This window comes from Celerinatantimonas diazotrophica, assembly GCF_004339545.1.
GTDB lineage: Bacteria > Pseudomonadota > Gammaproteobacteria > Enterobacterales > Celerinatantimonadaceae > Celerinatantimonas > Celerinatantimonas diazotrophica.
Genome location: NZ_SMGD01000005.1, coordinates 1 through 57,671 on the forward strand (window position 1 = coordinate 1; position 57,671 = coordinate 57,671).

Annotated in this window: 49 protein-coding genes; 18 read left to right on the plus strand and 31 right to left on the minus strand. The window is 41.3% G+C overall.

All coding sequences use genetic code 11. The features are described 5' to 3' along the window. Positions 1-290: 290 nt before the first annotated feature. The 5 genes from EV690_RS02250 to prmB all read right to left on the minus strand — a co-directional run bounded on the left by EV690_RS02250 (position 291) and on the right by prmB (position 5,928). Positions 291-1,472 (minus strand): MFS transporter, encoded by a 1,182-nt coding sequence (locus EV690_RS02250; RefSeq protein ID WP_131911323.1) that lies wholly within the window; start codon positions 1,470-1,472, stop codon positions 291-293. Positions 1,473-1,816: 344 nt separating this feature from the next. Continuing rightward, entirely contained in the window at positions 1,817-2,311 is a 495-nt protein-coding gene (locus EV690_RS02255) for an elongation factor P hydroxylase (protein ID WP_131911324.1), read from the minus strand. A gap of 357 nt (positions 2,312-2,668) precedes the next feature. Next, positions 2,669-3,841 (minus strand): MFS transporter, encoded by a 1,173-nt coding sequence (locus EV690_RS02260; protein WP_131911325.1) that lies wholly within the window; start codon positions 3,839-3,841, stop codon positions 2,669-2,671. A 54-nt stretch (positions 3,842-3,895) separates the two neighbouring features. Continuing rightward, positions 3,896-4,984 carry a chorismate synthase gene (aroC, locus tag EV690_RS02265; protein ID WP_131911326.1) on the minus strand — a complete coding sequence of 363 codons (1,089 nt, stop codon included), beginning with the start codon at positions 4,982-4,984 and terminating at the stop codon, positions 3,896-3,898. 26 nt (positions 4,985-5,010) lie between these two features. Beyond that, positions 5,011-5,928, minus strand: coding sequence for a 50S ribosomal protein L3 N(5)-glutamine methyltransferase (gene prmB / locus EV690_RS02270; protein WP_131911327.1), 918 nt, complete (start codon positions 5,926-5,928; stop codon positions 5,011-5,013). Positions 5,929-5,984: 56 nt separating this feature from the next. Between prmB and smrB the strand changes: the two genes are divergently transcribed. Beyond that, a complete protein-coding gene (gene smrB, locus EV690_RS02275) occupies positions 5,985-6,515 on the plus strand; it encodes an endonuclease SmrB (RefSeq protein WP_131911328.1) in 531 nt (176 codons plus the stop codon). Between the two features lie 46 nt (positions 6,516-6,561). On the opposite strand, the gene EV690_RS02280 is transcribed toward smrB, so the two are convergent. Continuing rightward, positions 6,562-6,777 carry a DUF1107 domain-containing protein gene (locus tag EV690_RS02280; protein WP_131911329.1) on the minus strand — a complete coding sequence of 72 codons (216 nt, stop codon included), beginning with the start codon at positions 6,775-6,777 and terminating at the stop codon, positions 6,562-6,564. A gap of 495 nt (positions 6,778-7,272) precedes the next feature. Between EV690_RS02280 and EV690_RS02285 the strand changes: the two genes are divergently transcribed. Then, positions 7,273-8,370, plus strand: a complete 1,098-nt coding sequence (locus tag EV690_RS02285) for a glycerol dehydrogenase (RefSeq protein WP_131911330.1) — start codon at positions 7,273-7,275, stop codon at positions 8,368-8,370. Between the two features lie 40 nt (positions 8,371-8,410). Here the strand turns inward: EV690_RS02285 and sixA are convergent, their stop codons facing one another. Then, positions 8,411-8,863 carry a phosphohistidine phosphatase SixA gene (sixA, locus tag EV690_RS02290; RefSeq protein WP_131911331.1) on the minus strand — a complete coding sequence of 151 codons (453 nt, stop codon included), beginning with the start codon at positions 8,861-8,863 and terminating at the stop codon, positions 8,411-8,413. Between the two features lie 148 nt (positions 8,864-9,011). Between sixA and EV690_RS02295 the strand changes: the two genes are divergently transcribed. Both EV690_RS02295 and EV690_RS02300 read left to right on the plus strand, forming a co-directional pair. Then, positions 9,012-11,780 carry an insulinase family protein gene (locus EV690_RS02295; protein ID WP_224054876.1) on the plus strand — a complete coding sequence of 923 codons (2,769 nt, stop codon included), beginning with the start codon at positions 9,012-9,014 and terminating at the stop codon, positions 11,778-11,780. A gap of 80 nt (positions 11,781-11,860) precedes the next feature. Then, entirely contained in the window at positions 11,861-13,090 is a 1,230-nt protein-coding gene (locus tag EV690_RS02300; protein ID WP_131911333.1) for a multidrug effflux MFS transporter, read from the plus strand. Positions 13,091-13,092: 2 nt separating this feature from the next. Here the strand turns inward: EV690_RS02300 and EV690_RS02305 are convergent, their stop codons facing one another. The 6 genes from EV690_RS02305 to EV690_RS02330 all read right to left on the minus strand — a co-directional run bounded on the left by EV690_RS02305 (position 13,093) and on the right by EV690_RS02330 (position 21,124). After that, a complete protein-coding gene (locus EV690_RS02305) occupies positions 13,093-13,800 on the minus strand; it encodes a helix-hairpin-helix domain-containing protein (RefSeq protein ID WP_131911334.1) in 708 nt (235 codons plus the stop codon). A 108-nt stretch (positions 13,801-13,908) separates the two neighbouring features. Beyond that, positions 13,909-14,526: an HAD family hydrolase gene (locus EV690_RS02310; protein ID WP_131911335.1), complete on the minus strand. Its 618-nt coding sequence runs from the start codon at positions 14,524-14,526 to the stop codon at positions 13,909-13,911. 246 nt (positions 14,527-14,772) lie between these two features. Next, the gene (locus EV690_RS02315) at positions 14,773-16,221 is read right to left on the minus strand and encodes an anion permease (RefSeq protein WP_131911336.1); all 1,449 of its coding nucleotides are present in this window, start codon (positions 16,219-16,221) and stop codon (positions 14,773-14,775) included. A 449-nt stretch (positions 16,222-16,670) separates the two neighbouring features. Beyond that, the gene (locus EV690_RS02320) at positions 16,671-17,432 is read right to left on the minus strand and encodes a dimethylarginine dimethylaminohydrolase family protein (RefSeq protein ID WP_131911337.1); all 762 of its coding nucleotides are present in this window, start codon (positions 17,430-17,432) and stop codon (positions 16,671-16,673) included. Between the two features lie 144 nt (positions 17,433-17,576). Beyond that, positions 17,577-19,103, minus strand: coding sequence for a BCCT family transporter (locus EV690_RS02325; protein WP_131911338.1), 1,527 nt, complete (start codon positions 19,101-19,103; stop codon positions 17,577-17,579). Between the two features lie 26 nt (positions 19,104-19,129). Further along, on the minus strand, positions 19,130-21,124 hold the full coding sequence (locus EV690_RS02330) for a CocE/NonD family hydrolase (protein ID WP_131911339.1): 1,995 nt from the start codon (positions 21,122-21,124) through the stop codon (positions 19,130-19,132). A gap of 113 nt (positions 21,125-21,237) precedes the next feature. On the opposite strand from EV690_RS02330, the gene EV690_RS02335 reads away from it, so the two are divergent. The 4 genes from EV690_RS02335 to EV690_RS02350 all read left to right on the plus strand — a co-directional run bounded on the left by EV690_RS02335 (position 21,238) and on the right by EV690_RS02350 (position 25,511). Then, positions 21,238-22,170 carry a LysR substrate-binding domain-containing protein gene (locus tag EV690_RS02335; protein ID WP_131911340.1) on the plus strand — a complete coding sequence of 311 codons (933 nt, stop codon included), beginning with the start codon at positions 21,238-21,240 and terminating at the stop codon, positions 22,168-22,170. 429 nt (positions 22,171-22,599) lie between these two features. Further along, the gene (locus EV690_RS02340; protein WP_224054878.1) at positions 22,600-23,730 is read left to right on the plus strand and encodes an MBL fold metallo-hydrolase; all 1,131 of its coding nucleotides are present in this window, start codon (positions 22,600-22,602) and stop codon (positions 23,728-23,730) included. 352 nt (positions 23,731-24,082) lie between these two features. Continuing rightward, positions 24,083-24,913, plus strand: coding sequence for an AraC family transcriptional regulator (locus EV690_RS02345; RefSeq protein ID WP_131911341.1), 831 nt, complete (start codon positions 24,083-24,085; stop codon positions 24,911-24,913). A 4-nt stretch (positions 24,914-24,917) separates the two neighbouring features. Next, positions 24,918-25,511, plus strand: coding sequence for a LysE family translocator (locus tag EV690_RS02350; RefSeq protein WP_165872633.1), 594 nt, complete (start codon positions 24,918-24,920; stop codon positions 25,509-25,511). A 29-nt stretch (positions 25,512-25,540) separates the two neighbouring features. Here EV690_RS02350 and EV690_RS02355 read toward each other — a convergent pair whose 3' ends face one another. The 5 genes from EV690_RS02355 to EV690_RS02375 are packed head-to-tail and all read right to left on the minus strand — an operon-like array spanning position 25,541 to position 32,520. Next, positions 25,541-27,283 (minus strand): M14 family metallopeptidase, encoded by a 1,743-nt coding sequence (locus EV690_RS02355; protein ID WP_131911343.1) that lies wholly within the window; start codon positions 27,281-27,283, stop codon positions 25,541-25,543. Between the two features lie 46 nt (positions 27,284-27,329). Next, complete coding sequence (locus EV690_RS02360; protein ID WP_131911344.1) at positions 27,330-28,193, minus strand: ABC transporter permease; 864 nt, start codon at positions 28,191-28,193, stop codon at positions 27,330-27,332. Then, complete coding sequence (locus tag EV690_RS02365; protein ID WP_131911345.1) at positions 28,183-29,106, minus strand: ABC transporter permease; 924 nt, start codon at positions 29,104-29,106, stop codon at positions 28,183-28,185. Before EV690_RS02365 ends, EV690_RS02360 begins: the two co-directional genes overlap by 11 nt. A gap of 17 nt (positions 29,107-29,123) precedes the next feature. Beyond that, entirely contained in the window at positions 29,124-30,656 is a 1,533-nt protein-coding gene (locus EV690_RS02370) for an ABC transporter substrate-binding protein (RefSeq protein ID WP_131911346.1), read from the minus strand. Then, entirely contained in the window at positions 30,628-32,520 is a 1,893-nt protein-coding gene (locus tag EV690_RS02375) for an ABC transporter ATP-binding protein (protein ID WP_131911347.1), read from the minus strand. Before EV690_RS02375 ends, EV690_RS02370 begins: the two co-directional genes overlap by 29 nt. Positions 32,521-33,152: 632 nt before the next feature. Here EV690_RS02375 and EV690_RS02380 point away from each other — a divergent pair. Together EV690_RS02380 and EV690_RS02385 are read left to right on the plus strand one after the other, a co-directional pair. Further along, positions 33,153-33,956, plus strand: a complete 804-nt coding sequence (locus EV690_RS02380) for an ABC transporter substrate-binding protein (RefSeq protein ID WP_131911348.1) — start codon at positions 33,153-33,155, stop codon at positions 33,954-33,956. Between the two features lie 64 nt (positions 33,957-34,020). Beyond that, positions 34,021-35,136 carry a succinylglutamate desuccinylase/aspartoacylase family protein gene (locus tag EV690_RS02385; protein ID WP_131911349.1) on the plus strand — a complete coding sequence of 372 codons (1,116 nt, stop codon included), beginning with the start codon at positions 34,021-34,023 and terminating at the stop codon, positions 35,134-35,136. 22 nt (positions 35,137-35,158) lie between these two features. Here the strand turns inward: EV690_RS02385 and EV690_RS02390 are convergent, their stop codons facing one another. The 5 genes from EV690_RS02390 to EV690_RS02410 form a co-directional block, all read right to left on the minus strand. Then, positions 35,159-35,623, minus strand: coding sequence for an HIT family protein (locus EV690_RS02390; protein WP_131911370.1), 465 nt, complete (start codon positions 35,621-35,623; stop codon positions 35,159-35,161). After that, positions 35,623-36,177, minus strand: coding sequence for a GNAT family N-acetyltransferase (locus tag EV690_RS02395; protein ID WP_131911350.1), 555 nt, complete (start codon positions 36,175-36,177; stop codon positions 35,623-35,625). The genes EV690_RS02390 and EV690_RS02395 overlap by 1 nt, the downstream gene beginning before the upstream one ends. A 65-nt stretch (positions 36,178-36,242) precedes the next feature. Then, entirely contained in the window at positions 36,243-37,169 is a 927-nt protein-coding gene (locus tag EV690_RS02400; protein ID WP_131911351.1) for an AEC family transporter, read from the minus strand. Positions 37,170-37,396: 227 nt separating this feature from the next. Next, on the minus strand, positions 37,397-39,154 hold the full coding sequence (locus EV690_RS02405) for an HD domain-containing phosphohydrolase (protein ID WP_131911352.1): 1,758 nt from the start codon (positions 39,152-39,154) through the stop codon (positions 37,397-37,399). A gap of 1,448 nt (positions 39,155-40,602) precedes the next feature. Continuing rightward, positions 40,603-40,926 carry an antibiotic biosynthesis monooxygenase family protein gene (locus EV690_RS02410; RefSeq protein ID WP_131911353.1) on the minus strand — a complete coding sequence of 108 codons (324 nt, stop codon included), beginning with the start codon at positions 40,924-40,926 and terminating at the stop codon, positions 40,603-40,605. A 474-nt stretch (positions 40,927-41,400) separates the two neighbouring features. Between EV690_RS02410 and EV690_RS02415 the strand changes: the two genes are divergently transcribed. The 8 genes from EV690_RS02415 (at position 41,401) to EV690_RS02450 (ending at position 49,265) form a co-directional block, all read left to right on the plus strand. After that, the gene (locus EV690_RS02415) at positions 41,401-42,516 is read left to right on the plus strand and encodes a hypothetical protein (protein WP_131911354.1); all 1,116 of its coding nucleotides are present in this window, start codon (positions 41,401-41,403) and stop codon (positions 42,514-42,516) included. A gap of 514 nt (positions 42,517-43,030) precedes the next feature. Beyond that, positions 43,031-44,539 (plus strand): BglG family transcription antiterminator, encoded by a 1,509-nt coding sequence (locus tag EV690_RS02420; RefSeq protein WP_131911355.1) that lies wholly within the window; start codon positions 43,031-43,033, stop codon positions 44,537-44,539. Positions 44,540-44,573: 34 nt separating this feature from the next. After that, positions 44,574-45,035: a PTS sugar transporter subunit IIA gene (locus tag EV690_RS02425; protein ID WP_131911356.1), complete on the plus strand. Its 462-nt coding sequence runs from the start codon at positions 44,574-44,576 to the stop codon at positions 45,033-45,035. A 4-nt stretch (positions 45,036-45,039) separates the two neighbouring features. Beyond that, positions 45,040-45,357, plus strand: coding sequence for a PTS fructose transporter subunit IIB (locus EV690_RS02430; RefSeq protein ID WP_131911357.1), 318 nt, complete (start codon positions 45,040-45,042; stop codon positions 45,355-45,357). A gap of 22 nt (positions 45,358-45,379) precedes the next feature. Next, a complete protein-coding gene (locus EV690_RS02435; RefSeq protein WP_131911358.1) occupies positions 45,380-46,465 on the plus strand; it encodes a PTS fructose transporter subunit IIC in 1,086 nt (361 codons plus the stop codon). Positions 46,466-46,485: 20 nt separating this feature from the next. After that, complete coding sequence (locus tag EV690_RS02440; protein WP_131911359.1) at positions 46,486-47,361, plus strand: class II fructose-bisphosphate aldolase; 876 nt, start codon at positions 46,486-46,488, stop codon at positions 47,359-47,361. 24 nt (positions 47,362-47,385) lie between these two features. Next, entirely contained in the window at positions 47,386-48,252 is an 867-nt protein-coding gene (locus tag EV690_RS02445) for a ketose-bisphosphate aldolase (RefSeq protein ID WP_131911360.1), read from the plus strand. Positions 48,253-48,386: 134 nt separating this feature from the next. Then, the gene (locus EV690_RS02450; protein ID WP_233458680.1) at positions 48,387-49,265 is read left to right on the plus strand and encodes an ROK family protein; all 879 of its coding nucleotides are present in this window, start codon (positions 48,387-48,389) and stop codon (positions 49,263-49,265) included. Positions 49,266-49,692: 427 nt separating this feature from the next. Here the strand turns inward: EV690_RS02450 and EV690_RS02455 are convergent, their stop codons facing one another. The 8 genes from EV690_RS02455 to EV690_RS02490 all read right to left on the minus strand — a co-directional run bounded on the left by EV690_RS02455 (position 49,693) and on the right by EV690_RS02490 (position 56,731). Continuing rightward, a complete protein-coding gene (locus EV690_RS02455; protein WP_131911361.1) occupies positions 49,693-50,169 on the minus strand; it encodes a transglutaminase-like domain-containing protein in 477 nt (158 codons plus the stop codon). A 186-nt stretch (positions 50,170-50,355) separates the two neighbouring features. Next, positions 50,356-50,934 (minus strand): O-methyltransferase, encoded by a 579-nt coding sequence (locus EV690_RS02460; protein WP_131911362.1) that lies wholly within the window; start codon positions 50,932-50,934, stop codon positions 50,356-50,358. Positions 50,935-51,410: 476 nt separating this feature from the next. Then, on the minus strand, positions 51,411-52,304 hold the full coding sequence (locus EV690_RS02465; RefSeq protein ID WP_224055050.1) for a thioredoxin domain-containing protein: 894 nt from the start codon (positions 52,302-52,304) through the stop codon (positions 51,411-51,413). Positions 52,305-52,541: 237 nt separating this feature from the next. Then, complete coding sequence (locus EV690_RS02470; protein ID WP_131911364.1) at positions 52,542-52,925, minus strand: VOC family protein; 384 nt, start codon at positions 52,923-52,925, stop codon at positions 52,542-52,544. Between the two features lie 499 nt (positions 52,926-53,424). Then, complete coding sequence (locus EV690_RS02475) at positions 53,425-53,727, minus strand: hypothetical protein (protein WP_131911365.1); 303 nt, start codon at positions 53,725-53,727, stop codon at positions 53,425-53,427. Positions 53,728-53,784: 57 nt separating this feature from the next. After that, complete coding sequence (locus tag EV690_RS02480) at positions 53,785-54,204, minus strand: lysozyme inhibitor LprI family protein (RefSeq protein WP_224055051.1); 420 nt, start codon at positions 54,202-54,204, stop codon at positions 53,785-53,787. 311 nt (positions 54,205-54,515) lie between these two features. Further along, entirely contained in the window at positions 54,516-54,935 is a 420-nt protein-coding gene (locus tag EV690_RS02485; RefSeq protein ID WP_131911367.1) for a GNAT family acetyltransferase, read from the minus strand. A 161-nt stretch (positions 54,936-55,096) separates the two neighbouring features. After that, the gene (locus tag EV690_RS02490) at positions 55,097-56,731 is read right to left on the minus strand and encodes a methyl-accepting chemotaxis protein (RefSeq protein WP_207907503.1); all 1,635 of its coding nucleotides are present in this window, start codon (positions 56,729-56,731) and stop codon (positions 55,097-55,099) included. Positions 56,732-57,671 lie beyond the last annotated feature (940 nt).

Consider the following 57,671-nt stretch of genomic DNA (forward strand, 5'->3'; position numbering starts at 1 on the left):
ACAAAGTTCAGGATGCGTTTAAATGAACCCCAAGGGCAGTATCTGAGAGGAATTTATCCAGCGTTAAACGTTCTTTGTGGAGAATAACTACACGGTACAACGTTTGCCTTGCCTAAATCCCTCTCAGATTTCTGCAAAACTAATCACAAAAGGTCAACAGTCCCTAGTAAATATAAAAAGCAGCGATGAAAAACTGATTTGTACATCAAACTCAATGAAGTATATGGCCATCTATAATTTTGGGGCAATACAGACTTGTGGAATGAATCACCGTCATCCTTGGATAATTATTAACTTTCGTTGACTCTTAGCTGATTAATTCTCATGCAATAAATCAATAAAAAACTAAAAAAGATAACTATACCCAGAAAACCAAATGCAACAACCGAATCCTCCGTGCTAAGAATATACCCCATCACGAATGGGCTTAAGGCCGCCCCCGTTGCTCCAAGATTTTGTACCGAAAAATAGCTTCCACGAGCGTATGCAGGCGCTATCAAATCGGTTATTAAAAATAATGTAGGAACAAAAATAACTTCGCCTAGAGCAAATAAGAACATGCCTGCGATCCAAGCCGGACGAGACTCGCCAGCATGAAGAAAAATAATGAGGCCTGCTACAAAGCAACCTGTCGCAATCATCAGAAACTTAAGCATATTGCCCCGAGTTATCTTACTGATAATATAATGCTGAAATAGCAACACGACTGCCGCATTAGTGAACATCATCAGTGAAACTATACTGGATGTTGTCTGCGCACTATAGTGCTGTACTAAATGCTGCGAAAGATAAGCAACTGGATTACCGTATACAAATGCTCCCAAAAATGATGCCAAGGTTAACAGAAACAACTTCCCTGATGAAAAATCCTCCTGACGGAGTATTTTTTTACTATCAGTTGATAAGCGCTCCTTATTATTTTTGACTTGCTGAATACGGAACTCTCGGGGAACATCTGTCCTTATAATTAGCCAGATAAGCGGAAAAAGTGACGCAATTGCACCGGCGTAAAAAATCGCATTTAGTTGCCAACCTTGCACCTGAGCACCAAGCAACGGTCCAAGCGCCCATCCCATATTAACTGCAAAATAATTGGCCGAAAAAATTTTCTTTTTATCGAGGATCCCTTTCTGACTGGAGATATAAGTTCGAAGTAATATCTCGATACAGGAATAAGCAAAGTTCATCACGATAAGGAGCAATGTAAGCGTAGCCAGTCCTCCGGACAAAGCTCCCAAAAACATTGACAGAAGAATCAATAGCAACAGAATGAATATTGTCATCCAAGCGTTTTTAGCGTGGGCAAGCCTGCCAGCGTATAGGCTTAAAACAATACCAACAATGGAGCTCAACGATAATGCAAAACCGGCAGAAGTAATACTTTCACCGAAGGCAGCCGTCAGTATATCGCCAAAAACGGGATGACTGCACCGCGGGCGATAGTCAGGAGAAACGAGGAAAAAAGGAAAAATGAAACAACCGGATTATTTTTTACCACTGTTGTGCTTAATTTCATCGAAATCCATCTTATTGACTGTCAATGATCATTACCCCTCGGTCTATTTTCTAAATGAAAGATAAGATCAATCCATCATAAAAACCGTAGATAATTCCGGTGGAATTAAATAGTACTTTTATGCTTATACGCTATGCAGCACAAATAGTCATTTCAAACAGTTTACATATCAAACCATACTCAAGATCATTGCTAATGATGCAAAAAACAATGCCCTCATATTTTATATTCGACCCAGTTGATAGCTAAACTTAGACAAACCAATACAGTATATATCAGACTTTGCTCAACATGTGCGAATTAGTTTACCCAGTAGCTTCTCATACCAGACAATACTTTATTTGCGGTGGGAGGTGGATTTACCAGCATTTCTTGATAGGCTAGCTCTAAATGTTGCAGAAAACTTTCCGAGGGTGGACGTCCTGAAAAATCGTCAGTACTTGGTGAAAACTTAATGCCGACAATTTCACACATTAATTTTTCCAATCCTTGCGGCCTCGCTTCAACAACTTCAAAACGCAGCTGTTCCTCCGTTGTTCTTCCGCAAGGAGTGTACCAATAACCGAAATCATCCAAATCCCTCCGCCGATCGCCAGCGAGGCAATAATGTGACATTTCATGTAGCAGGCTTCTCGGATAATTACTCCTAAAATAAAGGATTGCATTGCTGTTAGCTCGAGGAGCTTGATAAAACGGCTCGTCAGCTTCACCTTCTATTGTTAGATTAGGAAGAATTCCCACGAACATATTTATCAAATCTTGACAGTATTCATCGTCGGTACGGCATTTTCTCATTTATTCATTTCCTGATAGAACCTGACTGTTTAAGCATTACCTTGCATCAAAACAGTCGTGTAATCGCTGAAAGCCTAGGGACTGTTGACCTTTTGTGATTAGTTTTGCAGAAATCTGAGAGGGATTTAGGCAAGGCAAACGTTGTGCCGTGTAGTTATTCTCCACAAAGAACGTTTAACGCTGGATAAATTCCTCTCAGATACTGCCCTTAGGGTTCATTTAAACGCATCCTGAACTTTGTTACCCCCTGCTTGCTTAACTCATTAAGCGACGTAGGGTGCGCCGCGTTCAAAATGCGTTTAATTTGAACAAAATTCAACCACCAAAGGTCAACAGTCCCTAGTTAAATCATCTGCATTATGCATTCGCTATATCCTTTTCAAACATCTCTTTGGGCATCAGAGCAACTAAGATGAACCCGAGAAACGCCAAGGCTGCAGCTATTGTCATCGTCAACTGGGCCCCACTGCCATCATGCCAAAATAAACCGGAAAAAAAGGCCCCAAGCGCACCGCCTAAACCAAAGCCACAGCTGGCATACAGGGCTTGTGCACTGCTTTGCTGTGCCTGAGTATACTGACGACTCAATAACTGCATTGATGCGGCATGAGCAAGTGCAAAACTGGCAGCATGCAATGCTTGTTCAAGCACGAGCAACGGTAAGATATCGCGACAATACCCAAGTAACAACCAACGAACAACAGTTAAACCTAATGCCCATAATAAAACTCGATGGGCACTAAAACGGATAAAGAGCCGCCCCGCAACCATAAACATGGAGATCTCAACCAACACACCTAATGACACCATGGCGCTGGCAAAGGTCGTTGAATAGCCACCCTGACGAAGATAAAGTACAAAAAAAGTGTAGTAAGGACCATGACTCATTTGCAGACACAAAATAGCCAACCAAAAAAGAATCATAGCTGGTTTAAAGAGCGCTTGAAGATTGGTATGTCGTCGATCAGGTGTCTGGACCATTTGGACTTGAGGTTGAACGACGGGAATTGTGAATAAGATTAAACAGCTAACCGAAACAGCTGCAATCCATTCGATGGTTTCACTGCCAAACTGATGGACCAACACACCGGTGATCATCGTTACGATGATAAAACCAATACTCCCCCACGCTCGAATCGCAGGATAACGGGCTGCCTGGGTGGCGAGGCTATTAAGGGTTAACGTTTCAATTTGTGCCTGTAATCCATTCCAAAATAGATTGTATCCAGCTAAGAGAGCGAGCATGACCCAATAAGCAAGATCAAAACTTAAACAGACTAACGTCGCGATGGTAAGCAATGCGCCAATGCGGATCATCTGCACTCGCCGACCACTCTTTTGGGCAATAGCAGACCAAAGTCCAGGACTAATGACTCGCATGGCTAGCGTAATCGCCATGATGGTACCAATCGTTGCCGAATCGAATCCTCGTCCGGACAAGAAAACTGACAAATAGGGAACTATAACGCCTAGTACACCAAAATAGGCAAAGTAGCAGCCTCCCAGCCACTTAATATTTTTCAGTAACATGTTTGGTTTAACAGCGATAAATGTAAGGCTTAATACATTTATCGCTGACCTAGATTAGGCTAAAAAAGGTGTCTTAGTGTGAACATCCATATTCTGCCCACGATGGCGCAGATAGTGATCCATTAACACGATTGCCAGCATAGCTTCTGCAATCGGCACCGCTCGAATACCAACACACGGATCATGGCGTCCTTTCGTCACAACTTCAGTTGACTGACCATCAATGTTAATCGTCTGACCAGGAACAGTAATACTAGAAGTGGGCTTAAGTGCAATATGGGCAATAATATCCTGACCGGATGAAATACCACCTAATACACCACCGGCATGATTAGAGGCAAACCCTTGAGGCGTCAAGGCATCACGATGTTCACTGCCATGCTGATTAACAACATCGAAACCATCTCCAATAGAAACCGCTTTAACCGCGTTAATACTCATCAGCGCATGCGCAATATCCGCATCCAATCGGTCAAAAACTGGTTCTCCTAATCCTACCGGAACATGTTTAGCACAGACACTCACTTTCGCGCCGATCGAATCGCCTTGTTTTTTTAGATCCCGCATAAACGCATCAAGCGCATCTAAGCCATCGGCATCAGGAAAGAAAAACGGGTTTTGTTCGATCTGCTGCCAATCAATTTTTTGCGCTTTAATCGGACCCAATTGGCTTAAATAGCCATGAATTTCAATGCCTAGCTGAGCTTTCAAATATGCTTTCGCAATAGCACCGGCAGCAACGCGCATCGCTGTTTCACGAGCAGACGAACGACCACCACCACGATAATCACGAATACCGTATTTCTGATGATAGGTATAATCAGCGTGTCCCGGGCGAAATAACTGACTGATCGCCGAATAGTCTTTAGAACGCTGGTCGGTATTTTCAATTAGCAAACCAATCGACGTTCCGGTTGTTTTCCCTTCAAAAACACCTGAGAGTATTTTCACCGAATCACTTTCACGGCGGGCAGTAGTATAACGCGATGAGCCCGGACGACGGCGATCCAAATCTTTCTGGATCTTCTCTTCATCGATTTCTAAGCCACTAGGACAACCATCAATAATACATCCCAAAGCAATACCATGGCTTTCGCCAAATGTAGTCACCCGAAAATGCTGACCTATACTGTTTCCCGCCATTTATGCCTCAACTCTTAAATTTATTCTTAAAATTCTTGACCATAGTCAACTAATTGCTGCTTCGTCAGAGCGAACACGCCATGCCCACCATTAGCAAATTCAAGCCATGTGAAAGGCACTTGTGGATACTGCTCTTGCAAATGAACTTGACTGTTGCCGACCTCGACAATTAATACACCTTCATCATTCAGGTGCTCACTACCGTGGCGTAATATTTGCCGTGTAAGTGCCAAGCCATCACTGCCCGATGCCAGCCCCAGTTCGGGCTCATGACAAAACTCTTCAGGTAGATGCGCCATATCAACTTCATCCACATATGGCGGATTGCTGACGATCAGATCGTAGCGCTGGCCAGCAAGACCGGCAAACCCATCCGACTGAATCGGGAATACTTGTTGCTCCAGGCCATGATTTTGAATGTTAATCTCCGCTACAGCCAGAGCATCATCAGAGATATCGACCGCATCGACTTCTGCATTGGGGAAAGCATAACTGCAGGCAATCGCAATACAGCCACTGCCCGTACACAAATCAAGGATTCGTTTCGGTTCATCACGCAGCCATGGTTGAAACTGCTGTTCAATTAATTCTGCAATGGGGGAACGGGGAACCAACACCCGTTCATCCACGTAAAACTCTAAACCTGCAAACCAAGCTTTATTGGTTAAATAAGCAACCGGAATACGCTCCTGAACGCGTCTTATAACCAGTTCAACCAACATTTCTCGCTCACTTTTAGTCAAGCGCGCTTCTTTTATATCCTGACCAATATCAATCGGTAAATACAATGCGGGAAAAACCAATTGGATTGCTTCATCCCAAGCATTATCAGTTCCGTGACCATAATACAGATTGGCGTAATTAAATCGACTTACCGCCCATCGCAGCATATCTTGTATTGTGTGAAGCTCTTTGACCGCCTCGTCAACAAAAATCTTTTCCAATTTCACTCCGCTATTGCGTACAATTACACATATTGATGTATTTGTTTAGCTGTTATATGCCCAAAAAAACTGCAACTGATGCTGATTTAGCACTTTTTAAAGATGCCCTAAACGGGGTTAGGCCATTAGAACAAGATAAAATACGGCTACAGCCACCTCGAATCAAGCAAAAAAGGCCAAATGAGGGTCAAATAAACCAAAGAATTAGTCAGCAAAGCTATTATTTTTCTGATGAATATAGCCCATTATTGCCAGAAGATGGGCCGATGGTGTGGCGCGCAGCAGAAACTGAGCCAAACGAATTAAAAAAGTTACGCAAGGGGCAATATGCTCCTGAACTTTTCCTTGACTTACATGGCCTCACTCAGCAACAAGCCAAACAGGAGATAGCCGCACTACTTTACGCCTGCTTAAAACAACGGGTTAGTGTTGTCTGTATTATGCATGGTCATGGCCAAAATATCTTGAAAAAGAGAGTGCCTCAATGGTTGGCACAACACCCTGACATCGCGTGTTTTAGCCAAGCACCTCGTCAATGGGGAGGCAACAGTGCACTACTTGCTCTGATTAACCTACCCCGGAATTAAGAGTTATGATGATAAAAATTCAAATGTTGTGACTATTGAAGAATCACTATGCAGCTTCGTGATCGTGATTGAACTGATCAATACAGTGGTTTATTTCACTAACTGTTCGACGATGTTTAGGTGTCTGATAATCCTTAAGCATAATCAACTTACCGTGGTCAAATTCATATGCACCACGCCCTTGAATATAAATGCGACCTTTAAAAAAGGCTTTGACATAACGAGCAATATGCTTAGGAGAATATTTTTTAAAAATTTTCATATTTATACCTACTACATCAATGAAATCGGTTAAAAAGTTCCATAGTCCACGATTTCGAAATATAGAAAAGTTGTAGATATCCTTTTTAACAGCATTGAATTTTGTGCTGGTCAATATACTTAGAGTTTTATATCACAAAAAGTTCAATCGAAAAGCGAATGTATAATAGAAATGTGATCGCCATATGACATTTCGATGCTTTTCCTCTATCAAAAAATGAATTTTGATTGGCCGCTCACACTCCCAAATCATTACCTTGATGGTTACTTATACAAATATTAAAATGAATTATTAAAGTTGCTACTTGGAATCCACTCTGCCCTTTGATTTAGCAATTCATTCATGAACGATTCACAGTGACTCATTCGTCTAGTCAGTGACTGTGAGTGGAAGTTCTATTCAGTGCCAATATAGTTCTTACACAAACGATTATTGTGTCTTTTGAAGACAATTCAGCCAACTTAAGCCACTTGATCATAAATTTAAGGAGTTCTAATGAGCCAGATTATCTTTTCATCCCCTTCTAAGTACATGCAAGGATTCGGCATTTTAAGTAAGCTTGGCAAACAGCTCAGCATCATGGGAGAGCATATTTTGCTAGTTGCTGATGATGTCGTCTGGAAAATTGTTGCTGAAAAATGTGAAAGCTCTCTTAAAGAAGCCAACCTAACCTATACTTATGAACAGTTTAAGGGCGAAGTTTCTAACCAAGAAATTACCCGCTTAGTTACAATCGCGAAACAAGAACAAACTCAGGTCGTCGTCGGTATTGGGGGTGGTAAAACACTCGATACGGTTAAAGCAGTTGCAGATGATTTAAACCAACCAGTGGTGATCGTTCCAACCGTTGCTTCAACTGATGCCCCTTGTAGCGCTCTGTCAGTTATTTATTCTGAAGCGGGTGAATTTGATAGTTATCGTTTTTATAATAAAAATCCCGATCTCGTTTTTGTCGACACTCAAGTATGTGTGCAAGCCCCCGTACGTTTATTTGCATCAGGTATTGCTGATGGGTTAGCAACTTATGTTGAAGCTCAAGCCGTCATCCGCACCAATAGCGACTCTATGGTCGGAGCCCGTCCATCCATTGCCGGAGTGGCCATTGCAAAAGCCTGCCAGGAAACATTGCTTACGCATGGAATAAATGCCTATAACGCCGTTGAGAAAAAAGTTGTAACCCCAGCGGTAGAAGCTGTAATTGAAGCTAATACGTTGCTTTCTGGCCTTGGGTTTGAAAATGCAGGCCTTGCCGGTGCCCATGCTATCCATAACGGCTTTACAGCATTAAGTGGCGATATTCACCACCTTACCCATGGTGAAAAAGTCGCGTACGGAACCCTTGTCCAGATGGTTCTAGAAAAACGATCTCGGGAAGAGCTAGAAAAATTCATCAGATTCTATCGTGCCATTAAGATGCCGACCACACTCAAAGAGATGCATTTAGAAAATGAATCTGCTGAAGGATTGCTAAAAGTGGGAGAACAAGCAATTGCCCCAGGTGATACGCTAGGCAATCTAGATACTGGGTTAACGGCTGAAGATATCGCACAAGCTATTATTGCCGTTGATGCAATCAGTGCAAGCGTTGTTTAGTGCTGTACAAGGCTGAGTGATTCAACTCAGCCTCTATTTTTTAATTCGCAGGATTATCAAGAGAAATCAATTCGTTTTCATCGCCAGTAACGACATGAGCAACACCACCGGTGGCAAACAGCGGAGCTCCAGCACTGGGAACAAGTTCTTGAACAATGTATCCGACTAATGGTAAATGAGAGACGATCAGCACTTTTGAATCACTTGCTAATTGTTTTATAAAATAAACCACATCTTTTGCATCGCCATGGGGCGTTAACTCATCAAGCGTTTCCAGATGGGTTGGCTGTTGGTAATAACCGGTTGCTTCGTCCCAAGTTTGCTGAGCCCGCAAGTAAGGACTCAATAAAACATAATCGAACTTAGTGATCACAGAAGCAAGTTTAGCGGCCATCAATTGCACTTGTCCGCGCCCCCTGGCAGTTAACTGTCGTTGTCTGTCACTCTGAGCCGTCATCTCTGCTTGCCCATGACGCATAACATAAATATCCATTGTATTTACCTATCATGCTAAAATTAAAGACATGTTACCCTGTGTTGACCTAACATAAAACAAGTTACAGAAAATGACCTGTCATTGATTGCATGTCTATGCTGTCATACTGATAATAATTCGAAACCATTAAAATATGGAGTGTTCTTTGCGAACAAGTCCGACTGACTCACGAGAATATCGAACAGTTACCCTCGATAATGGCCTGAAAGCCTTGCTCATCAGTGATCCCCAAACCCCAAAAGCGGCGGCGGCCCTAGCCATCAACGTCGGTCATTTTGATGATCCTCTGCCACGAGAAGGCCTAGCTCATTTTCTCGAGCATATGTTGTTTCTAGGTACCGAAAAATACCCTCATGCAGGAGAATATCAGCAGTACATCAGTCATCATGGCGGCAGCAATAATGCGTGGACTGGTACAGAATTTACTAACTTCTTTTTTGATATTGATAATGATTGGCTTGAAGGTGCCCTAGATCGTTTCAGTCAATTTTTCATTAGCCCATTATTTACCCCTGAGTTGGTTGATAAAGAACGTCAAGCCGTCGACTCAGAGTATCAATTGAAAATTCAAGATGATGTTCGCCGACTTTACCAGGTTCACAAACAAACTATTAATCCTGAGCACCCTTTTAGCAAGTTCTCAGTTGGCTCTGAGAAAACGCTTGCCGATCGCCCTGATCACTGTGTCCGAGATGACTTACTGAAATTTTACCATCAGCATTACTCAGCTGACCGTATGACCTTTGTTCTTATTAGTCACCACTCATTGGCTCAACAGCAAAATTGGCTGAGTTTTTTTGCGCCCATAAAAAAACGAAACTGGCATGCGCGGGCGCAGATTCCGCTATTACGTGATGAAGACCAAGGCATAATTATCAACGTTGAGCCTCTTAAAGAGGTCCATCGGCTCACTTTATCGTTTAACTTTGAGAATATTCATCCTCAGGAACTTTATCCTAATAAACCATTAGAATTCTTAGCTAATTTAATCGGTTATGAGGGCCCTAATAGCCTCATTGCCCTTTTACGTCATGAAGGATTAATCCAAAATATGGCAGCTGGCGGCGGGATTAGCGGCCAAAATTTTCGAGAATTCACCATCAGCTATCAGCTTAATGAAGATGGATTAAATGCGATTGATACCATCGTAGAAGCGACCTTCTCACTCATACAACTAATTGCTCAGCAAGGGCTTGAATCGTGGCGTTACGAGGAAAAACGGCAGCTTCTCAAAAGGGCATGGCATTATCAAGAACGCAGCCGTTCCATTGATCTGGCTGCCCACTACGCAATTAATTTACAGCAATTCGCCGAAGAAGATGTATTAATCGGTGATTATTTAATGGAACAGTTTGAACCAGAGCAGATTCAAAAATTCATTCAGAAAATGACACCACAAACGATGCGTTTAACCTTGGTCAGCCCCGGTGTCGACACCGATGCTGTTGCACCTTGGTATGATACACCTTATAAAAAGATCCCCTTTAATCACGAACAATTAAAGCGGTGGAGCAATCCGCAGGTCATGCCGATCCAGCTCCCGTCGGAAAATCCTTTCTTAAATCTAGCCAATCCGAAAAATCAGTATAATGATACAACGGAGGTCCCTTACCCACTGATTGATGAAAAAGGATTTAAACTTTGGCACTATCAAGATGGTGAATTTAAGCTACCCAAAGGGCATATTTACATCTCACTTGACTCGGCTTTTGCTGTGCAATCGGTTAAGCATATCGCCCAAAACCAATTGGCAGTTGAAATTATCCTCGATTATTTAGCTGAGATCACCTACCAAGCTGAAATAGCAGGGATGAGTTACCAGATCTATCCTCATCAAGGCGGCTTCACGTTGCATAGCAGCGGATTTAGCGAACGTCAGTTTGAATTGATTAAACTGGTGTTAGATAGTCGACAGCATGGTCAGTACAATGCTCAGCGCTTTAAATTAGTGAAACAACAACTCATTCACACGTGGTTAAACCAAAGTAAAATAAAGCCAATTAATCAGTTATTCCACCAGCTGACTGCTATTTTACAGCCGAAAAGCCCTACTGGTGCCCAACTCGCAGCCGCCATTGAAGATGTTCACGTTGAACAGATGAGCGAATTTATCGCTAATATTTATCGCAATATTCACGTTGAAGCCTTTATTTATGGGAGTTGGTCTAAAAAGCAGGCCCAGTCAATCGGCCAATACATTCGCCGAACACTAGTCGAAGGAAATAACCCTGCTAACGAAACACCGCGCGAATTAATGAATCTGGAAGGATTACAAACATTAAACTATCGCCATCATTGCCAACATAATGATTCAGCCTTGCTCATGTATTTTCAAAGCCCAATTGTCAGTGCCAAACAAACCGCTTTGTTTTCATTATGTAACCAGCTCATGTCTTCGATCTTTTTCTATGAGCTCCGTACCCAGCAGCAACTGGGTTATATCGTGGGGAATGGGAACTTACCACTTAACCGCCATCCAGGAATGTTATTTTATATTCAGTCTCCCAATAGCGCGCCTCAAAGTCTGCTCGATGCGATTGATCAATTTATTGACCATTTTCCCAAAGTATTAAATGAACTCAGCGAGCAGCAGTGGATTGAAGCCAAACATGGCTTAGCGGGGCAAATCCTTGAAAAAGAAACCAACATGCGTACTCGAGCTCGACGATTCTGGGTCAGTATTGCCAATAAAGATAAACATTTTAATCAGCGTGAAGAGGTCGTCGAGGAGTTAATGAAGCTCACTCGTGAAGAGCTGATGCGGTTCACCATGGAGCTCAAAAACTCTCATCGTGACCGCTTAATCCTCTTTACCTGTGGTGAACATCATCACCCATGCCAGAACTTAAGTGATGCACAAAATATTGGATCAATTGAACAGTTCCACGCATCGGTAGCTAAATTCAGCTATTGATTCTTTGTCATCAGCATATCGTTACAATCCAAATTTGGCGCGAATCAGTTCGCCGCCAAATGTTTTGAAGGAATCAGATAATGAAAACGGCTGGCTGTCTTCCCCAGACGCGCCTGAATTATGCTCTTATCCTCGGATATCTAGCGGCACTCGGCCCTCTGTGCACCGATCTTTACATCGCATCGCTCCCTGAAATTACCCAAGTATTTGCCACGACCCCATCTGCGACACAATTAAGTCTTACCAGTTCATTAGTTGGCCTTGGCATTGGTCAATTGCTATTTGGGCCCCTCAGTGATCGCTATGGTCGACGTCTTCCGCTCATGATATCGCTGACATTGCTCGTTTTATCGACTCTTGCTTGCTGTTTTGCACAATCGATGGAACAACTTATTATCGCTCGTTTATTTCAAGGTCTTAGTGGCTCAGGTGGCGTAGTTATTTCTCGATCCATCGCAAGGGATCGCTATCAAGGCCATGAACTGACTAAATTCTTCGCCTTACTCATGATGATCAACGGTATTGCTCCCATTGTGGCCCCCGTCGCCGGGGCTGGATTGCTCACAATTATGGATTGGCGAGGTATATTTATCGTATTAATGCTCATTAGTATTGTGCTGTTACTATTTAGCCATCTGCAACTGCAAGAAACCCTACCCAAATCGGATCGCTCAAATAGTTCACTATTAATTTCATTTCAGCAGATGGGAAAACTCATAACTAGAAAACGCTTTATCGGATTATGTCTAACACAAGGATTTGTGCTAGCAGGGATGTTCGCTTATATCGGGGCTTCTTCTTTTGTGTTGCAAGAGCATTATCACCTTTCGGCGCAGCTCTATAGCGTCTGTTTTGCTGTCAATGGCTGCGGGCTCGTGGTTAGTGCTCAGATGAGTGCCAAATTAGCCATTCGCTTTGGCGAACAAAAGGTGATGCAAGCCGTTTTAATTTTTGCTGTCGTTGCGGTTAGTTTACTGTTGGTAAGTAGCTACCTTAACGCCTCTCTCTGGATATTTCTGCCTTTGCTATTTTGCGCTGTGATTGTTAACAGCATGATTGGGACAACCAGTACCGCTTTAGCCATGCAAGAAATCGCAGCCAGTGGTAGCGGCGGCGCATCAGCCTTGTTAGGTTCATTGATGTTTATTCTTGGAGGGATCAGTGCCCCGATAAGTGGTTTAGGCGGAAGCTCCCCAGCAGCAATGGCTTTAACTATGGCAGGATGTTATTTTATTGCCTTTATTTTATACACAATATTAGTGACTTGGCAGCTAACGAATCACCGTCAAACACCACTTCAGAATCGCTAATGCTAATACTGTAATAAAAGTGAGCTAATAGCCTCTTTGTGGGCAATAATTCGTTCGGCTTGTATCGGACGAACACCTTTTACTGACAAGAGTTGTTCTTCACTCATCAATAATAATTCATCAAGCGTTGTTACCCCTTGTCGTGCTAACTCCCTTGCCACACCTAAATCAACGGCATCAACCATTAACACTGAACCTGGTTTATCCTTACAACAAAACATTCGTTCATCAGGAGGCAAAAATCGTGACATCAATGCGACAATATCAACCGCTTTGTAATTTACCAGCAGGCGTTTTTCAATGGGCTCAAAGAGTGGATAGATCTGCACAACCTGTGTCAATAAATCAATTTTTGCTCGCAGCGAACGATCACTACTCACTATTTTTTTAAGCATAATGATATATTGAAGATAACAATGAGCACTTAGAACACCTGCATCAGTTGACACTGTATCATCGTCACTATTAAACACACTATCAGCAAAACGCAGCCAATTCCCCTGCTCGGGGTCAACCTTGTTTGGCAACGTATCTCGATTGAGAATAGAACCATGCATCAACAAATAGTCAAGATGAGTATTGAGCCGAAAAACCGCCTGAAAAACAAATTGATCTGAGTCGTAATCACCCACCTGAGGTAAGTATTCAAGCGATGGAGCCATTAATTCTGGCGCTACTTCTGCTAATCTGGTTCGCCTAAACAGTCGCATTGAGCTCCCTTTATCCGCCTCTATATCCCTACACAAAAATTAGTTAAATTTAGTGGAGTACACAACTTTTTATTTAAAAGCTGATAACTAAATCGCAAATCAATTCAATTAAAACTCAAGGCCAAGTTCGTGCAATCGCGCTTCAAGCTGTGCTGAATTCTCAAAGACAATGCCATGCATTCCAACCGCTTCACAGCCACGGATATTTCTACTCATATCATCAGTAAAAACACACTCTTGTGCTTTCAACTGATAAGTATCCAGTAAATGGTGATAAATTTCAGGCTGAGGTTTTAACAGGTGAACGTCATCAGAGACGACCTCGCCATCAAATAACGCCCAGAAATCATATTGCTCTTTTAAATAATTGACTATATCGATGACATTATCAGTCAACGCATAGACACCGAATCCTGCGTCTTTAATTCGCTGCAATAACTGCTGCTGACCGAAAATCTGAATTTGAGTCGTCATCAGATAGTAAAAAAAACAGTCCATCTGATCAGACGAAAAACCGAATTGTTGAATAAGACTAGCTGAAACCTGTTTTTGAGTCATATTCCCCAAATTGTAGTTCATCCAAACTTCATTTTGGAACACCTCTGATCGGATCAATGCAATATCGGCATTTTCACCAAATGTTAGGCGAATAATTTCCTCAGGTGACCAGCGCACCATGACATTACCAATATCAAAAATGACATTCTTAATCGCTAGCTTTTCCATATTATCCTCGTCACAGCCAATCGTTTAAATCATAGCAATTTCATCATACATCTGATTTCTCGATCACTGTTATGTTTTTCAGCTTAAAGGCAGGTAGTTATGAAAAGAGCGAACTCTGACCATTCAAGGGCTAATCGAATAAACGAGCCAGAGCCGCTGAGAGATATCGTAGCTAAAATGAGCTTTTAATACAAATGGCTTAATCCATACATAGATCAGTGGATTAAGCCATGCCGTTCAATTCACTCAAAAGATCATCATCAACCAAGGCAATCCTAGGACAAGCCAAGCGACCAAATATAAGCCACCAAAGATAGCTCCTAATCGCCACCAAGTTCCGCCAGGGATAAATCCACTACCATAATAAACGGGGCTTGGCCCTGTACCATAAGGTGTAATAATTCCCATCAACCCAAGCATTGGAACTAATAAAAAGACAAACAGATGCATATTGATGCCTGGAATACCAGAAGCGGCAGCTAAAATAACGGGTAATAATGCCGTCGTATGAGCTGTAACACTCGCGAACAAATAATGCAGCACAAAAAATATCAGTGCCAAAATGATCATCGCGACCACAGGATTAAGCCCATCAATATGGCTACCAACTAACTGGCCAAACCAACTCACAAACCCAACTTTACTTAAACCACTCGCTAAGGCAACCAACGTTGCAAACCATACGAGAGTATTCCAGGCTGCTTTATTGGCAAGAATATCGTCCCAGGTGAGAATCTTGCAAATGAGCATCAAGCTAATCACTAACAATCCAACTAATGCCCCGGCAATATACTGACCCGCAAAAATCCATAGCAGCAGCGCCATCACGACAAAGATTAACAACAATAGTTCATTACGAGAAAGTGAGCCCATTGTGGTTAATTCTTTGCCAGCCCATTCACAAACTGCCGAACCTGATTTCACTTCTGGCGGAACTAACCAATAGCACAATAGTGGTATAAGCAGTAACAATAAAATACACACTGGGGCAGCCGCCAAAAACCAGTCTCCCCAACTAATGACGATCCCTGTCGATGATTCTGTTAAAGCAACCGCTAACAAGTTAGGTGCTAAAGCCGTCAGAAACATTGAACTGGTCACACAAGTAGTTGCAATGGCTGTCCACATTAGATACGTACCGATTCGTTTACGTGACTCATCATCTGGATTTGAGTCATAAAGCGGCGGTAAATTGCGGATAATAGGATAAATGGTTCCCCCACTACGAGCGGTATTAGAAGGTGTAAATGGCGCTAAAATGGTATCAGCGATCATAATCGCGTAGCCAAGAGTTAAACTTCTCTTACCCATGGTTTTTACCAGCCACAGAGCGATACGCCGTCCAAGCCCGGTTTTCTCATAACCCAGTGCAAACATAAAGGCCCCAAAGATGAGCCATACGGTACCATTGGTAAATCCCGAGACTACCCATGAAAAGGCGGCCTTAGCACTGTGAAAATGGGGGTTAGCCAGTTGTCCCGGAGAAAACAACGCCCAGTGATTTAAAAGTCCCGCGACTACCACTGCAATAACCCCAACCACAGCTCCCGGTAATGGTTCAAGAATCAGTCCAACGACGCATCCAATGAAAATTGCAAAATAGTGCCAAGCATAAGCATCTAAGCCCTGTGGTGGTGGAATAAGAGCAATAATAATAGCCACTGCAACAGGTGCGATTGCTTTAGTAAGTTTCATAATCTGTCCCTTAACATGAGCAGTTATCGGTAGTTCTTACCGATGAATCAATACAGCCATTTAAAAATTTTCTAGGAGCGTTTGTTCTTAAAACGTCATTCATAAAAGCCAAGCCCGTTTCTATGAATGATCTCGCAACGCTTGAGTGCCAGTTACGATTCAGCGGTCTATGTTGTAACATCTGACTTACATAAATCATCTTCAATATAACGCGCAAACAGTCCGTAACGCTCCTCCTACATACTATTGGTTAGCATTCGATACTCTATAATGATAAGAATCAAAAAAATGGTGGAAAATTGGTTATAAAGACACAATACACATCACAAATCAAAAAATGTAAAAAGCTGTATAAAACAAATAATTACACTCTCGTAAAAGATGAACGAATGGTCCAGTTTAAAGCCATCGCTTAAAGGGCAATCTATCGAAATTTAATACGATGTATCTTACTGGTAACGAATCGACATACAAGTAAGCCCTGCTTCAGCCTTAGCAAATTCGCTAATATCAACTGTTTCGACATGAAACCCCGCATTTTTGACCAATTGAACCGTTTTAACATGCTGTGCATTCATACAAATGGTTTGGCCAATTGCAATAATATTGGCGCCAAATGGTTCACTTTTGGGAACCTCGATTTTCTGAAATTCTTGAAAGATCGTCGTATCCAGCCAACTCGAATTAACCAATAAAGTAGTCTCATCAAGAGCGCAACAACCGCTTTTTAGATGTAAACAACCCGTGACTGGAACCGCGAGCACTTCATAATTAAATGGTGTCAGGATATCTCGCAATTGTTCATATCCCTGCTGATTCGTTCGTGACGATTGCCCAACATACACTTTACGCCCACACACTAGGACATCCCCGCCCTCTATCTTAGCTGGCAGTTCAATGGTTCGGATCGGTCGAAGCGGCATGAAATAGCTTTTAAGGGCCGAGGTCTCCGCCCGTCGTGATTCCACTCCCATCGATGCAACCACTGCAACTTCATCAAACACTATAATCGGGTCTTCAACAAACACATTATCCGCAAGCTCCGGGTTATCCTTAAGCACTTTTACTTGCGCCCCACAACGCGTCAGCATTTGGCAATAATGACGGTGTTGCAACAATGCTTTATCAAAATCGATCGGTTCACTTTCAATATAAGTTAATTCGCACTGTTGAATATTCATTGAGGGGCGATGAGTTAACACTTGCAACATTTTATATTCCCTTAACTTTATACGAGACAGATTCTATAACTATCGCATTCATCACCATTGTACTAGCACAAAAATGTGACATAAAAAAACCAGCTAATATTCATTAACTGGCTTTACACTAAGATAACTGATTATCTGATGTAGTTATTTAACATCTTCATCCAGCAGTGTTGGATTCTTCAGCCATTTCCATAAAGTAAAGGAACAGAGCAAAATAATCAGTGTTGCAGGCAATCCTCCCAAATTAGAGAGTGATTTAATTCCCTGAACGCCAACTGTGCTAACCATAATCCATGCGACTAATCCAATAATGACACCCCATAACACCTTGATCGGCAAGCCGACATGATCTGCAGAGTCAACCGTATAATCTCTTACGCATAGATCACCAATTGCATCGGTACTTGAATCTGCCGCTGTCACATAAGAGATAAAAGCAACAATGACCAAGAATGCTGAAGTAATAAGCCCCAAAGGCAACTGACCAAAAATATGATAAAGCAGCTTCTGGATCCCACCACTATTTAAAATAGCATATAGACTTCCGCCGGTATGCTGATCCATATAAATAGCGGTACCAGAAAAGACGGAGACCCACAGAAAGATAAAGATGCTGGGAAAGAAGACATTCACCTGAATAAATTCCCGTACCGTATAACCGCGAGCAATTTTGCCCAAAAACATCGCGGTGATCGGAGCCCAGGCAAACCAAACCGCCCAATAGAAATCACTCCAATTATGTGGCCATGGGTCGTTAGCTGCCGTACCCGTAAACAAGCTCATTGAGAAGAAGTTTGTTAAAAACCGTCCTAACCCTTCGACCCCAAGACCCAAAATGTAAATAGTTGGACCAAAAATGAACACAAAGATAAATAACGCGATCAACAACCAAAAGTTAATGGTTGAAAGTCTGGCAATCCCTTTAATCACCCCCTTCGCCGCAGAAATTACAAAGGTGATGACCACAATGGCAATAAAGAAGCCGAGCGTTAATGCATTTTTTTCTAGAGGGATAAACTGACCGACCCCACCCAGCAATGTTAAAGCGCCAGTGCCAAGCGATGACGCCATCCCAACCACTAACGAATACAGAGCCAAAGCATCAATTAGGTCGGCCCAACGACCAGAAACATAACGCCCAAAAATCGGCTTGAGTGAACTGTTTATTGAATAGGGCTGTTTGAGATTATGAAACGCGAGTGCAAAAATCAATGCTGGCACAGCATATATGGCATAAGGCGTTGGCCCCCAATGCAAAAACATTGCCGAGATAGCAAATAGCACAGCATTGGAACTATTCGGTTCAATTCCTAGGCTTTTAGCTGGTGAATGCAGGTGATACAACGGCTCCGCAGTTGTCCAGAACAGAACTCCGACGGCAAGCGTTGTACACAACACAATCATAAACCAACGAGACTTAGCAATCTTGGGTGTTGCGTTTTTACCACCAATGCGAATATTTCCCAATTTTGAAAAATAGGTAAAAACTACGAGAACCAGCAAGTAAAAGCTACCTAAGCTGAACAGCCACGAGAAATTATTCAATACAAAGTTGTTAGCGACCTTGGTCAAAGCGATAAAGCTTTTCAGGTCAATCATGCTATAAATCAGTGCGCCGACTAAGATACAAAAGGTCGGAAGAAAAACTAATGGACGTATCGATTTTAACATCATCAATTCCTTTTCATTGGCTTAGGTTAAGTCAAGTTACGAACAATGGTTTCATCGAACGTCTTTTCGAAAATCACTTCATCTTCATGCAGTGCCTGCCAGGTGGCCTGAATATAAAAATTATGTTGATCACAGCTCATATGATAGTGGCTTTTGAGCGCTGTCCACCAACCATCTCGGCCCATCGCTAGATCAAAGTTCAGTGTTGACGTGGCACTAAGTGGATCATCCGGATGAATACGTTGTAGCTGATTCATCTTAAAGTCGATAATGCTATCGCAAGAGTTAAAATATTGACGGCCAAAGTCATCCCGCGTGTCAAGGCTAACGATACCCGTTTTATAATCGTGATGAACAATGCGCTGACTATCGCTCGCCCGTAGTGTTTGGCCAGCAAAATCGACAGGCGTGTCATAAGCCGCGGGTTCAAACTCCGTGATCAGCTCATTTCGATAAGGCACATCAATATGGCTATTTTTTGTATCAATGCTGATGTTGGGACGATCAATCGAGGGCCAAACCAAAGGCCAATAGGCACTTGAAATGCTAATTCGTAACCGATGACCTGCTGGAAGTTTATAAGCAATATGGTTAACTGGCACAACGACCTGATATTGCTCGCCAGGTATCATCTCTTTAGCAAATTCATGACTATTCCGATGTGTCAGATTTAATAATCCGAGACTGATACGGGTGACCTGGCCATCTGGGTGAACATCACAGACTCGCACAGCGAGCTGCCCGGTTGGCTTATCACTTTGAATACTAAGATGAGCCTTCACTTGTCCAGCAATTGCGAAGTCTTCAGTCAATGGCGAAGTATCAAAGCACAATGAACCAGCATCATCGGCTCTTTGATCGCTTGGTTGTTCCATATCTAAACGGATACCAACACACAAACGGCCACCATTTAAGCCAACCGTTTGCGGCGATCTTACACTGAGCGCAAGTTCATCGGTTGGAGTGTCATTAAGCAGGGCTTTATCACCTAGGTAAAAACGGCGATGTTGCGTGCGTTTTGAAGGCCAACTAGGCTCACTAATCCACTGCCCCGGACGCGATTCATAATCACTTTTGGGAACCACACTATCTTGCATGTAGTAAGTCAACATAGGCTCATCCATGATGCCGGTATCGATATCTTTAAGCCAATAATCCCACCAGCGAACCGATTCACTCACATAATCAATTTTAGGGTTTGGATAAGCAATATTCGGATATTTATGGGCCCACGGTCCCACCAGACCTTTACGTGGCGTCGCCAGATTCTCAAGCAGACTAAATACTGTATTTCGATAATTATCGGCCCAGCCACTGATTGCATAGACTGGAATTTTGATATCTGAATAATCTTCACAGACAGAAGCATGTTTCCAATAATCAGAGCGCGTTTGCTCGCTTAGCCAAGGTTTGGCTAAAAAAGGCATATTTTCTAAGCGTTCAAGCCACTGTTTTTTCCACCGCTCACCAACTAATTTAGCATCTGGTGCACGTCCTTGCGCATATGCCCAAAAAAATGCCGCCCAATCTAAGTTATCGTTGAGCAAACATCCACCCATATAGTGAATATCGTCACGAAAGCGATCATCCGTTGAACATTGGGTAATAATTGCTTTAAGCGCAGGTGGATTCAATGCTGCAATTTGTAATGAGTTAAACCCACCCCATGAGATCCCAACCATGCCTACACGACCATTACACCAGCTCTGTTGACTCAGCCATGCAATCACATCAACACCATCTCGCAATTCTTGAGCCGTATATTCATCGCTTAAATAACCGTCAGATTCACCGCAGCCACGCAGGTCAACGCGGATACAAGCGTATCCCCGCTCAGCAGTTTGCATCATGGTTATTTCATCACGCACGATCGTGCCGTCATTTTTACGATAAGGCAGAAACTCTAAGATAGCAGGAACAGGATTTTCGAGCGCATCTTCGGGAAGCCAGGCTCGATAGGCCAAGCGAGTACCATCCGGTAGTGGTAACCACTGATGATGGATATGATTAACTTTATGCATAATTTCCTTGCTGAATAAAATACGGTTTTTCCATACTAAAGAGCAGAGTTTGTTAGTAAAACGTTATTTTGTTACTCTCAAATGAACTAAAAGTTAAAGATAAACAGAAGAACATGGCCATCCATCACAAAACCATTCCGTCATTAAGTGCTCTGATGATTTTTGAAGCGTCGGCGCGTTTAGGAAGTTTTACTGGTGCAGCCAAGGAGTTATGCGTAACTCCAACGGCTATCAGCAAACAAATTCGCCAGTTAGAATATTTTTTAAACACCAAATTATTTATTCGGCGCAAACAAGGACTGAATTTGACCTACAAAGGTGAGATATACCTGCGATCAGTCATGCAGGCACTCGATACGTTAACGGATGCTTCGCAAATTATGGATGATAGTGACCACCCTTTGCCGCTCAATGTCGAGATAGGAGCCTGTTTTTCCCATTATTGGCTGATTCCCAGACTGGATAGCTTTCGCGAAAAATATCCAAATATAACGCTAAACATCACGATTAATAATGAACGCGATATCGGTGACAACATTAATTACGATGTGGCTTTTTATTATGCTTCTTTAACTTCTCAGCAACGCGGCAGCTATCTGTTGTTTAATGAGCGAATTCTACCCGTTTGCAGCCCTTCATTTTTAGCTAAATATCCCGATTGCCAAAACCTTAGCAAAATCTGGCAACAACCACTTTTAATGTTACGCGATGAACCAATATTTTGGGAAAATTGGCAAACTTGGGCAGAACGCATAGGCTTTGGCTATGAAACACCAAGTAATGCGCTTTATATGGAAGACCAAATCGCGATTACGCAAGCCGCACTTAGTGGCGCTGGCGTTGCATTAGTGTGGGACTGGCATGTTCAGGATTTTCTTAAAAATGGCGAGCTTGTCGCACTGCGAGAACCTATAGAATGTCATCGCAATGCATTTTTCTTAAGTTGTGCTAATAATAATTCAGAGCGAAATGCGCGCCGTTTTATTCGTTGGGTGATTCGCCAAGTGAATGTTTTGCCCCCGCCTCGTGACCAATCACGCCACTAAGAAGACAGATTTATCACATTACCCCACCTTGGCGATGAAGATGACTGGTTCAAGAGCTCTCTGTTTGCCTCTCCCTAAATGGAGAGCCGAACAAAGCAGTCGCTTTTGCACTAGCAAAAAATTCTCTGAAATAGATAATATTATATTCTGATTGATCGCTCGCAAGTTAGGCCCGGAGCAGCAAATAGCTGCAATGAACTTTCCATTAATCCCCCAATAAAAGTCTTCACCTAATTTTTTTATTCGTTTAATATGAATTGGAAAAGTAACATTAAACCTGCAGACTTCGACGTATTAGCATGGCATTGAAGGTTGATTTTGTCATCAGAGTTATCACTTAAAAAACTCACCCCATGCGGCAGTTCGAAACAATATGCAACTTCATCGGATGCCCTAGAAAGTTCAACTCAGCTTTGAGGAATTAAATAGATGATCTGGTTTATTGTAGCTCTGGTAGTCATCATCACCATAGTGGTCAGTTTGGTTATCATCCTCTCTCGGGCACCTTATAAAAGTGCCAACTATCATCCTTTGTCACCCAATACACTCAGAGCCAATTATCGTGACAAACAATTTCATAATGATCATATGCCGCAACATCAAAGTGCGACCAATGAATCAAGTATTCTATTTCGGTTTCTCTTTCAACGCATCCACGGTGCCCGTCCAAATAAACCCATTGCAACAGATAAAACAAACTTATTGACGCTCGATCCGCAAACTGACTTAGCCGTATGGCTAGGCCACTCCAGTAGTTTCATACAGTTAGATGGGATGCGCTTTTTAATTGACCCCGTTTTCAGTAACAACGCTTCGCCAATACCTGCAACCAATCGAGCGTTTGCTGGAAGTAATATTTACGTAGCCACAGATATGCCAGCTATTGATTATCTTCTGATAACTCACGATCACTGGGATCACCTTGATTATCCAAGCATTGTTGCACTTAAAGAAAAAGTGCACCACGTGATTGTTCCGTTAGGTGTTGGTGGTTACTTTCGGCAATGGGGATATCCCGACGACATGATCACCGAATGCGACTGGAATCAGCACACCTTCGCTGGCAAAGTGACCGTTGTGACACTGCCCGCACAACATTTTTCAGGTCGACTATTCCATAAAAACCGCACACTTTGGGCAAGCTATGCTCTATTAGGTGAGCATAAACGAATTTTCCTCAGCGGTGACTCAGGCTACAGCAGTCATTTTGCAGCGATTGCAGAGCAATATGGCCCATTTGATTTAACCTTTATCGAATGTGGTCAATACGATACAGCATGGCCTCACGTACACATGACACCGGAACAGAGTGCCCAAGCCGCAGCCGATCTTAAATCAAAATTGGTAATTACTCAGCACCATAGTAAATTCAAGTTAGCATTTCATCGTTGGCAAGAGCCGATTGAGAGGTTCATCAAGGCTAAAACACCTTATGATTATCAGCTAACTTGTCCAATGATTGGCCAATGTGTGACATTTAATGATCCTCCATGTCACCACCATTGGTGGCAGAATCAACACGAATATTCTCTTACTCAGACCATTACAGCAAAAAAATAATCGCAAAAGTTTCCCTTTTTAGAGGGAAACAAAATTAAGGCAACCATTTTAAGTTGGTAGGATATAAAAAATTCATACCAAGTAAACCCAAGTATTTGTAATACAGCTCGTCGGTGAAAATCGCCGTCAATCTCAAACGAGCGTTGAAATTGAGTTTTGATTGTAAATTGCGTACAAGGAGAAATCTTTTATTATTAGCTAACGCCTTGATCATTAGCGCCAGCTGGTTTTTGACTGACCAGAGATCCGACAAATCGCCACAGCAAAACAATTGCGCAATTTCATTCTATATGTAACGAAGCGTTTACCGTTAAGATAGTGATTCTGTTGTGGGTCATTTGATAGGTGAATCATGCGTACAAACGAACAATTCAGATTTATCCAGAATCCGAATTTAAGCGGCATTACTGCCCTGTCGGCCCAGATGAAGAATTTCGCGTATAACAAACACGCTCATGAAGAATATTGTCTAGGGTTGACTCTTAATGGTCGTCAGGATTTCTTTTGCGCTGGCAGTTTCTATAAAAGTCAGGCGGGAAATATCATTTTATTCAATCCCGAAGAGATCCATGATGGCCACGCTGGCAATGATTCCCTATTAAAATATCAAATGCTCTACATCGAGCCGCAAAAGATGCAGACGATGATTAAAACGTTAGGTGCCATTCATCCAAATCAACTGCGCTTTGCCGACACGCTCTATAACGATGCAAAATTAAGAGCACAGTTATATCAGATGTTTTCGCTGGTACAAGGCCATCACACTCAGAGCATTGAATATGATGCCGTGCTTTATACCATTGTGGAACGATTGTTGGAGCTTAAAGGATTTGCATGCAACAAACAGCGCGTTATAAAACATGCAGATACCCTGCTCCTGCGCGCCAAAACGTTTATTCATGCTCACTTAAATGAGTCATTAACTATTGAACAGATCAGCAACGAAGCTAATCTGTCACAATTTCATTTTATCCGATTATTCAAACAATCATTTGGCCTCACGCCTCACCAATACATTATTAATTGTCGCATCAACTTGGCCAAAGAACAGCTTCAAAAAGGTCAGGATATTACCCAGTGTGCGCAGCTAGCTGGATTTTCTGACAGCTCACATCTTTGTCGAAAATTCAAACAATCATATGGCATCACGCCATCTCAATACCAACGACAATTTAGAATTTAACCTCATGATTGCAATTATCTTATTCTGCTTAGTGGTGATGTATACGCCAGGTCCCGTAAACCTATTAGGTTTAAACAGTGGAATACAGCGCCAAATTACTCAGTCAATGGGTTTTTATCTAGGAATTGGCGTCGCACTAGCGATTCTATTTACGCTGATTGGCTATGTAGGTGCAACATTTATAACACCTAATTTACTGCGTTATCTGGCTATCTTTGGAGGCCTATTTGTCGGTTATATGGGCTATCATCTGATGCGCGCCCAAGGGCACAAGCAAAGTGAATTATCGGGAAAACATTTGTCATTTAAAGACGGGCTATTGATTCAGTTATTAAACCCTAAGAGTGCGATGGTTGTTCTGCCTGTTGCCACCGTGCAATTTCCAACAGCTCATATTGAAGGGGTCAACATTGTGATTTGGTCAGTTTTGTTGGGCTTGCTGGCTGTCGGTGCACCATTGTCTTATGCTCTAGTCGGCAGACAAATTGGCTTACTAATGAATCAGCAAATGTTTTTAAAACGCTCAAATCAAGTGATGGGGATGATACTGCTAGCCCTTGCTATTTCGATGCTTTATCAAGGATTTTTCCATTATTAAAAAAGCCCACTCAAGAGTGGGCGTAAAAATCAGGTTTGATTTACAATATCCAAATGAGCAAAGGCCGCCCGAATGAATTCGAATTGAGTCTGATGACCCAGTCTAAAATCAGCACCGATACTGGTTTCATCAGGGTATTCGGTGACTAACTCAAACTCGACATGCAAATTTTCTCGTTCACTAACATCACAGGCAAAACCGTTAATTAACTCAAATGGCAATGTGCCAGCATGGGCACGATAACACTTCAGTTGTCGCTGATTATAACTCACCAACGCCTCAAATTGACTTAAATCTTGGGTAATCGCTTCTAAAAAAGCTCTCGCAGCATCTGCTTTACCAGGTTGATGGCGCATAATCAGGAAAAACCCCTTCGGAATCGCCCACAATTCAAATCCGCGCGGGCTATAACCGCTAAATGGTCGGGTCCATTCATGGCTAGGATAACCATGCAGATTCAAATGTAGTTTTGCCCCAGTAGCGGCTACGATTTTATTACGCAACGCTTTTTCAAAGTTTTGCTCATCACTTTGACTTTGAATATCATTACCCAAAGCGGTATAACGCGCCGCATGTAACATATGAAGCGGATTATCGCGGCGCAATTGATGATATAAATTGGCGCCTTCAGGGTTATGCATCGGTATACAGCCTAACGCGACCGGATATTCCTTACGCAGAATAGGCAATGCACGCAAGAGCGCACATGTTCCGGTTGTTTCATTGGCATGCTGTGCGCCAGTAATGACCACTCCCGGATGCGTTCCTTCAAATAAACTAGCTGGAACATTTAATCCTCTGCGGCTCATGCCATCCAATGACTGCCCTTCTAAATCTTGGGTCAGTTGAGTCAATGTTGCAGTAATTTTATTCGGGGTCAGAGGCTCACTCACTTGTGCAAGGGCATCGGCAGAGAGTGCTTTTTCAGCTGGAAACTCAATGGCTTGATAGGGTTCCAACGTCACTTGCAACTGCCATGGTCCATCGTGATAACAAACTTCAGGAACAATTTGCCCCGGTTGCAACTCTCTTGAGTCTGCCTCTCGTCCACTATAGACATTAAAAAACTCAATTAACGAAAAGTAGATATCTTCATGCAGTGCTTCGATAAAGCTAATATGCTCTTCGCCCCATTTGAGTTTGAGATCAGCAAATGGCACATCAACATGAACCTTAAGCCGATCAAAATAAGGCTCTTGCTCCGGCCATGTCCACGACTGCAAATGGCCAATTAACTGCTCAAACAATCTATGAACATCGCATTTGAGTGCAAACTGCTCCTGCTCAGAAAACTGAATCCAACCACAAGGGCTAAAAATATATTCATTGGTATGATCTTGTTGGAACTTATTCGGCGCGAACACCCGCTCGACTTGTACATCGCCATTGCGGCTGAAAAACATCACCTCATAAAAGTTATCCGCGGTCGTTTTGGAGCGAAACTCAATCTGATATTTTTCAAGCAACCCAGCCAGTGGAAAAGCCTCCAACAAAAACCGTTTACTTTTTCTATCGCTCGGATGTGCCGGATATGTGATCCGAATCCGTTCAATTGAATCATCAAGTGGCGCATCTTCAAGAAAATAATGAACCAGTGGCTTATAAGCACTATAAATCCGTGCCTCAATACCTTTCTGCTTTAATTGATATTCGACCCGACGGCGGGTAACTTGATCCGCAAACACCCACGCCTTAAACGGTCTGGTCTGCTCCGCCAGCCATTCGATAGTTGCTCTGAATTGCCTTTGTAAAATAACCTCTGGCAGCGCCATACCTTCTCCTTCTCGTATTTCCTGAAAATCGGCGTGAACTTAATGATTAATGAAAATTCGGATCTAATCGGTCACGTAGCCAATCTCCCAATAAATTCATCCCCAAAACCGTTAACATAATAGCCAACCCAGGGAACACACACACCCACCATGCAGTTTGCATATAAGTGCGACCATCTGCCAACATGCCGCCCCAACTGGCCACACTAGGGTCAACACCGAGCCCCAAGAAACTCAAGCTACTGGCCAGCAGAATATTATTACCTATATTGAGCATGGTCAGTATTAACACCGGGCCGAAGCAGTTGGGTAAAATATGCCGGATAATAATTAAATGAGTCGGAATTGCACTCGCACGCGCGGCTTGGACAAATTCTCTCTCTCTTAACGATAGAACACTACCACGGATCACACGAGCATACTGCACCCACTGAGCCATAATCATAAACAAAATCAGAAAACCAATACTGGAACCTACAATGGCGGTAAATGTGATTGCCAACAAGATAAATGGCAAAGCCAACTGAACATCGGCAAAGCGCATCAGAAACATGTCCCAAAAACCACGATAAAATCCGGCAATTAACCCAATAATTGCACCGAGGACTAATGATCCAGCAACTGAAGTAAAACCAATTAACAATGAGACCTGACCTCCGACGATCACCCTAGCGAGGATATCTCGGCCCAGTGGATCGGTCCCCAAAATATGGGTTACAGAGCTAAACGGCGCCTGTAAACGATGCATTAAATCAATCTGGCTACCACCATTAGGGTATAACCATGGTGAAATAAGCACCACTACCAACATCACGGAGGTTAATAACGCTCCCACGGTCAATTCAAAACTGCGGTACCAACGCTTAGGTTTAAGCACTTTTATGGCTTGAGCACTTTCACTAGTTGTCATGACGGATCCTTGGGTCGATAAGTCCATACAACAGGTCAACAGCGAGGTTCACCCCAATCACTAACAATGCCAATACTGTAACCGCGCCCTGTAATACGGCATAGTCACGGTTACTAATTGCATTAAATGCTAATGAGCCCATCCCAGGCCAACTAAAGACCTGTTCAATGACAACAATCCCACCCACTAAACTACCGAACTGGAGTCCTAAATAGGTCACTAACGGAATTGCGGCATTACGTAATGCATGCTTAAACAAAACCTGCCATTCACTTAAACCTTTTCCACGAGCGACTAAAATATACTGGCTGTTAAGCGTCTCAAGCATGGTAGTACGAACCAATCGCACATTAATAGCCGAGAGGATGATCGCCATCGTCAAACTTGGCAAAATCAGCCCTACACCACTATCCGCACCACTGGGTGGTAACCACCCCAAGGTAATGGAAAAAAATAGGACTAGTAGTAGCGCCAACCAAAAGTTCGGAAACGACAGTCCAATCAGCGAGATCACTCGAATAATCTGATCAAGTTTGCCGCCGCGATAAATTGCCGCAAGCATCCCCATGGGCAAAGCAATCACAATGGACAACACCAAAGAACTGACCGCTAACTCTAGTGTTGCAGGCAATGCCTGAGCAATCATATGCCCCACGGATCGGTGTCCAACAAAGCTAAAGCCAAACTGACCATGCAATAGTCCTAATATAAATTGACCGTACTGCACCCAGAATGGCTGATTAAGCCCTAAAGCTTGCCGGATATTCTCTAGATCCTGCGGTGAAAGATTTCCGGCGCCGGCTAACATAACAGCCGGATCGCCAGAAAGGCGAATTGCCCAAGCAACTAATAAGGTCACCACAAACACAACAAACAGCGCCTGAATCAACCTTTTAGTAATATAAAACAGCATAATTAATCAAGTTCCACTTACTTAACGCTTACGTGCGTTAAACGTAAACGCATATCAGCAGGCGCAGCAAAGTTCTGTACTCGTTTATTGACCCCATAAATAGTATTGAGGTTATAAAGCGGCATTTCCCAATGATTTTGATAGACGTACTTGGCTATCGACTGCAAAATCGGTAACCGTTTTTTCGGATCAACCATCTGCCGTTGTTCCTCAAGCAGTTTGTCTAACTTGGCACTTTTGTTGTATGGATTATAGGTTTCATTGGAGTGATAAAGCAGATAAGCGGTATTGTCATAATCAAATGTCCACCCGCCCCATGACTGCTGGAACATTGCCCCCGTTTTTCCGTTTGGCACGATATCATTTAAAAACACATTCGAGTCATAAGGTTTAATGGTGGCCTGTATCCCTGCCATCGACAAATACCCAGCAACGGCCTGCACAACCTCCCGGAAAGTACCGTTATTACCACGAAAATCAATTTCGACTTTCGTACCATTTTTTACACCCGCGGCTTTAAGCAGTGCTTTGGCTTTTTTTAAGTCATAAGGCAATGGTTTTAGTGATGGATCATAGCCAAAAGACAATTTACTTTGAAAACTGGTGATCGGTTCAGCCTGACCAGCAAGAATTGAATGGATAATGGCATTACGATCAACAGCCATAATCAGTGCCTTACGCACATTTAGATTTTTAGTAATGCCTCTTTTAGTATTAAAACGCAACGCATAAGTGGTTGGTCCTGTGTGGCTAATTACTTCTAAATCAGGCTGACTATTCACCTTTTTAATCATAGAAATTGGCATACTGGTAATGATGTCTACCCGGCCAGACTGTAATTCAGCAACCTGAGTGGCAGGCTCTTTAATAAACCGGTTAACAATTTTTTCTAATTTGGGCTTATCTCCCCAGAAGTGGTCGTTACGCACCAGAGTTGCTGAGACATTGGGTTTATAAGAAACCATTTTAAAAGGCCCAGTACCTATGGGATGAGTATTAAAATAAGCATCCCCTTTTTCTTTAATGTACTTAGGTGGCACGATCATCGCGCCGTAACCGGCTAATTTAGTCAGCAAAACTGGATCTGGTTGCGCCAAATGAAAATCAACGGTGTAATCATCAATCACTTTCACCGATTTAATCGCCGTGTAATTTGAGCGCTGAGGACTGGCTTTATCCGCCAATAGGCGATCAAAGGTAAATTTTACAGCCTGAGCATTAAAGGCTTCACCATTTTGGAATGTCACACCGTGGCGCAAATGGAAGCGAATCGTTTTGTTATTGTTCATGAACTGCCAGCTGGTTGCCAGTGCGGGCTTCAGCTTCAGATCGGGCCCCCGGGCAATGAGTCCATCAAATATATCATTGGCGACAACCGACCAGTTCACTAAAAATGTATCAATTGGATCCCAAGTACCTGGGTCTTGAGCAACCGCCACAGTCAACGTATCTGAATCAGCGGCCAAAGCATTGTTAAACGATAACCCCAATGATGCGGCAATAGCCAGACCGAGCACGCTCTTACGAGCCGTGGGAAATATTTTGCGCATGATCTAAATCCTTTTGTTGGTGTGAAACAACCCAGTGATGCTTGCTAACCGCTTGTAAAGCTTGCGCAACAGGCGGATTATTGACAGAACGAACAGGACTGGGGATATCTTCGTTAATAGCTAGTAAAGCTGGCTTATATTTCGGATCAGCAACCGGGACTGCTGAAAGTAACTTACGTGTATACGGATGCTGTGGATTCTCAAAAATATCTTCGCGATGACCATATTCAACAATTTGTCCCAGGTATAACACTGCTACCCGATGACTAATCTTTTCTACGACCGCCATATCATGAGTGATGAACAAGCACGCCAGTCCTAACTTAGCTTGCAGGGCCATCAACAAATTAAGAATTTGCGCCTGAATCGACACATCCAATGCAGCAATCGATTCATCGGCAATGAGCAATTTTGGTTCAAGAGCCAAAGCTCGGGCAATACAAACTCGAGCACGCTGCCCCCCCGAAAGTTCGTGGGCATAGCGCTGAGCATAACTTTCATCAAGCCCCACTTGCTCAAGTAACTGGATAACTCTGCGCTTGACGTTCGCTTTTCCAGCCACCAGGTGATGGGTTGTCATGGGCTCAGCAATGCTGGCAAAAATGGTTCGCCGCGGATTTAGTGATGCAAAATGATCTTGAAAGATATACTGAATTTCACGCTGCAGAGCAACCTTCTCCGCTTTATTCATGGCTTGAAACGAACGCCCCTGATAGAACATATCGCCTTGTTGAATTGGCAGTAGTTGTTGAATCATTTTGCCAACTGTTGATTTCCCCGAACCGGACTCTCCCACCAATGCCAATGTTTCTCCGGGATAAACCGTAAGCGAGACTTTTTCGCTAGCAAAAACTTGGTGCGTCGGTTTACCCCACCAAGTTTTTTTCACCGTAAACCGAGTCGTGACATCTGTAAGTTCCAACAGAGGCTCTTGCCAATCAGGCTCCTTAAGCTTGGGTAAGTTATCATTCGCTTCATGTTCATCGAGCAATGTAAAATACGATGGCCCTTGTTGCCCTTTCATCGAGCCAATTTGCGGCACTGCATTTAACAGTGCTTTAGTATAAGGGTGATCAGGGCAACTAAATAACTGCTGAACCGGGCCTCTCTCTAACACTTGTCCTTTGCGCATGACAATCACATCATTAGCCATCTGGGCCACAACGCCCATATCATGAGTAATGAACAATACCGCCATGTTCATTTCCTCCTGCAACTGACGAATAATCTGGAGGATCTGAGCCTGAATCGTGACATCCAAGGCGGTTGTTGGCTCATCAGCAATCAGTAAATTAGGCTCACAACACAGAGCCATCGCGATCATCACCCGCTGACGCATTCCGCCAGAAAGCTCATGGGGGTATCGCTGTAACATTGCTTTGGCATCTGGTAAGCGAACCTTAGACAACCAGTGAATCGCACGTTCATTCGCCTGGTGTTGTGACAAATTCAAGTGCATTCTAAGAACTTCAACCATTTGCTGACCAATGGTTAAAACGGGGTTCAGAGACGTCATTGGTTCTTGATAAATCATCGCGATACGACGACCTCGGATCTGACGGATTTGTGATTTATCAAGCTGTAATAAATTGAATTCTTGCCCCGGTTCGGGTCGATAGATAATTTCACCCGAACGAATTTGCGCCGGAGAATAATCCAGCAAGCGCATAATCGCCATCGAGCTGACTGATTTACCTGAGCCCGATTCTCCCACGAGTGCCAATGTCTGCCCTGGTGCAATCGAAAAATTCAGGTCATCGACTGCATCCACCACCACACCATCTTCTAAAACAAAGCTTACACTCAGGTTCTCAACTGACAGTATTGGACGATGCGAGTTAGATGTCTTAGCTATGGTGCTCATAAATGTATCGAATTTCCTAAATTGTCAGATCATAAAAACACATTGTTGAACAAAGCAATAGGTATGCCAAGCAATTGTTTATTAATTATTTTAAAAAAATAATGAATAAACAATTAGTTAATTAAAATCACAAATAATAGTCATAAACAAACACTCACAATATTCACCATAATAGTGCAAATAGAGCACTAAAATAACGCATTTTAATATATTTTATCCAATACTCTCTTTCTTATAGTGGAAGCAGAAAAAAATTGATAGACCATCAGCCATGATAAATAACTATTAATCACACAAAAGGGAATAAAATCTTTAGTGGTTGTAGGACTCATACATTGAAAACCACTTTAGTTGAGCCGCTAACCCGACGCGTAATCGCTATGAGTAACATATTTAATTACCTGCTATTTCAGTATCTTAAAAATACTGAGAAACAGGTGAAAGACAGGCGAAAAAGCGCCTGGTAAAAGTGAGCAGACCATTGTTACCTGTTGCGTCTGATGGTTTGATGCAATGACTGAGAAAATATATTTCAAATTTTTATCTATTAAAAATGCATAATTTTCCTATTTATCCATCTAATGGTATGGTGTAGCGCTATTCATCTGTTATTACAAAGGAACGTATCGTATATGATTAATCGAATTTGTCATCGAACCATTAAGGTCGGTCTATTTGCACTAGTCGCCAGCGCAGCAATGAATGTTCAAGCGAAAATTCACACTATTCGTTTTGCTGTTGACCCAACTTATCCACCGTTTGAATCGAAACAACCTGATGGCAAACTCGTTGGATTTGATATTGATTTAGGCAATGCAATCTGCCACCAGCTCCAAGCTAAGTGTGTATGGAAAGAAAGTAACTTCGATACCATGATCCCGGCTTTAAAAGCCCGCAAGTTCGACGCAATTCTCTCTGATATGGGCATTACCGATGCACGCTTAAAAGAGATTAACTTCTCAATCCCCATCTACAATACACCTATTCGCTTAGTTGCTCGTAAAGGCGAACACCTTGAACCAACAGCTCAATCACTAAAAGGGCTACGAGTAGGGGTTGAACAAGGTACGATCCAAGAAACCTACGCGAAGGCAAACTGGCAATCACACGGTGTCGAAGTGGTTAGTTACGCGGATCAATCTCAAGTTGAATCCGATTTAATCAATGGTCGTATCGATGCATTATTCACTGATGCAGTACAAGCTCAGTTTGGCTTTTTGTCAAAACCAGAAGCTAAAAACTTTGCACTAACCGGTAAAGCAGTATCGGCCGAAGGTCTAGTCGGGCCAACCGCCATAGGCCTTAGAAAAGGCGATAAAAATTTAAAAACTGCAATTGATAAGGCATTGGTGACACTTGCTAAATCTGGCAAACTTACCAAGATTGAGAAAAAATACTTCACAACAAATGTAATTGTGATTCCACAGAATAAATAATATCCCGTTATTTCAAATACAAAGGCTCTGCCGTCGTGCAGTGCCTTTGTTTTAGGAACTTATTATGCATCACTGCCAGCATCTGCTTACCCCCCAAACGCTTGGAATATCACGATCAATTAGCAGCTTCCATTTTGGCTCTGACCATGAAAAAAAAGTCTATATTCAAGGTTCTCTGCACGCTGATGAATTACCCGGAATGGTGGTCACGTGGTATTTGAAACAAAAACTCAAACTTCTTGAAGAACAAGGCCGTCTAAAAGCGAGTATAACCTTGGTTCCTATAGCCAATCCTATCGGCTTAGGTCAGTTTGTCCATGGCACACAAATGGGTCGTTTTGAGCAAGAAAGTGGGCAAGATTTTAACCGTGATTATCCAATGTTTGGCCCGCTATTGGCTAAACAACTTGAGTCAGAGCTAACGGCTAACGCAAAAGAAAATACCCAGCGAATACGTCAGGCGTTAGCCGACCAGCTAAATGCACTCAATCCCACGACTGAATTGAAGTCGCTTAAAATTGAGTTATTGAAATTGGCTTACGATGCCGAGTTAATGCTCGATCTGCACTGTGACTGGGAGGCGAGTGCTCATTTGTATACGGTCCCTTCAGCTTGGCCTGAAATCGAACCACTGGCACGCTATTTAGGAACTAAAGCACAATTATTAGCAGATATCTCTGGCGGAGAACCGTTTGACGAAGCTTGCTATGAACCATGGTACTATTTACGGCAACATTTAGGATTGCGTTTTCCAATAGAGCTGGGACTTAAACCTGTCACGCTGGAGTTACGTGGCGTGAGAGATGTCAACGCTAAACAAGCCCAAAAAGATGCAGATGCAATTATCAATTATCTGATCTACTGCGGTTACATCGAAGGCGATCAATCACCGCTACCAGAACTCCTTTATCCTGCGACACCTCTAGCTGGATGTGAATATATCAACGCACCTGTCTCCGGGGTCCTTTTACACCACTGTCAGGTTGGCGAAGTGGTCAGCCAAGGACAATTACTTGCGGAGATTCTCAATCCGCTAAATGACGAGCTGACACCGCTATATGCCTCTGTCGATGGGATGTATTATGCTCGCCATTGGCAACGATTTGCCACAGCAGGAATGCTAGTAGCAAGAATAGCCAGCAGTGAAGCCAATAGAATCGGTAACCTATTAGTTCCCTAACCAACAAGCTACGTCGAACCGACTATTTGCCATCCGCACTGCGAATTTTTCGTGCCAATGCCGCCAAATGTTCGTCATTGGCACGCTCACAATCATGCGATGACAAATAACCTTCATAACGTTCAAAGAATTTATGCTGTTTTGATTCAATAAGCTTAAACGTGCTGTCATCGCCCGTACCATGCATGGGGAATAACTTCGCATGCAAATGATCCACTCCATAACCTTCAAACATCATCCCGCAGCGAGCCACATCATCAAACGCTTTATCTAATAATAAAGCTACTTTTTTAGTGGCAATGACTAAATCGGCTAATACCTTATCCTCTTGCTCAAAGGCATAACTGTCGTAATGACATTTCGGGATCACTACACTAAAGCCGTCAGTGTTGGGAAAGATAGATAAAAAGGCCATATGATGTTCATCTTCCCATATTTTATGGCACGGCATTCTCCCGGCAACTATATCGCAAAAAATACAACCCATCACTGTTGCTCCCCTGATAGATGAATAAAGTAACGGGCAATTCGATACCCCAAAATTGGCCCATAAACAACATTTTCGAGCTGACCGCCACAAGCTTGAATAATTGCCCGAGAAGCCAGATTATCTTCTTTTGCAGTGACAAGTACCCTTTCAATACCCAATTCATGAGCTTTGGGTAAAGCGAGTTTTAACATTAACTTACCAAGTCCCCGATTCCTGTAACTAGGTGCAATATGATAACCAATATTCCCTCCTTCAGTCAGAAGAAACCGTCCCTCAAGCGGATGACGAATACGAATCACGCCATAAATGCATTGATTGATGGAGTTATAGAGCCAGAAATGATGACACAAAGTAGCTTCTGAAGAATGCCGAGACGGTTGGCTCTGGCGATGGAGCGCGCGAATATATTCAGGAAAATTATCCATTGAAGGGATATATTCGTTGCTATTGGGGCCATCATACAATAAAAAATCATCAACAAAGGCTTCAAAAGCCTCATGCAGTGCTAATGTTGGTCTAACCAGCTGGCAGTCGCTAAAATTAATTGTCACCGATGACCTGTCCTTGTCTAAGATACTTTGCTCGGTAAATATCAAAGGCCTCTGCCAGCTTAAGTTTAATTAATCATCGCAGCCAAGGCCAACAATACTGGAATAGATACCATGCTCATAATAGTTGAAAGCGCCAAACTGATACATGGGAAAACAGTATTTCGCCCCGTCAACTGGGCAAATATGACGGCCATTCCGGCCACTGGGCATGCTGATAAAACGAGCAAAATCACCAACAACTGACTATTAATCCCAGCCATTGTTAACCCAATCAAAACAATACTGGGAAATAACAGATTACGCACTAAAGTAATCACCCAAGCCATCCCATTGACGAATATTTTTTTAAGGTCAACCTGAGTCATTGCAGCACCTACGACTATCATCGATAACGCTGTATTCATGCTACCAATGTAACCGAGTGCGGATACAATCGGTACAGGCAATTTCACCGAACCAATAAAGAAGATGATACCAATGACCGCTACAATGGTATTAGGGTTAAGTAGCACTTTGAGTAATGCTTTACGGTCAATTTTCCCAGTATAAGTCAATAAGCCATGAGTCCAGACAAATAGGCCATTAATCGCAATATAAACTGAACCATAAAAAACGCCAGAGTGGTTGATTGCAGCCACCAACGGAATCCCCATAAAACCACAATTTGAATAAACAGACGTAAATTGCATTGGCGCTATCAACGATTCATCTTTGAGCGTATGTTTATTAAACAGCAACTTACTGAGGACAATATAGACAACATGGATCGCTATCGTCACAACCGACATCACCCCAAAATTATGTAACATTTCAGTCGAAAATGGGATCTGAAAGGCCTTGAGGATTAAACATGGCATTACTACATAGCAAAGCAACCAAGTCAGCTTATGACTCAAATGGGCATCAATCACTTTGTATTTAGCTAATCCATATCCTAGAGCCATCAAAATAAAGAGGACTAGGATCTGATTTATCATTACGGAAATCGGCATGTTTTATATTTATATGATTTATAACGGACTCAAGTTCTAAATATTATACATTTTAACTTGATATTATCATGATCTAGCTTCATTCAGATGCATAATATAATGAATTTCCAGAAAAAATGAGCAAAAAGGTTGTTGAAGACATTGTGATTTTTCAGGAACAATTACAATTGTGATCCCTAAATTTTTGAGGAAGTAAATGGATGCTACGATATCGGGTTTGGCCAAATTTATCTTACTAATGTCAGTGCATTATCCACTTTATCAGGATATTTTTCTCGAATAGCAACAAAACGGTCGAGATTTTCTAAAAATAGCTTCGTTAATTTCGGATCAAATTGTTTACCGGCTTGCTCTTCAAATAATTGAACGACCTTCGCTAATGACCAAGGTTTTTTATAGCTGCGCTCACTTAACAGCGCATCAAATACATCAACAATCGCTGTAATACGGGAAAAAATATGGATATTCTCAGCAGCTTTACCGGTAGGATACCCCTTGCCATCCCAATGTTCATGATGCTCTAGAGCAATGATAGCGGCGAAATGCAAAATTTCGCCTTCACTGGAACTTAAAATTCTATAGCCGATCTCCACATGACTTTGCATGATGCGCCACTCTTCAGCAGTTAGCTTGCCCGGCTTTTCTAAAATGGCTTCTTGAATCCCTATTTTCCCGACATCGTGCATTGGGCTAACAATTTCAATAATCTGACATTCATCTGCAGTTAGTTGGCAAAGTTGCGCCAATATAGCTGACATTTTAGCAACGCGTTTAACATGGTTACCGGTTTCACCGGAACGAATTTCAATCGCATCTCCCAACAGGTGAATCAGATCTTTTTGCACATTCACGGTTTGATTTTGCAATTCAACAATTTTCTGACTCTGAGAATTAATCTCACGCTTACGCTTTAATAACAACATTAAGACTAAGATAATGACAATTAAAATAGTAATCGTCGAACCAGTAACCACTAAAATCTTCCAGTTAGCGTAAATAAATGATTTAGGCTTGCCCAATATATAAGAATTATGAGGTAATAGGCTTTCATCAATATGATGCCGCTGTAGTGATTTATAATCAAATACAAACCCTTCCGCTGGCGAGTTTGAAGTCGGCTCTTGAATCTCCCCCGGAAGCTGATTTATTAATAATTGAACCGCTCGAACACCTAATTGATAAGAGCGAGTAACATAACCCCCCATCACTCCACCACTGATATAAAATTTCCAGAGTACAAATACAGGAGGTCGGCTATAATGTCCTATTTGATAAGCTATCTGACTATATTCGTGAAAAATATTAGATCGTTTTTCAGTATTAAAATGAGTCAACAATACGGCATCCTCATCAGAGGCTTTCTCTAGCAAATATCGGGTCTCACTGAGAGAGAAATCACGAATTCGCACCAAATTGATCTGTGGATATTTTTTAACAATTTGTACAACTTCTTTATCGATTAAATTGCCACTGTAACTTCTGTCAACCAAAAAATAGAGATTTTGTAATTTGGGCCGAAGCTTCAAAATCAACTTAATATTTTCTTCAATATAGTCTTTCTCATAAAGAATAATTCCTTTTGCTAAAGAAGCATTTACATTGCCGATACCAACAGCCACTTTAGGTAAATTGCGAATATTCGGCATATCAAGACTATTGATGAAGTTCAAAGCATTATCATCCGTGATAATCACCCCATCAAATGGGTAGTTTTTATATTTCTTTTGCAAATAATAACGAATTGTTGCTAAATAATCTTCATTTGAAATCCGTTTGGTATCTAGATATTCAATCGACATCTTTAAAGCGTTACCGGTCGATTGATTGGCATCTTCAATCCCCTTTTGAAGCCTTGCCGTCCACAAATATGAAGCATCATAAGAATGCAAAACAAGTATTCGTTTAATCGGTGGATCCTGAGCGAACACTGCAATGCTCAGGACACTGAAAAATCCGATTATGATGAAACTAATACGTATACGCATTCCGATTATCGCCACTTATATATTTTAAAAGTGCTTTAACAAAGCATATAGCAGGCTGAAATTTTTGCCTAAAAATAACTCTATAAGAATTTAACTAAAACGTTTCAAAATATCTGTTTTTATTTAAAAATCATATAGATAAAAAACATTTCAAAAAATAAATTTCCTTACTCTGATAAAATATACCAACTAGTAACTATTTCTCGCAGCCTAGAGCAAGCTTCTCTGTACCAACTGCCATGATAGATTGAGTTCAAATTTTTAACGATAGGAAGGTTACCAATGGATAATAGACAGATAGTCTGCTGTAGATAACGATGCCAATTTAGCAATAAAAATATAGCTTATTGTTCTGCAGCTTCAACATAAAACTATATAAATAGCATGCTAATTTACTGCTTACCCCGATATAATAACGTTCATTATATTCAAATCAAAACCATAATCTCGTTTATCCTCTACGATTGGTATATACAGCCTTTTCTGAGCAAATATATATTTTTAAATCACATCCGTTATATTCCTAACAACTGATCCTAAAATATAGATGTAAATAGCTAATTTATCCTCAATATTATTATCGTTATAAGCATATGATATGAGACAAATCATCCTATTAATGATATATAGCATTCTAAAAAAATTAGAGAGTATTCCCATTGTCAATAAGGACAAACTGTAAATGGAAATCAGTTTGATTTAGATGGTTGTATCAGGTATGTAGCATTACTTAAAAATGAAGTACGAGAGATGGAAGTAAACATTTTTGCTGCCTCTGTAAAAAACCACATAGTTTTTACTCATCATCAAGCCACAGCGAAAAACAATGATGTTTCATTAATGTCATTCTATGTACTAGCTTATTTTACTCTATTGGCACACAAGATAGTTCGCTGCTATGAGATGACTCGCTTACGGCAAGGGGATGAAGTGGAACATGACTTAGCAAGCAGATACGAAGATAGTCAGCCAAGACAGCATTCAATATTGCCCTCATCATAGGAAACACTGATTACCCATTTTAAAGTTTTCCGATGTAAGCTCAGCTAACTCAGTTACAACGCAGCCTTGTATCGTTTAACAAAGCTGGTTGCACTATTGATACAGCCTAAAACCAAAATTACAAACGTGTCTATCGAAGTGGCTGAGAGCTGAAACTTAATGAACAAGAAAGCTTGGCTTATTAGGGACTGTTGACCTTTGGTGGTTGAATTTTGTTCAAATGAAACGCATTTTGAACGCGGCGCCCCCTGCGTCGCTTAATGAGTGAAGCAAGCAAGGGGCAACAAAGTTCAGGATGCGTTTAAATGAACCCCAAGGGCAGTATCTGAGAGGAATTTATCCAGCGTTAAACGTCCTTTGTGGAGAATAACTACACGGCACAACGTTTGCCTTGCCTAAATCCCTCTCAGATTTCTGCAAAACTAATCACAAAAGGTCAACAGTCCCTAGCTAGCTGATGCCGAGTCAGTTTGCAAATAGTCATCGCTGACATCTAGCTTATAAACGGTTTTCGCTTGGACGAGACAATTGCGCATGTCATCACGAGCTTTTTCATACAACGCATCGGTAATCTGGCGGTCTTTTTCCCATTGCTCACGACTAGGCCATTGAGCATAACCAACTAGGATATTTGGCTTGTCTGAAAGATGGAGCCTAGACCCGAAACTACCGCAATACTGATAAATTGCCTTAGTCACTTCTAGCCATGCTTGACGAAATAAAGCTTCCGTACCGTCTTTTATTTCAAATTCATAAACTGCGATAAACATCGTTTACCCCTTGAAGGTTAATATTAAATCTAGTGAAACACTGACCCGACCATAAATATATGACTTCATTCTCACAAAATGCGATCACTTGAAGCAATGGCGAAATGTTCCACAGTCCCTAGCAGTTTACGATTAAAATTAGCGTGATCCTATAAATCGGACGTTCAATTTTGCAATAAATATTGCTTAAAGCCGCCGCAGATGCCCCCTAGGGATTTCGGTTTCTCAAAGATATGATTGTAGATTAAGCAATGAGTGTTACATCGGCTTTTTTGACAGAGAGCAGATAGCTTAGCGCTGTTTAATAACCAAGAGATTTGTGAGCATATTCACCTTGAGCTCAATTAATGAGCAGACATCATAGCTTCTATGTTACAGAACTGTTAGATTCTAACCATTGTCATAATGGAGACCGCCTTGGCCCCATATGGGTACACAAGAGGCATTGCTCACAATCAACAAGGAACCAAGGGAATGGATAAATTTTTTTCGGCTCTGTCCGTCACCACCTTCCTCATGTTAGCTGGATGCGCCACCCAAACAGCCTATCAACCACCAAAAGTCGACAACACCCCCGTTCATCCTACGGCAGTCATTCATGCAACGAGCCTAATTCAAGGCTCGATCCTACCAAATTTCCATGGCACTGAAGTGGCATATACCCGCGCTGACCGCCGTACCATCGATGGCCATTCAAAGGCAGATTCTTGGTGGGGCAAACTACTGTTCAGCAATCTTCATACAGCAGATATTTTTCGTCTCGACCAAAATAAGGCTTATAAAGTCGATTTCAATAGGCGGACCTATTGGGAATGCAATGTTGAAAGCTGTCCGAGCATACTAAATATCCTGCGAGCCGCGAGCAATCAGAGTACCGATGAAAAAACGGATCAGTACGTTCCCAGCGGTACCGAAACCTGCCCATTGCACATGATCCAACACCGGTTCAGCGTGGTTAAAACCAGCCAAGAGGAGACCCTGAGTGGACACCAAGCAAGATTATATCGGGCGACCTGGAATCTTGTTTCCGAAGACTCGGCGCACCACCAGAACGTCAACAAGTTACAGATCGATTTTTGGACCACATCCCCCACCGGAGAAATGAAAAAAGTTTGGGAGATTCACCAGAAGTTAACTGACACCTACCTCAAAGAAGCCCATCTGCAAGATAACCCACTCGCCCGCTTCCTGCCACAAGATATCTTCCGCGCATTGTCGGCCTTCAGTGGTGACACAGATAGCAGCAAGCAGACTTGGCACAACGACGTCAGCCGCAAGCTGGCAACCATCAAAGGCTATCCGCTCAAGATCGATCTCAATTGGTACCAAAAGAACAACGCCTGTCAGAGCAACAATGAGCAGACCGCCGCGACGAGTGAGGCTAGCGATCCTAGTGATAAGTTGATGAGTATGGCCAGCAAGCTAATCGGCAACATTGTGAAGTCAGAAACAAAACCTAAAGGTGAAAAGCCAATCTTCCACTACCTATACCAAGTGCACAGCACTAAGGTAGAGCCAGTGCACGACAGTGTATTCCAAGTGCCGGATGGGTTTGTGAAGAAACCTTTACCAAAATTTGGACAAGGCTAAAGTAACACTAAGATATCACCCGTCTCAGATAGTTGCACAAACTCATCCGACGCTGGTTTTCTCCCTCTCCCACTGGGAGAGGGCAAAGAACTTGTGGTAGCGGCTAAGTAATCAGTCAAAGTTGTAATTTCTTCCCTTAATCAGTAGCAGCTATAATTAGACTGCTCAGCCTGCGCATGCTTCATTAAATATTTTCACAATATTAGATCATTCAATGCACCATGAGGAAATTCCTCGTTGTACTCAATTAACGCATCTTCCTACAATATTAGAAATAACGGTTTCATATTTTCTAGGACTAGTCATGGAACCCAAAAATTAAAGGATAATTAGGATAGACTAATTCATTAAAATTTTAATAACCACAACTAAATAAGATCCAGATCAAACTTTTAACTTTAATTTTGTCCATTTAAAATGGACAAATTATGTTATTCATTATATGTGATTTGTATTGCTATGATAGAAATATTGTAGGTAAGGACAATTGGAAAACTACAGGTAGAGAGGTAATATGATTTTATCTAAAAGACAAAAAAATATTCTTGACTATTTAGTTCAAGAGGATAATTTTATTACTGCGAAAGAGCTCTCTACAAAATTTAATGTGTCTGAGAAGACCATATATCGTGAAATAAAAAATATTAAAGAAAGTCAATCCAAATATATGGATATCATCATTAACCATATCGGTAAAGGATTCAAAATAAATTACGAAGAATACATTAATAAGTTTTCTAGCTCAAATAACAGTACCTATAAAAAACATGCAATGTCCACGAGTGAACGAAGAGAAAAAATACTCATTTATTTATTGCTCAGTTCTCCAGAAAAAACTTCAATTTCCAGACTAGCAGAATTATATATGATCAGTGCATCCTCTATTGCCCATGATCTTGATCATATAAAAGAAATACTCAACGACACAAAAGTTAAACTAATAAAAACGAATCAAGGTACATTTATAGATGGTGATGAGACAAAAATCAGAGAATTACTAAAAAACTTCATCATTAACATAATCACCAACAATGACTACAGTTATGACCTTATCCTACTCCAAGACTACTTTTTATATGAAGAGATTGTTTTTACTAAAAACATTTTAAAATATATTATATCAAGAGACCTATCACTAGAAGAACCCTATTACATAAATATATTTATTTATATTATTGTGACTATAAAAAGAATTAAATCAGGACAAGACTTAGGCAAAATAAATTACATTAATAGAGACAAAACAAAAAATCCATCAATTAAAAAAATAGCAAATGAATTAGCTAAAAAAATATCGTCTTATACTAAGATGGTCTTAAATGAATATGAAAAAGAAAATCTATATTATCTCATTTATTCATCTAGGTTTTCTGAAAACTATAGCATAGATAAATTTGATAGTTCCAATGAAGAAATCGAATGTGTTAATTTCATTAATTCCCTCATCGTTAATATGGTTGATGAATGCTCAGCCAAATTTTTTGATAGCAATGAGCTACGCAGAAATCTTATGCCTCACGTAAGACTATTGATTATGAGGTTAAAACATCACATCAATATCCATAACCCACTGTTGGGTGAGATTAGGAGCGAGTGTTATTTTTTATTTAACTCTTTAACAAAGATCATTGAAGGTTCCAACCAATTTAATAAATATAAAAATATTAGCCATGACGAAATAGGTTATCTAACTTTATACTTCCAATATTACTATGAGCAACACTTACAATCTTTAAATGTTGTCATAGTTTGTTCCACAGGCATTGGTACATCTCACCTTTTGAAAGGTCGAGTTATAAAGTCTTTCCCAAAATGGAAAATTATCGACATCATTCCTTTTTCCAAAATAAATGAAATTCAGCATATAGAAAATATAGATTTAATATTGACGACTATTAATATAGACAGTTTCGACTATAAAGTACCTTATGTTCATGTTAGTGCTTTTATTAATGAAAAAGATATCGACAGCATATTAAAAATAACAAAGGATATAGAAACGAGTAGTCATCCTTCGTTATAAGTGTAACTTTCAATCAATTAAATGGTAAAGTGCAATGAATATCAGAAATGTATTGAACGAAAAACTAATTAATTTAAATCTTCAGGCAAATACAAAAGATGAAGTATTAATGGAGCTTAGTCATATGCTCTATAACAATGGGTGTATTTCAGATATAGATGCCTTTTTAAAAGATGTTTACTTAAGAGAAAACGAAGGCGAAACTGGATTAGGTTCTCATATAGCAATACCTCACGGAAAATCAAATTCGGTGCTTAAGACATCGATTGTCATTGGGAAAACACCTCACGATGTTGCATGGGAATCTTTGGATGACCTTCCAGTACGCTTTATTATTTTATTTGCCGTCAGAATGGTAGATAAATCTGCAGTACATATAAAATTATTAGCTCATGTATCGGAGCTTTTAGCGGATGATGATTTATTAGATCAACTTTTAAACATCAGGACAAAAAAAGAACTATTTAATTTATTTGAAAAGATAGAAGAGGATTAACACTATGAATATAGTCGCTATTACTGCCTGCACCTCTGGAATCGCCCACACTTATATTGCTAAAGAGAAACTTATAAAAGCTGCGACATCTCTAGGGCACAATATTTATGTTGAAACCCAAGGAACTATTGGTGTTGAAAATGAATTAACGAAAGACAGTATTGCCAATGCGGATATCGTTATTATTGCTGCTGATATAAAAATTTCAGGGAAAGAGAGGTTTGTGGGAAAACGTATTGTTGAAGTACCAACGCAATTATTAATTAAATCTTCTAAAGCGTTAATCAATAAATTACAGGAAGATTTGATCCCCAAAGTCTAACTTTATTAGAGCGAGTTAAACCATGAAACTTGAACTAAAAAAACATGCATTAACTGCCATATCCTACATGTTGCCTTTAGTTGTCACCGCCGGTTTATTGATTGCCATAGGTAATTTAACCGGAGGGCACGTTATTGATAACTATAAAGCAGCTTACAATATTCCAGATGCCCTGCTCTCTTTGGGGGTCCTCGGGATGGGACTATTAGCCCCAGTAATCTCTGCGGCGATTGCCTATTCGATTGCGGATCGCCCGGGGATTGCGCCCGGATTGATGATGGGGCTAATTGCCAATTCAATTGGCGCCGGATTCCTTGGTGGGATGTTAGGCGGCTATGTAGTTGGATTCTTTATCTTATTTTTAAAAGATAGAATCAAAGTCCCGAGCTGGGCTCAGGGCTTGATGCCAATGATGATCATTCCGTTGGTCTCCACCGTTTGTATCGGGATTCTGATGTATTTTGTCATCGGTGTTCCCATTGTCTGGGCAACCAAAGTGTTGACCACTTTCCTGATGAGTATGCAAGGTGGAACCCGGTTTGTCTTTGGGATGATTATGGGGGGAATGGCGGCCTTTGATTTCGGCGGACCAGTTAATAAAGTAGCATCGCTGTTTGCTGACGGGCTATTACTAGAAGGAATTAAAGAACCGGAAGCAATCAAAATACTAGCATCGATGGTGCCACCTTTCGGGGTCACTATGTCACTATTGATATCCAAAGTCATTGGTAAAAAAATCTACTCTACTTCTGAACAAAATAATATAAAAATCGCCTTCCCTATGGGGATTTGTATGATCACCGAAGGTGTCATTCCCATAGCCGCTGTCGATCCACTGCGAGTCATTTTCTCCTGCACTGTTGGTGCCGCAATTGGTGGCGGAATATCTATGTATCTAGGAATCGGCTCTCCGGTGCCATCCGGCGGGATGTTTATTGTCCCTGCCATGAACCATCCTATCTCATTTTGTATCGCTTTACTGACCGGTTCATTTATCACCGCATTACTGCTTGTGATCCTGAAGAAAAAAACTAGGGAAGACTTAGAAGCAGAAAATGAAGATGAGGATGAAGAAGAACTCGATCTCTCAGCTATCAAAATTTCTTAATGAATAGGAGGTGTCACAACATGTATGTCTCTATGAAACAGATGTTATCCCAGGCGAATCAACACAATTACGCGATCATGGCGATTAACTGCTTCAATCTAGAAACAGTCCGGGGTGTAATTTCAGCTGCACAGGAACTCCGTGCTCCAATTATCATCGATATTGTTCAGGAGCATCTATGCCATCACTGTGACAGTAAATTAATCACACCACTGGTAATTGAATTGGCGAGTCGAGCCAATATTGATGTCGCTTTAAATTTGGATCACGGAGAAGATATTGGCTTAATTAAAAAATGCATGGTTGATGGTTTTTCGAGTGTGATGGTCGATGCATCCAAATATTCATTGGCTGAAAATATCCGCTACACAAAAGAAATTGTAGATTTTGCCAAAATATATGGTGCCAGTGTCGAAGGCGAGTTGGGTAATATTGGCCTAGCTATGTCGGGAGATTACACCAATGAAGCCATGTTTACTAATCCTGACCAAGCGAAAAAATTTATTGATGAAACCGGGATTGATGCCTTAGCAGTCTCATATGGATCTTCTCATGGTAACTATCCGCAAGGGATGGTGCCAGAATTAGATTTCGACATTCTAGCAAAGATTAAACAAGCAACCCATTCGCCTTTAGTTTTACATGGGGGATCTGGTGTGGGTGCTGACAATATAAAACAATCAGTCGCATTAGGCATTAATAAAATTAACGTTGGGAGCGATTTTATGAAAGCTAATGTAAATAGCATTCAAAACCAACTCCAAGAGCATCCAACTAAAAACTATTGGGAGGTTATTCGACAAGCTGAAGAGCAGAGTCAAGAAATAATTAAGCATTATATTTCTATTTCTGGATCAGAAGGGAAATCCTCCCTATGTAACTATTTACATCATTAAAATTAAGTTATAAGGAATTTATCTATGTTAGTTTCAATGAATTATTTATTATCAGTTGCCCAAAAAAATAAATTCGCTATCGGTGCTTTTAATGTAGCCGACAGTTGTTTTGTACGTGCAGTAATTGAAGAAGCAGAAGCCTGTCAGGCACCAGCAATTATTTCTATTCACCCTACGGAATTATCATTTCTAACCAATGAGTTTTTCGCATACGTAGTGAAAAGAACGTCGAATAGCCCGGTTCCTTTTGTCATCCACTTAGATCACGGGGGCTCATTTGATGATGTCATGCGGGCGATCAGTTGTGGGTTTACTTCAGTGATGATCGACGGTTCACTGCTCCCCTATGAAGATAACGTGGCTCTAACGAAAAAAGTTATTGAAGCGGCCCATCCTCTTGGGATTTCCGTTGAAGCGGAACTGGGCACCATTGGTTCAACCGGAACCTCAGTAGAAGGTGGTGTAAGCAAAGTCATATACACTGACCCAGCCGAAGCAGAAAACTTCGTAACCCGAACCGGAGTCGATACCCTAGCTGTTGCTATTGGAACCGCTCATGGTATTTATCCAAAAGATATGGAGCCCAAACTGAAGCTGGATATTCTAGCGGATATTGTGAACCGGGTTAATATTCCTCTCGTATTACACGGTGGTTCGGCCAATCCTGATGAAGAGATCGTTAGCGCGATTGAGATCGGTATTCAGAAAGTAAATATTTCAAGTGATATGAAAGCAGCTTATTTTGATAAATGTAGAGAAATTCTTTCAGAACATGAGTGGTGGGATCCAAATGTTATTTATCCTGATTGTATTGTTGCTGCCAAAGAAGTAATTCGAACAAAAATGAAATTATTTAATTCGATAGACAAAGTCGATCTTTATCACCAATAATTACTGAATTTAACGCACCTTTTAACTTTTTAAAATTAATCACGGCTTAATATACCAATTCATATATTATATCATGAGTGATATTGTACAGGTGTATTACTGCCGTGTTTTATTGATAATTAAATGAGGATTTTATGTTAGATACATTCATGTTGGGGGCAATAGAGGCCGGTGGCACAAAATTTATTGCGGCAGTTTCTGATCAGGATCTGAATGTGATTGATAAAATCAGCGTACCAACTACAGATCCAAACCAAACATTGGGGAAAGTAGCGGACTTTTTCTCGTCATATTCGATTGCTGCCATGGGAGTCGGATGTTTTGGTCCCCTTGATCTGAATCATTCATCTTCGACATATGGATATATTGAATCAACGCCTAAACTCGCATGGAAAGGTTTTAATATCCTCGGGGCACTACAAGCTCAATATCGCATCCCGATCGCCCTGAATACGGATGTCAATGTCGCGGCTTTTGGAGAGTTAAAACGCGGTGCTGCAGTTGGCGAACAAAGCTGTATTTATATCACTGTTGGTACTGGCATCGGCGGAGGTGTGGTTGTGGATCAGCAGATTTTCAATGGATGTCACCATCCGGAGTTGGGACATATCGCCGTCAAGCGTTTGCCATCAGATACTTTCGCCGGAATATGTCCTTATCATGCCGATTGTTTAGAAGGTCTGGCATCCGGACCTGCTCTGGCTAAACGAGCCAATCAGGAGCCGAATCAAATTGCCAAAGATGACCCCATCTGGGAGCTTGAGGCTTATTACTTGGCACAAGCGATTGTCACATATAGCCTGATTTTATCTCCGGCAAAAATTATATTGGGCGGAGGTGTAATGCAACAGGAACATTTATTGGCGATGGTCAAAGCTTCGGTGAGTCAACAGTTAAATCACTATATTGAGCTCCCTAACCTTGATAATTACATCGTCAGAGCACAACTGAAAAATGAAGCTGCAATAATTGGTGGGTTTATCCTAGCCAGAGATGCACTAAGATCGGAATAAACCGCATCAAAGGCGATACTCTATTTATCAGTTGGAATACAAATGAATTAAGGGTGAATATAAAGATTATGCTTTCAAGACGCTTAATGGGATTTGATCAATATTACCTTGGCGGCCTATATCTCTCACTCCCAGAAAATAGAGTTTGATTGACATAACTTCAATTCGCCACTTGTTTAGCATTTATCAGGATGACGTTAGCGATTACTTTGGATAGATTCTCAGAGCGGATGATGTGATGGATGAGCACGTAACCAAGCAAGAGCGGCTATTCAAGCAACTCATCTCCATTTAGATCAGCACATGCTCGTCCTTCTGACTGTGCATAGGCCAGTAGCCTAGTTCCACTCTCCAAAGCGCATTGTAGGATACATGAAGAGTGAAGTTTAAATCTTCTATCGCACTTATGATCTGAAATCGGGTGTATCTAATCCTCTAAAAAACATCCCATTTCTTGATATTTTAGATGGTAATGAATATGGTCTGATTCAATAAATCGGTGTGTATGAATGGCCCTATTTCGTGCTGTGACCTGCAGTAACTGGTCAAATGAATAAGGCCCTTTTAGATAGCCGTTATCTATACAATAATAGAAACTGTCAATGCGATAGGTACAAACAAAATGCCCTGCGTTAGAATCTTTCCCCCAATCTCCCCATGCAACAAACAGTATATTAGCGTGAGCCAAATTAGAACAAAGAAGGCACTCTAAAGCAAAGCTTGCAAGATCATAGCAAAAACCAAAACCGTCACAATAGGTTTCCTCTGGAGTTTTCCACCAGCATCCATAGATTTTCGACGCCTGTTTCTGCTCTTTAGTTGCATATTTCAGATTATCTTGCATGTATTGGCTAACCGCTTCTGGCGAACTAAAACCACAGCGTATTCTGGCAAAATTATTCAATATCCCTCCCACGGGCGCTACAGTCCCTCTTGTATCTCACTATTGCGCTTTCAACGACACTCAAATACTGTACCAGAATTTGTCGGTTAGTGACGAGTTAAAAAGCAGCAACACAATATGCGTCAAACTGAAAGTTGAACCGAACCTGCCAAGCGTTGGAGATTCTTATTGAGAACTTTATCATAGCTATTGTTCACCTTTGTATACGAGTAACTCCCCTTTACCGACAGGGACTAATGAGGTGCTCAGGTTACTTTGATGATTTAACCAATAGATAAATTCTTCAAGCTCATCCCTATGTGATGTTGCATTATCACAAACCAGCAAACCACCAGGTTTTAGGAGATTAAACAACTGTTCAGCTAATGTTACATACTCTTTTCGATCGGCATCGAGAAAAATAAAATCCACATGTCCAGGAACATCGGCAAGAACGTCACTTGCGTTACCAACCAGCTGAGTTACTTTTGAACTGAGATTGGCTATACCAATATTTGCACTGGCTTGTGTGACTTTTTCTGGATTCACCTCGATAGTGTAAACCATACCCTGGTCTGAAAGCGCTGACGCCAGCCAAATCGTTGAGTATCCATTAGATGTGCCAACCTCTAAGATCTGACTTGCATGGATGGCCTTAACCAGAACAAAGAGAAATTGGCCAGTGTCTCTTGTGATATTGAGATATTTCTTTGACTTGTCAGATTGAGCTTGATCATTTTCGATACCGAGCAACTCTAAATCTTCCATGAGTTTTTGCAGTTCCATTGTTTTTTCCTCAATCAATATCATGCTAGTTAAGCAATGAGCAATACAAACTGTGATAGTTATTCTGAGAGCTTTTTAAGGTAAGATTTATCTCAAGTATTATTGCCACGACTTAATCACTTTATACAAGCAAAAAGCCCCCAAATTAAACCTGGATCACCATTTATATAGACTAGAAAATCTTCGTGCTTTGGTGTCGATTCATCGGTTAGTCGAGACTCAACAACACCCACTTTGTCAAATAGCACGTTGTCAGGCCCGACATATTGAAAGGTTCATTTAAATCTAAACCGTGAATTGCAACACTCGTTAATCGATTGATTTGCCCATGTTGAACACTTGATCAAAAGACCATCTCATCACCTCGATTAGCACCTGTCATTAAAATACACCGCATTCATTTACACCCCACCACATTTAACACTGCTCTCGGTGCAAAATAAGTGAGACAGTACAAGATCAATTGATGCACCTTATTAGTCCATGGACCACGGCGAGTGATAAATCTCATCATAAGAACGTTCATGAATGACTTGAACCCTTACACTATCGAAAAATAACTTTTGTCCGGGGGATAGATCATTAGTATCTGCATAGACAAAATATGCATTTTTTCTGCGTTTAGGGAATTGATAAAAATATTTTGCACGCTCAATCAACAACCATCTTAGAAATACTTCTGTTGTGTCGAGCCCAAGTCCGATAAATACTAAATCATTATTGAAAATAATATGTAGCCAGCTATGACGTCCAGGCCACTCATTGACATTTTTACCTGCAAATAATCTTATTCCCTTACCTGGATGAATTAACCTTCTCGCTCTCTCAACCGAACCCATGTAATGAGATAGACCTAGCCGTATACTTCGGCTATATCGCTGTATGCCATTGATATGCCAAATAGCAAATTCATTGGCAGGATCGTCAACTTTATGATCAGAAAAATAACTTTCCCATGGATAAAAGTCAGTAAAAGATTTTGAATCAAAATGCGTGATTTCTTGGGTAATATTTGCAGACAGAGTTTCCTCAAAATTTGTAGTTAATATAGGAGTGCCCTTATTCTTAGCCCATGAAGAAATTGCCACATGATGCTCTTTAGCCTTCCAATGACGCATTAGTCCACAAAATTCTTTCTGTAAGTTGATCTCGTCAGAACGCTTGGTTAAATCAAGGGCATCATAAAATTCAATGAGCGATATACCATTAGGGGCCGACAGCTGTGATGCTGATTGACTGTACTTTTGCCAAAGCGCCAACAGCATTTTATCCCAAGAGTTATTACCATCATCACTCGTACTATGATATCGATTTATACCATTGCCAATCACAAGTGCTATCTTTAAGCTCTCATCATGCAATACATCCACTAGCTTCAAACTTACCCCCTTTCAGGCTAACACCAAGTAACGGCAGTTGAATCATTACGCAAACAAGAGGTTAACCCGCTGCATAATCATGCAGCGAACATTTGATGAAGTTAAGTGGCCAACAAACATGATATTTAGCTTCATGGCTCGCTAAACATAACCTAATCTAGCAAACCGCAAATACCACATGTTTGTTAGCCTATTTTCAGTACTAGTGATAGCTCTGACTAAATCTATCTAGGATTGAACAATATGGGTTGCACAGATTTTATTACCTGCTGGATCTCGCAGGTAAGCTAAATATAGCTTTCTATCACCATTAACTCTCAAACCTGGGGGATTTTCACAAGTTACGCCACCATTTGCGACACCAGCAGCATGCCATGCGTCAACTAACTCTGGGCTACTCACTTTAAAACCAATTGTCATACCATTGCCGTGTGTTGCTGGCTCTCCATTGATAGGTTTGGTAATACCTAAAACACTTTCGGAACCCATATACATATAACGACCATTATGGTCGAGAACACCGGCTGAATAACCCAATACTTTCATAATCGCATCATAAAACTGTCTCGATTTTTCAAGATCATTAGCACCAACCATGATATGGCTGAACATACGCTTTCTCCTTTTGATATTTCTGAACTTACTACTTTTTTTATTTAAAATATGATGAATTAATAACGCGCTATCATGCTCACGTCATTGTGGATAATGGTAAGTACATATCGGACTGCCTATACCTGCGATCTTTATCGGCAATCCATAAAACAAATTATTCCTCAATCGCTACACAACCATCAAGCAGCCCACTCACTGAACATCATCACGAAAATCTTCAGGCTGAACATCTCACCTGCTTCTGCGAGTCATCACTAGGTTTAAACATGCAGAGGTCAATCATTATATGTAAAACTGCCCATGGTAAAGCAAAAAAATAGTGTTTTTTGAGAATACCAATGGTTATCACACTATAACCACTATTATAATGCGAATGCTCATTTGATTCATCGCTACCACTAAGAATCAGAAACAATGCCTGCCATTCTGGGTAAGATTACAAGGATAAAATATAGCTAACGATGAGCGATTAACACCATCATCGTCTGTTCTGTATTTATTTCAACGCACTCCATTTTGCTAACGCTTCACTTGCAAGCTTGGAGAACTGTTGAGTCACATCTCGACCTTTAAAGGCAGACTGGCTTTCTTTAGCAATAGGTACTGAATAATGAATATCATGACAGAGGCGATTTAGAAACGCCCTGCCTTCTAATTGGTATAGCTTCAATTCAGATTCATTGAGTTCAATCATGTATGTGTAACTTAAAAAACTGTGGCTGCAATTTGCATCCAAATAAAGCTTTTTTTCATGCTCAAATAAAAACCATCGCTGCTCTTCAGTATCAATTACTTTCATAAGTATCTCTTATAAACATACTAACGCTAAGCCCAGCGGATAAATATCGGGAAGTGATTATTGGGGCTCGGGTAAGACAGGCGGCGTACTATCCATATAAGTTAAAAAGTCTTCCCAAAGTTCATGAGTCCTTTGCTTGGTTAACCTAATACCACAGATTAGCGCCATTGCATTTCGTATAGTTCCTTCTCGCCAGGCTGTATAAACAGAATCACAATTCGATGAACGATAAGTTTCCCAATTCTTTTGCGCAATCTTGATTGATTTAATCAACTCTGGATCTGCCGCGTTTCTATCTAAACTCGCCTGAAGATATTGGTTCATTTCAGCTCGCGCTATCGATAAGTTATGGGACAAACACTCATTCATATCAATAGTGGTTTTTACATCGCGACTATGGCTACAATCTTTAGCTTTATTCGCCGCCGATACTGTGAACGATAGGCTCACAAAAAATAAAATAAAAAATTTATTCAACATTTTCCTCGAAAGCGCATGGCACGGATAAAGTAAACAGGCACACTTGCGTGACAACACGATTATAAATGTTCTTGGAGAACGACTTTGCACTGAGAGTCAGCCTCTTCACCCCAAAATTATTTAATAATACAAGATATTCGCTGCAGCAGTGTATTTCCCCAGGCTGATATAATAACCGTTCATCAAAATGGGGGAAACAGTTCCACTTTTACTTAAAACAAACTCAACCTCATCATAATCATAATGATTTGCATCTACTTTTTCGTACTCTTCTAAATAATCAAAGATATCTGCAACTAACTCTATGACTACGAATCATATTCAAGCCTTTTACCTAACCCTACGACATCATCATTGGCATACCCAATGGCAGAGTAGAACTCAATTACAGCCTTATTTGTCGAGCGAACCTGTAAATTAATCTTGGGGCAACCTTTCTGGCGAAGACGCATTTCAACAGCTTGCATAATGGCTTGCCCATAGCCTTTATGTCGCTGCGAAGGCTTCACTGCTAAATAGTTAATCCAACCTCGATGACCTTCATAGCCGCCCATGACAGTCGCCACGACAGTTTCGTCCACGACTCCGATAAGAAAAAGCTCGGGATCGACTTTAAGCTTCCTCTCTATATCCTGAGCGGGATCATTCTGGGGAACGACTAAACCACACGCTTGCCACAGTGCTATTACATCAGATTTATATCTGTCCTCGAATGCTTTAATTTCCATCTTATGCTCAATAGTTCGTATAAAGGGTTAACGTTTAGTCCAATATGCATAACCTCTGCACTTTCAGCAATAAAAATTCATCCCAATAAGCATTATTAGCCCCCAAAAACAGGCGGCTATCGATTAAAAAGCAAGCATAAGGCCAGAGTCATGATTGGAAATCAAATTTTAAATTGAGTCACTAATTCATCCAATTGTGCAGACAGTTTTTGCAGCTTAACACTAGAGTCAGTTAGCTCATCAGCCACTTCTGATGTTTGGGTTGTAAGCTGGCTAATCTCTTCAACATTTTGACTTATATCGTTTACCACAAGCGATTGCTCTTCGGTCGAGGTGGCAACTTGGATGTTCATATCGCTAATTTGTCCAATGTGCGTGGCAATCTGTTTCAGTGAGCTGTTTGCCTCATTGGCTTGCTCAACAACAGCAAGACTCTGCTCTAGTCCTATTTTGATCGTTGCAACAGTCTTCGCAGATTGTTCCTGCAATATATCGATCATTTTTTGTATTTCATCGGTTGCTTCGGCCGAACGATTTGCTAAGTTACGTACTTCATCGGCTACCACTGCAAATCCTCGCCCTTGCTCACCGGCACGAGCAGCTTCAATAGCGGCATTCAAAGCCAGCAAATTAGTTTGTTCAGAAATGCTACGAATGGTATCCAAAATACTGCCAATCGAGTCTGTTTGTGTCGCCAGTGAATCAATATCTGAACTAATATGCTCGATTTCAGTAGATAATGCGGTGACGCCTTGGCGCGCATGTGCAACTAACTCAGCGCCCTGATTAGCTTGCTTATCCGCTTCTTGAGCGGCTGTTGCAGCTTGCGAAGCGTTTTCAGCAATACTCTCTACTGTAGTCACCATTTCATGGGTCGCTGTCGCAATTTGCGTCGTACGGTCACTCTCAGTTATGCTGTTGCTATTCGTCACTTTTGCCTTGTCGGCAACATGATTTGCTGTATATGCAAGCAGTTTCGAGTTTTCAGCAACATTTTCAATCGCGCTTCGAACTTTGCCCACAAACTGATTAAAGTGCATAGCAATATCACTCAGTTCATCTTTGCCACTCATTGACAAAACTGAGCTAAGATCCAGTTTATCGCTGGCAATCGAAATGTTTTCTTGTAGATAGGCCACTCGCCGATGAAGCCGACGTATAATCATCCAAGCAAGCAATACCGAAGCCAATAATGCAATGATAATCAAAACAATGATGTCATTTCGACTACTCTTATAATTGCTCTGGCTCTTCGCATATTCCTGATGCCCTTGCGCTAATAAGTCGTCCAGGCTCTGACTAACGGCTTTACGCATAACGGTATAGCTTTTGGCATATTTGGTTTTATATATTTCTCGGGCCGTCTTAAGATCATTTTGCTCAATCGCTAAGAGCATCGGGCCAAGCTCATTACTTTTAACCTGAGCAAAAATATCAATAATCTTTTTCACTGCTTTACGTACTTGAGGATTCACCTGAGCATCCAATGCTCGTTTAAGGGCTCGATCCATTTCAGGTATATCTTCACTTTCCGTCTCTTTTACTCGCGTAAGTGCACCTCTTTGATCCTTAAAATCCGGGATATCTTGCATCATGATGACATCAATACCGACGCGCATTCTAGGAATCAGTGACGCAACTTCCGCAAGAGAGCGCATCGGTGCGCTGGTATTTTCCGCTAGTTGTTTGGTTTTATCTTGTGCACTAGACAACCCTCTAAGGCCTGCCCAGCTCACAAGTAGAAGTACAATACACGGCAATGCGATTAACGAAATAAATTGAGTTTTCAATGACATCTTGTTGAAGATCACCATAGCCTCCTTGCAATTGGAATACTTGTTTTACTCTTACAATTAAAATAGTTAATACAGCCTCAGTCATTAAATATGAATAGAACCTAGATAGATTTGTTTTCCAAACACAAATCACCTGGGGTAAATGAAATGAACCACATCGACAAGGCATTACTCCGACATCACCATACCAGACTGCAAAAAACGAGATGAGGGCTAACTCATATAAACAATAAAGAAAAGATTGATTATTATAAAATACTCAAAATAGTGGCTCACAATTCGATTTTATTGAGGATAATGATAGAGATGAAGTGAGTGATTCAAGGTAGTAGTATTGCTTAGTGAAATCCATATATTGGGATTATATATGATGTTATCTAAAATAAAGACTTGTTACATACATGTTTAAATGACTGCAGCAATTTTAGTAAATCAAAAATAATGTGGCCAAATAAACTTATAGAAAGTTATACACAAACATAAGTTATCAGCAACTTATTCAACGTTTTCAAATTGGAAACAAACAACACAATCTGGTAACAATTAAAGGTTATCAACTCGGACCTAATAGTTACCCATTTTTGATGCATCTATCAGATTAAGGGTAAGAGAAATTCTTTCCAGTCCAAATCGTTTTTTCCCATCCGCTGATATCATTATCAGCGATTGGCGTTCTACCACAGCACATCTTCCCGGATGGGTACGTGCATTGTTGTAATCAACCAACCCTCTCTTTGTATCGTGCCTCCCTGTTGCTGTACAGATTTGTTACGAAGCATCGCCAAATACAGCGGATAATCGTGCTTCAGTATCTGTACCTCAGTCAGTCAAAATAGGCAATATTGATAGTGCTCGAGTCTTAAAAAATGCTACCTTACGATAGAAACCAATCAAGCTCTGCTAATAAACATCCGCGGCGTGATTTGTTCGCTATATTCAT

Excerpts from the sequence above, each read along its gene's own strand:
- EV690_RS02475 (WP_131911365.1), bottom strand. The coding sequence starts at position 53,727 with ATGAAAGTAATTGATACTGAAGAGCAGCGATGGTTTTTATTTGAGCAT.
- EV690_RS02305 (WP_131911334.1), bottom strand. The coding sequence starts at position 13,800 with ATGCGACTGTTTAGGCGAACCAGATTAGCAGAAGTAGCGCCAGAATTA.
- EV690_RS02405 (WP_131911352.1), bottom strand. The coding sequence starts at position 39,154 with ATGCGTATACGTATTAGTTTCATCATAATCGGATTTTTCAGTGTCCTG.
- EV690_RS02310 (WP_131911335.1), bottom strand. The coding sequence starts at position 14,526 with ATGGAAAAGCTAGCGATTAAGAATGTCATTTTTGATATTGGTAATGTC.
- EV690_RS02360 (WP_131911344.1), bottom strand. The coding sequence starts at position 28,193 with ATGACAACTAGTGAAAGTGCTCAAGCCATAAAAGTGCTTAAACCTAAG.
- EV690_RS02325 (WP_131911338.1), bottom strand. The coding sequence starts at position 19,103 with ATGTTAAAATCGATACGTCCATTAGTTTTTCTTCCGACCTTTTGTATC.
- EV690_RS02415 (WP_131911354.1), top strand. The coding sequence starts at position 41,401 with ATGGATAAATTTTTTTCGGCTCTGTCCGTCACCACCTTCCTCATGTTA.
- EV690_RS02490 (WP_207907503.1), bottom strand. The coding sequence starts at position 56,731 with ATGTCATTGAAAACTCAATTTATTTCGTTAATCGCATTGCCGTGTATT.
- EV690_RS02260 (WP_131911325.1), bottom strand. The coding sequence starts at position 3,841 with ATGTTACTGAAAAATATTAAGTGGCTGGGAGGCTGCTACTTTGCCTAT.
- EV690_RS02385 (WP_131911349.1), top strand. The coding sequence starts at position 34,021 with ATGCATCACTGCCAGCATCTGCTTACCCCCCAAACGCTTGGAATATCA.
- EV690_RS02440 (WP_131911359.1), top strand. The coding sequence starts at position 46,486 with ATGTATGTCTCTATGAAACAGATGTTATCCCAGGCGAATCAACACAAT.
- EV690_RS02370 (WP_131911346.1), bottom strand. The coding sequence starts at position 30,656 with ATGCGCAAAATATTTCCCACGGCTCGTAAGAGCGTGCTCGGTCTGGCT.
- smrB (WP_131911328.1), top strand. The coding sequence starts at position 5,985 with ATGCCCAAAAAAACTGCAACTGATGCTGATTTAGCACTTTTTAAAGAT.
- EV690_RS02470 (WP_131911364.1), bottom strand. The coding sequence starts at position 52,925 with ATGTTCAGCCATATCATGGTTGGTGCTAATGATCTTGAAAAATCGAGA.
- EV690_RS02365 (WP_131911345.1), bottom strand. The coding sequence starts at position 29,106 with ATGCTGTTTTATATTACTAAAAGGTTGATTCAGGCGCTGTTTGTTGTG.
- sixA (WP_131911331.1), bottom strand. The coding sequence starts at position 8,863 with ATGGATATTTATGTTATGCGTCATGGGCAAGCAGAGATGACGGCTCAG.
- EV690_RS02285 (WP_131911330.1), top strand. The coding sequence starts at position 7,273 with ATGAGCCAGATTATCTTTTCATCCCCTTCTAAGTACATGCAAGGATTC.
- EV690_RS02485 (WP_131911367.1), bottom strand. The coding sequence starts at position 54,935 with ATGGAAATTAAAGCATTCGAGGACAGATATAAATCTGATGTAATAGCA.
- EV690_RS02435 (WP_131911358.1), top strand. The coding sequence starts at position 45,380 with ATGAAACTTGAACTAAAAAAACATGCATTAACTGCCATATCCTACATG.
- EV690_RS02300 (WP_131911333.1), top strand. The coding sequence starts at position 11,861 with ATGAAAACGGCTGGCTGTCTTCCCCAGACGCGCCTGAATTATGCTCTT.
- EV690_RS02425 (WP_131911356.1), top strand. The coding sequence starts at position 44,574 with ATGAATATCAGAAATGTATTGAACGAAAAACTAATTAATTTAAATCTT.
- EV690_RS02450 (WP_233458680.1), top strand. The coding sequence starts at position 48,387 with ATGTTAGATACATTCATGTTGGGGGCAATAGAGGCCGGTGGCACAAAA.
- EV690_RS02320 (WP_131911337.1), bottom strand. The coding sequence starts at position 17,432 with ATGTTGCAAGTGTTAACTCATCGCCCCTCAATGAATATTCAACAGTGC.
- EV690_RS02410 (WP_131911353.1), bottom strand. The coding sequence starts at position 40,926 with ATGTTTATCGCAGTTTATGAATTTGAAATAAAAGACGGTACGGAAGCT.
- EV690_RS02315 (WP_131911336.1), bottom strand. The coding sequence starts at position 16,221 with ATGAAACTTACTAAAGCAATCGCACCTGTTGCAGTGGCTATTATTATT.
- EV690_RS02345 (WP_131911341.1), top strand. The coding sequence starts at position 24,083 with ATGCGTACAAACGAACAATTCAGATTTATCCAGAATCCGAATTTAAGC.
- EV690_RS02430 (WP_131911357.1), top strand. The coding sequence starts at position 45,040 with ATGAATATAGTCGCTATTACTGCCTGCACCTCTGGAATCGCCCACACT.
- EV690_RS02355 (WP_131911343.1), bottom strand. The coding sequence starts at position 27,283 with ATGGCGCTGCCAGAGGTTATTTTACAAAGGCAATTCAGAGCAACTATC.
- EV690_RS02330 (WP_131911339.1), bottom strand. The coding sequence starts at position 21,124 with ATGCATAAAGTTAATCATATCCATCATCAGTGGTTACCACTACCGGAT.
- EV690_RS02255 (WP_131911324.1), bottom strand. The coding sequence starts at position 2,311 with ATGAGAAAATGCCGTACCGACGATGAATACTGTCAAGATTTGATAAAT.
- EV690_RS02280 (WP_131911329.1), bottom strand. The coding sequence starts at position 6,777 with ATGAAAATTTTTAAAAAATATTCTCCTAAGCATATTGCTCGTTATGTC.
- EV690_RS02375 (WP_131911347.1), bottom strand. The coding sequence starts at position 32,520 with ATGAGCACCATAGCTAAGACATCTAACTCGCATCGTCCAATACTGTCA.
- EV690_RS02340 (WP_224054878.1), top strand. The coding sequence starts at position 22,600 with ATGATCTGGTTTATTGTAGCTCTGGTAGTCATCATCACCATAGTGGTC.
- EV690_RS02335 (WP_131911340.1), top strand. The coding sequence starts at position 21,238 with ATGGCCATCCATCACAAAACCATTCCGTCATTAAGTGCTCTGATGATT.
- aroC (WP_131911326.1), bottom strand. The coding sequence starts at position 4,984 with ATGGCGGGAAACAGTATAGGTCAGCATTTTCGGGTGACTACATTTGGC.
- EV690_RS02445 (WP_131911360.1), top strand. The coding sequence starts at position 47,386 with ATGTTAGTTTCAATGAATTATTTATTATCAGTTGCCCAAAAAAATAAA.
- EV690_RS02400 (WP_131911351.1), bottom strand. The coding sequence starts at position 37,169 with ATGCCGATTTCCGTAATGATAAATCAGATCCTAGTCCTCTTTATTTTG.
- EV690_RS02380 (WP_131911348.1), top strand. The coding sequence starts at position 33,153 with ATGATTAATCGAATTTGTCATCGAACCATTAAGGTCGGTCTATTTGCA.
- EV690_RS02390 (WP_131911370.1), bottom strand. The coding sequence starts at position 35,623 with ATGGGTTGTATTTTTTGCGATATAGTTGCCGGGAGAATGCCGTGCCAT.
- EV690_RS02350 (WP_165872633.1), top strand. The coding sequence starts at position 24,918 with ATGATTGCAATTATCTTATTCTGCTTAGTGGTGATGTATACGCCAGGT.
- EV690_RS02460 (WP_131911362.1), bottom strand. The coding sequence starts at position 50,934 with ATGGAACTGCAAAAACTCATGGAAGATTTAGAGTTGCTCGGTATCGAA.
- EV690_RS02420 (WP_131911355.1), top strand. The coding sequence starts at position 43,031 with ATGATTTTATCTAAAAGACAAAAAAATATTCTTGACTATTTAGTTCAA.